This is a genomic window from Trichocoleus sp. ST-U2, assembly GCF_039961875.1.
GTDB lineage: Bacteria > Cyanobacteriota > Cyanobacteriia > Cyanobacteriales > FACHB-T130 > FACHB-T130.
In genome coordinates, this window is the sequence record NZ_JAMPJY010000042.1 from 1 (window position 1) to 51876 (window position 51876).

47 protein-coding genes, 1 tRNA gene and 1 pseudogene are annotated in these 51876 nt (G+C 48.7%); 26 read left to right on the forward strand and 23 right to left on the reverse strand.

The window, feature by feature from the left end; translation table 11 throughout:
• Nucleotides 1-1060 precede the first annotated feature (1060 nt).
• The 5 genes from NC996_RS22005 to secA all read left to right on the forward strand — a co-directional run bounded on the left by NC996_RS22005 (nt 1061) and on the right by secA (nt 8120).
• Nucleotides 1061-1963, forward strand: a complete 903-nt coding sequence (locus NC996_RS22005) for an MBL fold metallo-hydrolase (protein WP_190414088.1) — start codon at nt 1061-1063, stop codon at nt 1961-1963.
• A gap of 64 nt (nt 1964-2027) precedes the next feature.
• On the forward strand, nt 2028-3143 hold the full coding sequence (locus NC996_RS22010) for a bifunctional riboflavin kinase/FAD synthetase (protein WP_190682000.1): 1116 nt from the start codon (nt 2028-2030) through the stop codon (nt 3141-3143).
• 273 nt (nt 3144-3416) lie between these two features.
• Nucleotides 3417-4325: a MoxR family ATPase gene (locus NC996_RS22015; protein ID WP_190414084.1), complete on the forward strand. Its 909-nt coding sequence runs from the start codon at nt 3417-3419 to the stop codon at nt 4323-4325.
• A 111-nt stretch (nt 4326-4436) separates the two neighbouring features.
• Complete coding sequence (locus NC996_RS22020) at nt 4437-5057, forward strand: diheme cytochrome C (RefSeq protein WP_190682003.1); 621 nt, start codon at nt 4437-4439, stop codon at nt 5055-5057.
• Nucleotides 5058-5303: 246 nt separating this feature from the next.
• A complete protein-coding gene (gene secA, locus NC996_RS22025) occupies nt 5304-8120 on the forward strand; it encodes a preprotein translocase subunit SecA (RefSeq protein WP_190682005.1) in 2817 nt (938 codons plus the stop codon).
• A 45-nt stretch (nt 8121-8165) separates the two neighbouring features.
• On the opposite strand, the gene NC996_RS22030 is transcribed toward secA, so the two are convergent.
• The gene (locus NC996_RS22030) at nt 8166-11150 is read right to left on the reverse strand and encodes a GAF domain-containing protein (protein WP_190682008.1); all 2985 of its coding nucleotides are present in this window, start codon (nt 11148-11150) and stop codon (nt 8166-8168) included.
• 370 nt (nt 11151-11520) lie between these two features.
• Here NC996_RS22030 and NC996_RS22035 point away from each other — a divergent pair, with 370 nt between their 5' ends.
• A complete protein-coding gene (locus NC996_RS22035) occupies nt 11521-12690 on the forward strand; it encodes a quinone-dependent dihydroorotate dehydrogenase (protein WP_190673762.1) in 1170 nt (389 codons plus the stop codon).
• A 66-nt stretch (nt 12691-12756) separates the two neighbouring features.
• Here the strand turns inward: NC996_RS22035 and NC996_RS22040 are convergent, their stop codons facing one another.
• A complete protein-coding gene (locus NC996_RS22040) occupies nt 12757-13944 on the reverse strand; it encodes a PAS domain S-box protein (protein WP_199292331.1) in 1188 nt (395 codons plus the stop codon).
• A 1226-nt stretch (nt 13945-15170) separates the two neighbouring features.
• Here NC996_RS22040 and NC996_RS22045 point away from each other — a divergent pair.
• The 5 genes from NC996_RS22045 (at nt 15171) to NC996_RS22065 (ending at nt 17970) form a co-directional block, all read left to right on the forward strand.
• Entirely contained in the window at nt 15171-15401 is a 231-nt protein-coding gene (locus NC996_RS22045) for a hypothetical protein (protein WP_190682010.1), read from the forward strand.
• Nucleotides 15402-15584: 183 nt separating this feature from the next.
• Entirely contained in the window at nt 15585-15842 is a 258-nt protein-coding gene (locus NC996_RS22050) for a hypothetical protein (protein ID WP_190414073.1), read from the forward strand.
• A 354-nt stretch (nt 15843-16196) separates the two neighbouring features.
• Nucleotides 16197-16454 (forward strand): DUF1816 domain-containing protein, encoded by a 258-nt coding sequence (locus tag NC996_RS22055; RefSeq protein WP_190414070.1) that lies wholly within the window; start codon nt 16197-16199, stop codon nt 16452-16454.
• A 438-nt stretch (nt 16455-16892) separates the two neighbouring features.
• Entirely contained in the window at nt 16893-17111 is a 219-nt protein-coding gene (locus tag NC996_RS22060; RefSeq protein ID WP_190430515.1) for a hypothetical protein, read from the forward strand.
• Nucleotides 17112-17298: 187 nt separating this feature from the next.
• On the forward strand, nt 17299-17970 hold the full coding sequence (locus NC996_RS22065) for an alternative oxidase (RefSeq protein ID WP_190414066.1): 672 nt from the start codon (nt 17299-17301) through the stop codon (nt 17968-17970).
• A 27-nt stretch (nt 17971-17997) separates the two neighbouring features.
• Here the strand turns inward: NC996_RS22065 and NC996_RS22070 are convergent, their stop codons facing one another.
• Together NC996_RS22070 and tmk are read right to left on the reverse strand one after the other, a co-directional pair.
• The gene (locus NC996_RS22070) at nt 17998-18999 is read right to left on the reverse strand and encodes a DNA polymerase III subunit delta' (protein WP_190682016.1); all 1002 of its coding nucleotides are present in this window, start codon (nt 18997-18999) and stop codon (nt 17998-18000) included.
• A 139-nt stretch (nt 19000-19138) separates the two neighbouring features.
• Nucleotides 19139-19801 (reverse strand): dTMP kinase, encoded by a 663-nt coding sequence (tmk, locus tag NC996_RS22075; RefSeq protein ID WP_190682019.1) that lies wholly within the window; start codon nt 19799-19801, stop codon nt 19139-19141.
• Nucleotides 19802-19867: 66 nt separating this feature from the next.
• Between tmk and NC996_RS22080 the strand changes: the two genes are divergently transcribed.
• Together NC996_RS22080 and NC996_RS22085 are read left to right on the forward strand one after the other, a co-directional pair.
• Nucleotides 19868-20035, forward strand: coding sequence for a hypothetical protein (locus NC996_RS22080; protein ID WP_190527336.1), 168 nt, complete (start codon nt 19868-19870; stop codon nt 20033-20035).
• Nucleotides 20036-20094: 59 nt separating this feature from the next.
• On the forward strand, nt 20095-20442 hold the full coding sequence (locus NC996_RS22085; RefSeq protein ID WP_190414060.1) for a hypothetical protein: 348 nt from the start codon (nt 20095-20097) through the stop codon (nt 20440-20442).
• 48 nt (nt 20443-20490) lie between these two features.
• Here the strand turns inward: NC996_RS22085 and NC996_RS22090 are convergent, their stop codons facing one another.
• The 6 genes from NC996_RS22090 to NC996_RS22115 all read right to left on the reverse strand — a co-directional run bounded on the left by NC996_RS22090 (nt 20491) and on the right by NC996_RS22115 (nt 26670).
• Nucleotides 20491-20913, reverse strand: a complete 423-nt coding sequence (locus tag NC996_RS22090) for an FHA domain-containing protein (protein WP_190414059.1) — start codon at nt 20911-20913, stop codon at nt 20491-20493.
• Nucleotides 20914-20983: 70 nt separating this feature from the next.
• Entirely contained in the window at nt 20984-21178 is a 195-nt protein-coding gene (locus NC996_RS22095; RefSeq protein WP_190438021.1) for a hypothetical protein, read from the reverse strand.
• 114 nt (nt 21179-21292) lie between these two features.
• The gene (locus tag NC996_RS22100) at nt 21293-23749 is read right to left on the reverse strand and encodes a heavy metal translocating P-type ATPase (protein WP_190682022.1); all 2457 of its coding nucleotides are present in this window, start codon (nt 23747-23749) and stop codon (nt 21293-21295) included.
• 474 nt (nt 23750-24223) lie between these two features.
• Nucleotides 24224-24700: a DUF2752 domain-containing protein gene (locus NC996_RS22105; RefSeq protein ID WP_199292049.1), complete on the reverse strand. Its 477-nt coding sequence runs from the start codon at nt 24698-24700 to the stop codon at nt 24224-24226.
• A gap of 48 nt (nt 24701-24748) precedes the next feature.
• Entirely contained in the window at nt 24749-25012 is a 264-nt protein-coding gene (locus NC996_RS22110; RefSeq protein ID WP_190414164.1) for a TM2 domain-containing protein, read from the reverse strand.
• Between the two features lie 113 nt (nt 25013-25125).
• A complete protein-coding gene (locus NC996_RS22115; RefSeq protein ID WP_190682024.1) occupies nt 25126-26670 on the reverse strand; it encodes a CPBP family glutamic-type intramembrane protease in 1545 nt (514 codons plus the stop codon).
• Between the two features lie 252 nt (nt 26671-26922).
• Between NC996_RS22115 and NC996_RS22120 the strand changes: the two genes are divergently transcribed.
• Nucleotides 26923-28266, forward strand: a complete 1344-nt coding sequence (locus NC996_RS22120) for a histidine phosphatase family protein (RefSeq protein ID WP_190682054.1) — start codon at nt 26923-26925, stop codon at nt 28264-28266.
• A gap of 76 nt (nt 28267-28342) precedes the next feature.
• Nucleotides 28343-29608 carry a dihydroorotase gene (locus NC996_RS22125; protein ID WP_190682056.1) on the forward strand — a complete coding sequence of 422 codons (1266 nt, stop codon included), beginning with the start codon at nt 28343-28345 and terminating at the stop codon, nt 29606-29608.
• A 97-nt stretch (nt 29609-29705) separates the two neighbouring features.
• On the opposite strand, the gene lepB is transcribed toward NC996_RS22125, so the two are convergent.
• Nucleotides 29706-30299, reverse strand: a complete 594-nt coding sequence (gene lepB, locus NC996_RS22130) for a signal peptidase I (RefSeq protein WP_190414052.1) — start codon at nt 30297-30299, stop codon at nt 29706-29708.
• 258 nt (nt 30300-30557) lie between these two features.
• Between lepB and NC996_RS22135 the strand changes: the two are divergent.
• A pseudogene (locus NC996_RS22135) lies at nt 30558-31789 on the forward strand (amidohydrolase family protein).
• Between the two features lie 91 nt (nt 31790-31880).
• Here the strand turns inward: NC996_RS22135 and tsaE are convergent.
• The gene (gene tsaE, locus NC996_RS22140) at nt 31881-32333 is read right to left on the reverse strand and encodes a tRNA (adenosine(37)-N6)-threonylcarbamoyltransferase complex ATPase subunit type 1 TsaE (protein WP_190438177.1); all 453 of its coding nucleotides are present in this window, start codon (nt 32331-32333) and stop codon (nt 31881-31883) included.
• A 153-nt stretch (nt 32334-32486) separates the two neighbouring features.
• A complete protein-coding gene (locus NC996_RS22145; protein WP_190414050.1) occupies nt 32487-33878 on the reverse strand; it encodes a gluconeogenesis factor YvcK family protein in 1392 nt (463 codons plus the stop codon).
• Nucleotides 33879-34258: 380 nt separating this feature from the next.
• On the opposite strand from NC996_RS22145, the gene ruvC reads away from it, so the two are divergent.
• A complete protein-coding gene (ruvC, locus tag NC996_RS22150) occupies nt 34259-34789 on the forward strand; it encodes a crossover junction endodeoxyribonuclease RuvC (protein WP_190682029.1) in 531 nt (176 codons plus the stop codon).
• Between the two features lie 291 nt (nt 34790-35080).
• Nucleotides 35081-35785, forward strand: a complete 705-nt coding sequence (locus tag NC996_RS22155) for an SH3 domain-containing protein (RefSeq protein WP_190425888.1) — start codon at nt 35081-35083, stop codon at nt 35783-35785.
• A 216-nt stretch (nt 35786-36001) separates the two neighbouring features.
• On the opposite strand, the gene NC996_RS22160 is transcribed toward NC996_RS22155, so the two are convergent.
• From NC996_RS22160 to mgtE, 4 genes are all read right to left on the reverse strand, one after another.
• A complete protein-coding gene (locus tag NC996_RS22160; protein ID WP_190414044.1) occupies nt 36002-36316 on the reverse strand; it encodes a hypothetical protein in 315 nt (104 codons plus the stop codon).
• A gap of 167 nt (nt 36317-36483) precedes the next feature.
• Entirely contained in the window at nt 36484-36978 is a 495-nt protein-coding gene (locus tag NC996_RS22165; RefSeq protein ID WP_190414042.1) for a molybdenum cofactor biosynthesis protein MoaE, read from the reverse strand.
• Between the two features lie 150 nt (nt 36979-37128).
• A complete protein-coding gene (locus NC996_RS22170; RefSeq protein WP_190682033.1) occupies nt 37129-38175 on the reverse strand; it encodes an aspartate carbamoyltransferase catalytic subunit in 1047 nt (348 codons plus the stop codon).
• A 48-nt stretch (nt 38176-38223) separates the two neighbouring features.
• Nucleotides 38224-39573 carry a magnesium transporter gene (gene mgtE, locus NC996_RS22175; protein ID WP_190425893.1) on the reverse strand — a complete coding sequence of 450 codons (1350 nt, stop codon included), beginning with the start codon at nt 39571-39573 and terminating at the stop codon, nt 38224-38226.
• Between the two features lie 217 nt (nt 39574-39790).
• On the opposite strand from mgtE, the gene NC996_RS22180 reads away from it, so the two are divergent.
• Complete coding sequence (locus NC996_RS22180) at nt 39791-40363, forward strand: sporulation/spore germination protein (protein WP_190682036.1); 573 nt, start codon at nt 39791-39793, stop codon at nt 40361-40363.
• A gap of 8 nt (nt 40364-40371) precedes the next feature.
• Here NC996_RS22180 and NC996_RS22185 read toward each other — a convergent pair whose 3' ends face one another.
• Entirely contained in the window at nt 40372-40968 is a 597-nt protein-coding gene (locus NC996_RS22185; RefSeq protein WP_190682039.1) for a DNA-3-methyladenine glycosylase, read from the reverse strand.
• A gap of 289 nt (nt 40969-41257) precedes the next feature.
• On the opposite strand from NC996_RS22185, the gene NC996_RS22190 reads away from it, so the two are divergent.
• Nucleotides 41258-42919 carry an MBL fold metallo-hydrolase gene (locus NC996_RS22190; RefSeq protein ID WP_242037114.1) on the forward strand — a complete coding sequence of 554 codons (1662 nt, stop codon included), beginning with the start codon at nt 41258-41260 and terminating at the stop codon, nt 42917-42919.
• A gap of 78 nt (nt 42920-42997) precedes the next feature.
• Here the strand turns inward: NC996_RS22190 and NC996_RS22195 are convergent, their stop codons facing one another.
• Both NC996_RS22195 and NC996_RS22200 read right to left on the reverse strand, forming a co-directional pair.
• Nucleotides 42998-43309 carry a DUF6679 family protein gene (locus NC996_RS22195; RefSeq protein WP_190414032.1) on the reverse strand — a complete coding sequence of 104 codons (312 nt, stop codon included), beginning with the start codon at nt 43307-43309 and terminating at the stop codon, nt 42998-43000.
• Between the two features lie 727 nt (nt 43310-44036).
• Nucleotides 44037-44279, reverse strand: a complete 243-nt coding sequence (locus NC996_RS22200) for a hypothetical protein (RefSeq protein ID WP_190414030.1) — start codon at nt 44277-44279, stop codon at nt 44037-44039.
• A gap of 350 nt (nt 44280-44629) precedes the next feature.
• On the opposite strand from NC996_RS22200, the gene NC996_RS22205 reads away from it, so the two are divergent.
• The 4 genes from NC996_RS22205 to NC996_RS22220 all read left to right on the forward strand — a co-directional run bounded on the left by NC996_RS22205 (nt 44630) and on the right by NC996_RS22220 (nt 47404).
• Entirely contained in the window at nt 44630-45499 is an 870-nt protein-coding gene (locus tag NC996_RS22205) for an aldose epimerase (RefSeq protein WP_190682042.1), read from the forward strand.
• Between the two features lie 82 nt (nt 45500-45581).
• A tRNA-Lys gene (locus NC996_RS22210) sits at nt 45582-45653 on the forward strand.
• 367 nt (nt 45654-46020) lie between these two features.
• Complete coding sequence (gene fba, locus NC996_RS22215) at nt 46021-47100, forward strand: class II fructose-bisphosphate aldolase (protein WP_190414027.1); 1080 nt, start codon at nt 46021-46023, stop codon at nt 47098-47100.
• Nucleotides 47101-47278: 178 nt separating this feature from the next.
• The gene (locus NC996_RS22220; RefSeq protein WP_277879716.1) at nt 47279-47404 is read left to right on the forward strand and encodes a hypothetical protein; all 126 of its coding nucleotides are present in this window, start codon (nt 47279-47281) and stop codon (nt 47402-47404) included.
• Between the two features lie 211 nt (nt 47405-47615).
• On the opposite strand, the gene NC996_RS22225 is transcribed toward NC996_RS22220, so the two are convergent.
• Nucleotides 47616-48428, reverse strand: coding sequence for a carbon-nitrogen hydrolase family protein (locus NC996_RS22225; RefSeq protein ID WP_190682044.1), 813 nt, complete (start codon nt 48426-48428; stop codon nt 47616-47618).
• Nucleotides 48429-48687: 259 nt separating this feature from the next.
• On the opposite strand from NC996_RS22225, the gene NC996_RS22230 reads away from it, so the two are divergent.
• Together NC996_RS22230 and NC996_RS22235 are read left to right on the forward strand one after the other, a co-directional pair.
• A complete protein-coding gene (locus NC996_RS22230) occupies nt 48688-48900 on the forward strand; it encodes a hypothetical protein (protein ID WP_190438182.1) in 213 nt (70 codons plus the stop codon).
• A gap of 362 nt (nt 48901-49262) precedes the next feature.
• Nucleotides 49263-49856: a MarC family protein gene (locus NC996_RS22235; protein ID WP_190414150.1), complete on the forward strand. Its 594-nt coding sequence runs from the start codon at nt 49263-49265 to the stop codon at nt 49854-49856.
• Here the strand turns inward: NC996_RS22235 and NC996_RS22240 are convergent.
• Entirely contained in the window at nt 49853-50065 is a 213-nt protein-coding gene (locus NC996_RS22240) for a hypothetical protein (RefSeq protein ID WP_348260021.1), read from the reverse strand. The two genes, NC996_RS22235 and NC996_RS22240, sit on opposite strands and share 4 nt — an antisense overlap.
• Nucleotides 50066-50092: 27 nt before the next feature.
• Nucleotides 50093-51754 carry a pentapeptide repeat-containing protein gene (locus NC996_RS22245; protein WP_242037433.1) on the reverse strand — a complete coding sequence of 554 codons (1662 nt, stop codon included), beginning with the start codon at nt 51752-51754 and terminating at the stop codon, nt 50093-50095.
• Nucleotides 51755-51876 lie beyond the last annotated feature (122 nt).

The window sequence follows — 51876 nt, forward strand, 5'->3', positions numbered from 1 at the left end:
GTGGATTGCACAACTTCCGTCTCAGCTATCGCTAGCTGGTGACAGCTTAGGGTGAAAGGAATAGAAACGATCCCACTTTTCTCTACAACCTCTTATTTCCGATTAAGTTTAATAAATACAATGATTCAGAGCTTACAAGACCTGGCAGAGGCTGGTAGCGGGTAGATATCTTTCCTTGCTTAATATGGCTGTGTATACCGAGCTGACGAAGATTGTTGAACTAGATATTCTAGGCGCACGCTAGATAATCAGTGACGCCAGAAGTGGAGGAGGTGACTGATGAAAGCACCTGAGTGCCAGAGTGCCCGTCACAAAAAGCGGTTTTTTGATGGCTTTATATTTTGCTCTGATTCAGATTCTGATATAGATGAGCTGCATTCCCAAAGAACGCCCTCAATCCCCCTCAATCTATATGTGGGCAACGAGTTCAGGAGAGCGTTGTGATTCTCAATCAACTCTTACTAAAAAAGTTTCACTCAACTAAGCGGCAGGCAATCTAGACTCAGACTTGGTAAGATCGATATAGAGAGGGAGAGATAATCTGCTCCTCTTAGGAAATTTTGCTCTCCAGGTGTGCAACTTCATCTGTCTACACAAGGCAAGTTTTATCCTCTAGCGACTTGTTTATATTTTGAAGGTGAGCTAGATCACAGATTACTGTTGCACAAGTGCCAGACGTTTTTACGACTAAACTGCTAAGCTTTTTAAATTAATCCAAAAGCTAGCGTCCTCCTAGTTTGGATGCGTGTCCTACCAGAGGCAATAGCGTAACTTAAAAAGTTTCCGTAAAAAACGCTTGCAAAAGCGGCATCTGTAATTATGCCAGGGAGCAGTTTTGAGTCATACTCAAATAGAAGAATAGGGTCTTCTGCCGGATCACTCTCTACGTCAGCCGCTGAATTGTTGAGCCTGGTTGAGCAACCAAGGCTTTTTGAGATTGGCTGGACTTTCCTCAAGCAAGCACGGTCCCAATCTCGTGCAGGCTTCTGGCATCAAACTATATGAACAATCAGTAAAACCTTTTTGATGACCCGCGATCGGAATCCTACAGGCAACACCCATGTCTAGCATGCAAAACCTATTCACAATTCACTTTTGGGGAGTAAGAGGAAGTATCGCCTGTCCGGGGCCGGAGACAGTCCGGTATGGCGGCAATACGCCTTGTGTTGAGATGAGAGTGGGTGGTGAACGCCTGATTTTCGATGGCGGCACTGGCCTACGAGTATTAGGGCAATCCCTGCTATCTCAAATGCCGGTGGAAGCTTATATGTTCTTCACCCACTCCCACTGGGACCACATTCAAGGGTTTCCTTTCTTTGTTCCTGCCTTTATTAAGGGGAATCGGTTTCATATTCATGGAACGGTTGCTCCGAACGGTTCGACGATTGAGCAGCGCCTGCGCGACCAAATGCTCCACCCAAATTTTCCCGTGCCTTTACAAATCATGGGAGCCGATTTGAAATTCTACGATTTGCCAATCGGGCAAAAGGTACAAATTGGAGAAATTACAGTCGAAAATGCCCTGTTAAACCATCCTGGGGAAGCTGTTGGATACCGCGTCAACTGGCGGGGTTGTGCTGCCGCCTACGTGACCGATACAGAACACTCCCCGACTCGCATGGATGAAAAAGTTTTGTGGCTGGCTCGGAATGCAGATGTCCTAATTTATGATGCTACCTACACGGATGAGGAATACGACTCACCCAAATCTTCTAAAGTAGGTTGGGGACATTCGACCTGGCAGGAAGCCGTGAAAGTAGCTCGTGCCGCGAATGTGAAAAAACTGGTAATTTTCCACCACGATCCGCTGCACAATGATGATTTTCTCGATCGGGTTGGCGAACAGGTGGCGCAAGAGTTTCCCGAAGCGATAATGGCGCGGGAAGGCTTGTCAATTCAGCTAGTGCCACAGAATCATCTGCCAAATGCGATCGCTGTCCAAGAAGCGGGCGTTTCTGCCTAAATTGGTCATTGGCTAATCCTTAATGACTAATGACGAACGACTAAATTATGTAAAAATGTAAAGCGTGTGGGTAACTTCTTCTCCTGACACTGCTCTAAAACCAACCGCTGTTGCCTTGGGAAACTTTGACGGTGTGCATCGCGGGCATCAACAGGTCGTCAAACCAATTTTGAAGGCTTCTGACGTTCCGGGTGTACCAACGCTTCCTCCATCGTCCCTGCATCGGCGGTTAGAATACCATTGGCAAAGCCAAAGTGAGGACACGGGACGGTCGCCTGAGACGAAAATTCTCAGTTCCAACGAACATCCCATCGCTACAGTGGTGACGTTTAATCCGCATCCGCGAGAGTTTTTTACAGGTCAACGCCGAGGACTGCTAACACCCCGACCCGAAAAAGTACGACAACTAGAGGCATTGGGTGTGGAACAGCTGGTGCTGTTGCCTTTTGACAGGGAACTGGCTGCTTTGAGTCCGCAGCAGTTTGTAGAAAAGATTTTGGTGGGACAACTCAGAGCGCAAAGTGTGAGTGTCGGAGAGGATTTTCGCTTTGGGTGCCAAAGAGCGGGTACGGGGGCGGACTTAAAAGCGATCGCGCACTCTTATGGCATCAGTGTTATCTTAGTGCCGTTGCAAACCTGTGAGGGCGAACGGATTAGCAGTTCAGTCATCCGTCAGGCGCTCCAAGAAGGAGACTTAGAGCAGGCAAACCGGCTACTAGGGCGTCCTTACACGCTCACTGGATTAGTCGTGAAAGGACAACAACTAGGCCGAACCATCGGATTTCCTACCGCCAACCTACAACTTCCTTCAGAAAAGTTTTTACCCCGACAGGGCGTTTATTGTGTCAGAGTTTATAGCGAAACCGAGGATGGTTCGGAAGCCACCGGGCAAACAGAAACAGGGAACGGGGAAGCCAAAGTAGCGGCGGACGCTTGTTCCTTGCCAATAGAGGGCATCGGCGTGATGAATATTGGCAATCGCCCCACGGTAGACGGTACCACCTCCACCGTAGAAGTTCACCTGTTAGATTGGGTCGGAGATTTATATGGAAAGACCTTAACTGTGAGCTTGGAACAGTTTTTGCGCCCCGAACAAAAATTTGCTTCCCTGGACGCGCTAAAGACGCAAATACAAGCAGACTGCGAGGCAGCAAGAGCCTTATTTAGGACTGAGGACTGAGGACTGAGGACTGAGGAGTCGAAGAGTGAGGAGCCAAAGAGTGAGGAGCCAAAGAGTGAGGGTTGAGGACTGAGGACTGCAATAGAGTGAGGTGAGATACAAATACAGGCAGACTGCGAGGCAGCAAGAGCCTTTTTAAGCGTGAATGGCTAAGCGGTCTCATTCGTCCATACTCAATCGTCATCAGTCATTGTTACTGTTCGCAGACAACAGGCAACAGACGACGGACAATGGACGAATTCACTACTGACGAATGACTAAAAAATAACGACTATGAGACAACGTATTGAGCAGCTGACGCAAAATCTGGGTCGCACAGTTGTCGGCAAAGCAGATGCCATTCGCTTAGTGCTAGTAGCCCTCCTTTCCGGTGGTCACGCCCTGTTGGAAGATGTCCCTGGCGTTGGTAAGACCCTGTTGGCTAAATCGCTGGCACGCTCGATTGACGGAAAGTTTCAACGCATTCAATGTACTCCGGATCTTTTGCCCACTGATATCACCGGCACGAATATCTGGAATCCCGCCGGACGCGAGTTTGAATTTCTGCCGGGACCCGTGTTTGCAAACGTGCTGCTGGCAGACGAAATTAACCGTGCCACCCCCCGCACCCAATCTGCTTTATTAGAAGTGATGGAAGAGCGACAAGTCACCGTTGATGGGGTTTCTCGCACCGTACCCAATCCGTTTTTTGCGATCGCAACTCAGAATCCAATTGAGTATCAGGGGACGTTTCCCTTGCCAGAAGCCCAAATGGATCGCTTCACGGTTTCCTTAACTTTGGGCTATCCCAGCGAGCAAGAAGAACTCCAAATGCTGCAACGGCTCGCTGAAGGCGTTAGGGTAGAAGATTTACAGCCCTGTATTTCCCTGGAAGACGTGCTGGAGTTACGGCGTCTGTGTGGCGGCGTGAAGGTAGAGGCGTCTTTGCAACAGTACATTCTCGACTTGGTGCGGGCGACGAGGGAAGATGAAGAAATTACCCTGGGTGCCAGTCCTCGCGGTACCGTTGCCTTGCAGCGAAGTACCCAAGCACTGGCTTTTTTGGAAGGGCGGGATTATGCTATTCCCGATGATGTGAAGTTCCTGGCACCTCACGTCCTTTCCCATCGTCTCATTCCATCGGGCGGTCGCCGTGCTAAGACGATTGTGGAGCGTCTGCTGCGCTCGATTCCGATTCCATAGACTTTTGTCCCTTGTCAGTTGTCTTTTGGTAGTAGGTAGTAGGTAGCAGGTAGTCGGTGTAACTCACAAACCACAACCCACGACCCATTACCCATTACCCAAGCATCCGTTATGCCAAAGCTTGTCCGGTCAAAAACCCGCTCCCGCTCTTTCCCTGGGCGAGAAGCCGCGCCTAAGGGCATCCGCAAGCGATCGCTTTTTACTTTGTTTTTGCTGCTCTTAGTCTGGAGCATCATCCTGGGATGGGGAATGGCAATGGCGATGGACGTTCAGAGCAAAGTCCCCATCGCCCAAATGTCCCCAACCACTGCCAACACAGCGACAGAAACAATTGGCACCGTCGATCCCGTTATCAGTCGCCTCGAATTGGGACAACAACTCTACCGGGATAACTGTTCCACCTGTCACATTGCCGTTCCCCCAGCCGTTCTGCCGATGGAAACCTGGAAAAATCTGCTGCAAGAGACGCACCAGCATTACGGGACGCATCTGCCGCGCATCATCACTCCCTCGCTTTTACTGATTTGGGATTACGTGAGAACTTACTCTCGTCCCCAACTAGAAAAAGAAACCGTGCCCTATCGGGTTACAGAATCTCGCTATTTAAAAGCACTTCATCCTCGCGTCGAACTGCCCCAGCCCGTAAAACTCTCTAGTTGCGTCACCTGTCACCCTGGCGCTAATCAATACAACTTCCGGGATCTGACTGCTGAATGGGAAAATTCACCCTAAAGTTAGACGGGATGCCCGTACCATCTCAGCCTAAGTGGAAATGATACGATGATTGATAAATGCCGAAGGTCGTTGGAGGCATAAAACCGCTAGGCAGAAAGATGAATCAAGTAGGACTTCTCCGCTGACTTCTGACTTCTGACTCCTAAGTTCATCCTTCATCCTTCATCCTGCGAAGAAAGCACCGCTATACGCGACAGCGAATCGCTAACATCCTTCATCCTTCTAAAGTTTCCTTTTGCTGCTATGTTTAAAAAATTACTGGGCGATCCTAACGCACGCAAGCTCAAAAAATACCAACCTTATGTTGTAGATATCAACCTCTTGGAAGAAGACATCCAAGCGCTGTCCGACGAACAACTGACGGGCAAAACGGCAGAATTTAAACAGAAATTGGAGAAAGCCAAGACAGCACGGGAACGCCAAGAACTGTTGGATGAGTTGCTCCCAGAAGCTTTTGCAGTCGTGCGGGAAGCAGGGCGGAGAGTTTTGGGAATGCGCCACTTTGACGTGCAGATGCTCGGTGGGATTGTTCTGCACAAAGGTCAAATCGCCGAAATGAAAACTGGGGAAGGAAAAACCCTGGTATCAACCCTACCGGCATACCTCAATGCCCTGACTGGCAAGGGAGTCCACGTAGTCACGGTCAACGATTACCTGGCGAGGCGCGACGCTGAGTGGATGGGTCAGGTGCATCGGTTCTTGGGCTTGAGCGTAGGGCTGATTCAATCGGGAATGGGGCCAAGCGAACGCCAGAAAAATTACGCCTGCGATATTACTTACGCCACGAACAGCGAACTAGGTTTTGATTACCTGCGCGACAACATGGCAACCTCAATGGCGGATGTGGTACAGCGTCCCCCGAACTATTGCATCATCGACGAAGTAGACTCGGTGTTGATTGACGAGGCGCGGACGCCGTTGATTATTTCCGGGCAAGTCGAGCGTCCAACTGAGAAGTACATGAAGGCGGCAGCGATCGCGTCGGCCCTGGAAAAGGAAGTTGAGAGCGACGGGAATAAGCAAGGGCATTACGAGGTAGATGAAAAAGCTCGTAACGTTCTGATGACGGATGAAGGGTTTGCCAGAGCAGAACAGCTGCTGGAAGTCAAGGATTTGTATGACCCCAACGATCCTTGGGCGCACTATATCTTTAATGCGATTAAGGCAAAAGAGCTGTTTAAAAAAGATGTAAACTATATCGTCCGCGACGGGGAAGTCGTGATTGTGGATGAGTTTACGGGGCGGGTACTCCCCGGTCGTCGCTGGAGTGACGGACTCCACCAAGCGATTGAGGCGAAAGAGCGGGTAGAAATTCAGAATGAAACGCAAACACTCGCGACGATTACTTATCAAAATTTCTTCTTGCTGTATGAAAAGCTCGGCGGGATGACCGGAACGGCAAAGACAGAAGAAGCCGAATTTGAAAAAATCTACAAACTGGAAGTTACGCAAATTCCCACTAATAGACCGAGCGGACGGGGAGATATGCCCGATGTGGTCTACAAGGTAGAGGCAGGGAAGTGGCGGGCGATCGCTGAAGAGTGTGCGGAAATGCACAAAGTTGGGCGACCCGTCCTTGTGGGAACAACCAGCGTAGAAAAATCAGAACTCCTGTCAACTTTGTTGAGCGAGCGAGAAGTGCCGCACAACCTGCTGAATGCCAAACCGGAAAATGTAGAGCGGGAGTCGGAAATTGTCGCTCAAGCCGGTCGCAAAGGGAAAGTGACGATTGCGACGAACATGGCGGGTCGCGGAACCGACATCATTTTGGGCGGGAATGCGGACTATATGGCACGCCTGAAGCTGCGGGAATACTTGATGCCCAAGATTGTGCAGCCGGAAGAAGAAGATAGTTTTGCCTTAAGTCAGGTGGCGGGAGCGCCAGGACGTGCCCCCGCGCAGGGGTTTACTCCCGGTAAGAAGGTGAAAAGCTGGAAGGTTAGCCCACAAATTTTCCCGACTCAGTTATCCAAGGATACGGAACAAAAGCTGAAAAGTGCGGTAGATTTTGCCGTACAGCAATATGGAGAGCGGAGCCTGCCAGAGTTGGAGGCAGAGGATAAGCTAGCCGTTGCCTCAGAAAAAGCACCGACGGATGACGCGGTCATCCAAAGGCTGCGGGAGGTTTACAACTTAATTCACAAAGAGTACGAACAATTTACGAGCGCCGAACACGAAGAAGTGATCCAGTTGGGCGGTTTGCACGTTATCGGCACAGAACGCCACGAGTCGCGCCGGATTGACAACCAGTTGCGGGGTCGCGCCGGACGGCAAGGAGACCCAGGCTCGACGAAGTTTTTCTTGAGTTTGGAAGACAACCTGTTGCGGATTTTTGGTGGCGATCGCGTCGCGGGATTGATGGATCGATTGCGGGTCGAGGAGGATATGCCCATTGAATCCGGGATGCTAACCCGGAGTCTGGAAGGGGCGCAGAAAAAAGTCGAAACCTACTACTACGACATCCGGAAGCAGGTATTTGAGTACGACGAGGTGATGAACAACCAGCGTCGCGCTATCTATGCCGAACGCCGCCGCGTCTTAGAAGGGCTGGATTTGAAAGAACAGGTGATTCAGTATGCCGAGCGGACAATGGATGACATTGTGGAGGCTTACGTCAATCCAGAATTACCTTCGGAAGAATGGGATTTAAACAGCCTTGTCGCCAAGGTGAAGGAATTTGTCAATCTGTTGGCAGATTTGGAGCCGTCCCATCTAGAAGACATGAGCGTTGGGGAAATCAAAACTTTCTTGCAAGAAGAAGTGCGAAAAGCCTACGACCTCAAAGAATCCACTGTCGATCAAATTCAGCCTGGTTTGATGCGCCAAGCCGAGCGCTTTTTTATCTTGCAGCAAATTGATACCCTTTGGCGGGAACACCTACAAGCAATGGACGCCTTGCGCGAGTCGGTAGGTTTGCGCGGCTACGGTCAAAAAGACCCGCTGATTGAGTACAAGCAGGAAGGATATGAGATGTTTCTGGACATGATGACGGATATCCGCCGTAATGTGGTGTATTCGTTGTTCCAGTTCCAGCCGCAGGTTCAGCCGCAAGCGGTGTAAAAGAATTAAAAATTAAAAATTGGGCATTCAATTTTTAATTTTTAATTAGACCATTGGTAGTAACAACCGAGTTAAGTAGCGGTGTCCTTCCATCTGGTAAAACTGGAGATCGCCGCCAAAAGAGCGCACGAAGCGTTGGCAAATCTTCAAGGTTGGTTCGAGATGGAAACCCGCTCCTACGGGTGTTGTCAAATCAAAACGTTCCGAATCGGTCATTAACAATTCCACGAGGGAAGCGCTGTCCTCTTGGGGAATTTTGACTTCAGCCTTGAGATGAATCCGGCTGTTTGCGGTTGCCTTACGAGCTGCGATCGCTAACAGTTCGGAGAGGACGCATTCCAGCTTAAGCAGGTCGCTATATACGTGAAGGTTGCTACCCACTCCTCCGATGGATACTTGAATCTGGCGCTGATGGTAGAGAGGTTGAACGAACCAGAGCGATCGCTTCAACACATTCACTAACGGCACCTTTGTCAGTCGGCGCTTCAGCTGCCACTGCTCCTCCTCCACAAGCGGGGCGAACTCCCCAAGGATATTCCCTAGTTCGCGGATGAGTTGTGAGGAATGCATACGCGCTAAAGATTTATCTGGAGGATGCCCTTTAGAAGGTACAGAACTCTCTGCACGATTGGTTTGTTCTCCCAGCGGGATGTCTGATAATCCCCCCCCTACAAGTTGATTCAGGCGGTTAAGGCGATCGGCGGCAGAGGAATGCAAGCTTGCCATACAACGATGTTTATACCAGTTCAGCTGTTCTAGGTTTCTGACTTGCCCATAGAGAGCGGCGTTTTCCAAGGTGTACTGGCGAATCCGAGCGAACTGTCCTATCAAGGTTTCCACAACCGGAAGTAAGTGTTCGGGCCACTGACGCTGGGGGCTGTCTGCCAGCACAACCAGACCACCGGAAGGATGAAGGGGAGTTGTTTCCTCCTTCGTCCTTCCGCCTTCATCCTGGGGGAGAGCCATGACCAGCAAGCAGCCGATACTGGCGCTGCTCAGCCATTGCCGGGATCTACCGGGGATTTGCGTGCCCCGCTTTTCTAGAAGACCCTCAGTCGTTAGAGCTTCCTGAATCAATGCATCGTTGAGTGGAACCGAAAGGTCGGGGGGAAGGGCAAACCGCGAGTTTGCCATCACCGCCGCCGCTACCTTGGCGTTTTCAATCCGAGAATCTTTCCGAGTGCCTCCCCAAGTAAGCAAGAGCGCTAGAGGAGATTGCAGCATCTCAGAGAGGAATTCCACCCAAGCCCGATCGAACCCGGCTGGGTCTGGCGGTGCCGATAAGAGAATCTTCAAGCCAGCCTGGAAGAAGGATTGGGCTGACTCTGAGAGTTGGGTGGAGGTTCTCATCTCCAAGGTGCGGACTGCCAAACTTAATTGTTGGCTGACGATGCCTAGTAATTGGCGCTCGGTTTGGTTCCAAGTTCGGGGGGTGTTATGACCAATGACAACAAGGGGTAAGTTCTCTTTCAGGTCTGGGTCAAGCTCAGAGGCGTTGCGACTGGACATCCGGCAGACTAAAAGCGATCGCACGCCTAAACCCGCCAAGCTCTCCCGCCAGCGACCCAGTCGCGGGTCTTGTTCCCAATCTTCAATCGCCACGGCTTCAGGACTTTCCTCAATTAGCTGCCGGTCAGCACCTGTAACAGCACTGAGGGAAGTTGTTAGGGGTCTTCTATTCAGTGGCTGGCGCTGGTAAACAACCGAATAATTTTCAGCTTTCTGTTTTGAGTTTTCAGTTGAACCTGGAGTAATCGGGAATGAGTCTTGTCCCCCATTCCCGAACCATGACCCATGACCACTTCTGGGTTGTTGCAGTACCAAAAAACGTTCTGCCCCCAGCCGCTTCAAGAGCAGTTGGGCACACTCATCTAAGGCTTTCTCAGCGTTTGTGTTGTCGGCGAGGATACGGGCACACTCTGCTACCAGTTGGGCATCCTGTTGGGTACGCTCAAGCGTTCCTTCTATCTCCTCACTTCCTGCCCCTAGGGAGATCAACTGAGCAGCCGCACGAATGTAGTTTTTTTCCGCTTCTTCCCAGATGCGAGCTTCATTGCCTTCCACTGCCAGAAAGCCCACCAGTTCCTGCTTTACCCGAATCGGCGCAGCCAAAAGGGAGCGTGCCCGCAACCTGGAGAGCAAGCGCCCGGTTACTTCGGCTTTTAGGGGGCTTCTACCCGCGCCAATGGCAATCAGCCGATTTTCATTCAGAGCTAGATAAAATTCGCTGACTTCTTGGACGGTAAGACCAGCAGCAGCACTGGCGGCTGAGGAAGCGAGTCCCCTAGATGTCTGGCGGTTGCCAACTCGGTGCCAAAAGTAGCGTCGCTCTGGGGAATACCAGTAGACGCTGGTGCGAGTTGGTCCAATAAATTGCTGCGTCATGGCTACCACAGCCTCTAGGCGTTGATCCATCGCAGGCATCCGCGCCATCTGGTCTAGCACCTGAAATAGTGGCTGGTCGGGGCGCTTGGTCGAGGAGTGCTGCCAGTCAAGTTCAATCTGGTACAGGGCAGCAGCTAATCCCCCAAATAGCATTGACATCTGGGCTTTTTCTCCCGGTCGAGGAGTGGCACCCCACAAGGACGATCCTAGTAGCACGACACCAAAACAACGGTCTTTGCAGCGCAAAGGATAAAAAAACGCACCCTGAATTCCAAATTGTTGAGCTGCTCGACGCCATTCTCCAGCCCGCACTTCTTCGCTGAGATTTGGGACGCCTAAGGAGCGCTGCTGGATGACTACCTGCTCCAGAAGGTCGCCGGGACTTAGGGTAAACTTACTTTTAAGAAATTTTGTGTCGCCGGTGGGAGTGACGCCGCCTTTGCCAAATAAACGGTGATCTAAGCGATCGTAGAGGCCAATCCAAATCAGGCGATAGTCAAACTCGGAGGCGAGATAATTCAGGGTGGTTTCGATGAGAACGTCAACATTCTCCTCTTCCCGCATGGTCTGAAGGACGCGCCCCAAGGCAACAAGTTGGTTTTCGTAGTCCGCTGGACTTTGGTCTGGAGTGTGGTGTTGATCCATGTTATTCAACCGCGACCCGACTCATTGCGATCGCTTGTCGCTTGTCAGATTTCTCACTTGAAAGTAGGACTGTTAGCGTAGCGGCGCTCTACTCGCGGATTGCCCGACCAAACCAGAGCGTCTCAAAAAGAAAGATTTTCAGCTTGTTCGTTGTGAAACTTTGCTCATCGGTGAGTGTCTTAAAACTCGGAAGTCGGGCGTGCGGGAAAGAGACTTTCATGTTTTTGGTATGAACTTTGTTCGTGGGTGTCTCTTGCAAAGCTTGTAATATCTAGAATGCCCTTACTTGAGGATAGTCGGTTGTCAATTATTAGTTATTTTTGTTTTCTTTTTTACCAATGACTAATGATTAACGACGAATGATTAAATTATGGATATCTATCAACTCGCAATTCGTCCGGCATTATTTTCTGGATTGAAAGCCGATCCAGAATGGCTGCATCAACAAACGCTCCATCTGTTCAGCACTCTTGCCGGTTCGCCTTCTCATCCCCCCAAAAGCTGGATTGTTGCACAATTACAGCAATCTTACGCCAAGAGAGATGTTCGCTTAGAACAAACTTTGTGGAAGCTAAAGTTCCCCAATCCAGTGGGTCTAGCCGCTGGATTTGATAAGGATGGCGTCGCGGCTGGGATTTGGCCTAGTCTCGGCTTCGGCTTTGCGGAACTCGGTACCGTAACCTTACACGCGCAACCGGGAAATCCCCGTCCTCGCTTGTTTCGCTTGCCGATGGACAAAGCCGCCCTCAACCGGATGGGATTTAATAACCAAGGGGCAGCGGCAATGGCGCAAAGGTTGGAAAGCTGGAGTGGAAAGTTAAAAGCTGAAAATTCCAACCTTCAACCTTCAACCTTCAACATTCCCCTCGGAATTAATCTAGGTAAATCTAAGATAACGTCACTAGAGGCTGCGGCTGCTGACTATCTGGGTAGTTTTCGCCTTTTGAAGGATTTGGGAGATTACTTTGTCGTTAACGTTAGCTCACCCAATACACCGGGATTGCGAAGTCTCCAGTCTTCGGATCAGCTGAGTCTGATTCTAGATGCCCTGCAACAGGAAAATCAAGGACAAAAACCTCTACTGGTAAAGATTGCCCCAGATTTGGAGTGGGAAGCGATCGCTTCTGTGATTGAACTTGCTAAAAATTACCAACTGGCTGGGATCATCGCCACTAACACCACTATCCGGCGCGATCATCTAAAAACCCAGATACTTTCCCCAACTGGTAAACCCGTGAGTGAAGAAGCCGGTGGCATCAGCGGTGCCCCTTTAAGAGAACGTTCTACCGAAGTCATTCGCTTTATCTTCACGCAAACGCAAGGTCAACTGCCCATTATCGGCGTCGGCGGCATCTTCACTGCCCAAGATGCCTGGGAGAAAATCGCGGCGGGTGCTAGCCTGATCCAGGTTTACACTGGCTGGATTTATGAAGGTCCTTGGATGGTACGCCGCATTCTGGAGGGTCTGTTGCAAAAATTGCAGGAACACAGCTTAGCGTCCCTCTCTGACGCCGTTGGCATAGACAGTCTTCAGACTTGATTTCAAGCTACCCACTGTCACTTGTTAATCAACCAACAACTGATAACTCACCCCTAACCGCTTACTCTAGAAGCTTCCCTCTTTGAGGATAATGTGGTATTTGGAGTCAAAGGAAATCTTTCCTTCTTGCTGTAACTTCCCTAACAAACGGGTAATTGTCACTCTGGTGACGCAGCAGGCATTGGCAAGGTCTTGATGGGTGAGACGAACGCTCAAACGAGTTCCCTGCGGCACAGGTTCGCCAACTTCCTGTTTCAGCAGCAACAATAGATTCTGCAAGCGGTCTTGCAATCGTCGCTGACCAGAAATCGCCAAAAGCGATTCTGTCTGCCGCAACCGCAAATTAATTTTCGGTAAAATAGTCTGGGCAAGATGAGGGGAGGCTGTTATCTCTGAGAGGGAAATGTTAACTATCTGCACGTCCGAGACGGCAGTTGCTTGATAGGTTGACAGGGCGGTTAAACAAGAGCCAAAAGGCATCGAAGGACCGACTAACCCTACCAGCACCTCTTCACAATTGTCACTCATCGTACTCAGCTTCACCAAACCCCGACACACTAACCACAGGTTTTGAGGGTCGAGGGGAATGATTTCTCCTTTGGAGTAAGCCTGTACAGGGCGATCTTGCTTGAGGTCGTAGTTATTTTTTTCTAGCGCCTTCTCTACCCGCTTGCGCTCAGTGATATCGCGAATCAGCCAACGCAATGTGACGGCTTTGCCTTCCCCATTATTATGAGTAGTGGCGACTGTTATCCCCGCGTCAAAAATCTCACCTTTACGGGGCTGTAGGCGTACTGTCCACTCATATACTCGTTGCTGCTCATGCAGCCGAGTCAGTTCGTTACGAAAGATTCGACGTTCTTCTTGAGGAATGAAGATGACAAACGGTTTGCCCACTAAAAACTCTGGCGACACGTTGAGCAGTTTAGCAGCAGCGCGGTTGGCTTCTCGGATTGTCCCTTCTGCATCCGTCACCAGGTAGCCTTGCGGTGCTAACTCGAACAGATCCTGGTAGCGGTGGCGTTCGGCTTCCAACGCCTGTCGTGCGGCTACAAGTTCCTCATTCTGCTGGCGTAGTTCCTCTAGCGCCACTTGTAGCGTTTCCGAGGCGATGCCCAACTCCTTGAAGGCGACTGGCAGTAGCTCTGGCTCTTTAGGCGGAGCGATGGTTGCCCCTTTGTACAGCTCAGCTAATCGCCAGTTAATTTGCTGAATTTGTTGGGCAAATAAGTTCACATTTATTTCATTTTTCATAGTTTTACCTTCACTAAGGGCATGATTGAGAACTTCTTACCCTCTATCAAGTTCACTGCTTTTTTCCTTTTAACATTCCTTTCTCTAATTGCGCCCTTCCAAAAGAGGCAATCCTTGCTCCCCCTATTTATCTATTTATTAAATGAATAAATTAAATATGCAAATAGCGGCAAAAAGTAAATTTTATTTAACTAATGTATATTCAAGCTTATTTTTTGAGATTATGGAAATAATTAGGGTTTTCTAACTAAATATTTAGCGATTGGAAAATCTTTGATGTACAACACCCTGTAGTGCGGAACGGAGCGCAATGTGAGTAAAGCACAAGGGAGATTCTATCACTCTCTGCATACGCTTTGCGATCGCTTCACAAAGTTGCTTTGCACTAAGCACCGCTTCGTTAACGAACGCAATCAAGAGTTCAGTTACGCGGGGTATGAAAAGACAAGTTTTGAAAGAACCTAATTAAAATTGCTTGTGATTTTTAATACAAGTATTTAATGAGTTTACATCAATCTATTTCTTCAGATGGATGCAGGCGAAGAGAATAAAAGTTAAGCCTTAGATAATCGTTATCCTGCCGCAAGAAGCTGCAACGGGATATACTGACAGACAACACCAAGCCCCTAGAAAGCAACTGATAGGGGCTTTTTGTATTCAGAATTGCAAATAGATTTAAGGTTCGCTGATTCCTCTAGTGTAAGCGAAAAATCAGGTTGAATGAGAATAATTTCGTTTATTTATTAGCGATACAATTTTAGCTAAACAGTTAAAAACTCTGCTAGAAATACTGAAACCGTTATGTATGCGATCGCGTAGCAGCGTCTTCTGGAAGTTCTCTAAGCTGTAATCTGCCGCAAACACAAATAAAAACCTCCTGAGAAACTGCAATAGAAGGTTTTTTTGGATGCGCGATCGCGTGATAATTTTATCTTCTGTTCATCCTATCTTAGAAGTGCAAAGAAATCGTCGCGCTCGCCGTTTAAAACTGCTTATATTTTATAAAACAGATGTCTCAAAGCTGTGGCTCTTACGCTTGTTTTGACAACCTTAGTGTTCTATCCACGATACCGCCATTTTTCCTAACCATAGGTTTTGTGCTTCCAATCACAGATAAATTTAACATTCAACCCAGCCCTGTGGTAGAAGTTTGGTAAAACAGTAACGGGTAAAGTTCCAAAGGTGCATTCTTACGGAGTTGGGCAAACTGCCCTAGCAGTTTTTGTATGCAAAAACAAGAAGTTTCCCTATCTGTGTCATCGCCCCATTGCGTTTTGAAAAACTTCCAGGCTTCCTCATCATTAGCCACAGAGGAAGATACCAATCAACGCCAGCGATTAACCTTCCCCCACCCAGATTACAGTTCGCTTTGTGTTTGGCAGCTTCCCACCTTACCTCGCCACTATCGCATTCGCGAAATATCAGTATTTCCTAGACTGCTAAAACTAGGGATATAAATAACAGTAGACTTTATAAAGCTAAAACATTAAAGAATGTTGTAAAAATCAAGATGTTTTGTGAATGATGGGAATAAGTAATGATTTTTGGTTACCTATTTATAAATAATTGAGCGGAGGCAATTAATCTTTAATTAGCCTACCTGTTAATTAACTATAAAATTAGTTATAGAGGGTTGTACTATGCCAGAGAATATCAATAAATTAAGCTTTCTCAACCCCCAGAGTCGTTATTGGGGTCGTTTCACTCCAGAGGAGCTAGCTTTTAATGCGAATTTACAGGAATTTGCACAAAAAATTTCTTATATATCTGCGTTGCAAACCGGAGGTAAGATTTCTTCCGAACAGGCATACAAGGATATTAAGTCTCTGTGGAAGCAGTTAAAGACAAGTAAAAAAGAACTAGGCGTGGGAGCAAATATCCCAAAAACAGAAAGCTAGTGATATGGTCAACAGTTACGCTGCTAATGTCAGGGTTTATTGATTATTCAGCAATATCTTGAACTTTAAGGTTGTATTGCATACACTTGTGCCAAGTTGCATCCGTTAAACTAGAATTCAAGAACAAATTTTGTCTTTTATATTCTTTGAGGTTTTCTAAAAGATATAAAATATCAATTTGGCGATCGCATCTGAGTACAGTAACGCAGTTGTATGAAAGCAGAATCGTACAACTATGAGCCGACTGCCAGGTTATCCTATCGAGCTGGGCAGAACTGTCATTCAGTTCAAACGAGAATTTCAATGCCTCTGTCTAGTTTGTCTAATCCCTAATTCTCTTAGTTATCACTTCCTATGGCACTGCTCAAAACAATCAAAGAGGTCTTGACAGGATTTGCACAAGGTCTCCGAATGTCTTGGTGGGTGGAAATTGCCACTACTGAGCCTCGCTGTATCTACTATTTTGGTCCCTTTCACAACTCCGCTGAAGCAGCAACTGCGTGCCCTGGCTATATTGAAGATATCCAAAGTGAAAAAGCTGGCGGGATCGAAGTCACCATCAAACGCTGCAAGCCAAGCGTGTTGACGATGTGTGAGGAAGAAGTCAACTAAGAAAACTGTCCGAAATCTACCATTCAGTGGTTGGTATATAAGATCACCAAGAGATTTAACGTAATGCCCACTCCTCCGGTAGAAGTTCAGGGAAGGGGTAGGCATTAACTTGGTTAATAAGGACAACAAATGAATGGCAATCTCCCTCTGGGAGTTTCTACACGGTACTACACGGTCAGGGAAACAGCGATTATCCTCCGGAAACGCTAAGTCGGATGGCGAACTGACAAGTCAGCGCGAGGCTAACGCCTCGCTTCGCTAACGCTATCGCGCTTTTGTTAACCCTTCCTTGTCGAACCCTCTGCTTAGTAAACTCCCAGCTTCCCTTTTAAGGGACTGTTTGTAAATTACACTTGGTGGCGCTATTGCCTGAGCTTTTGTAACTTAGCGTCCCTATTAGTTTATATTTATAAACACTATTGAGGAGACAAAAAGATTATGACTCAACCTCAGTTCCATGATGAATTGACCCTTTCGGAAACAGCAGAACAATTTGGAAAAAAAGCTCTAAAATTAGGTCTTATCCCTAGTTTTGTCGTCCGCTACTTTCCAGATAGCAGCCAATTCTATATTCCTAACGAAACCGAATCTGAACCGCTCACCCCAGAAGAGGCATATCTGCGTCTGAGAAAATTAGTGGAACAATCTGGTCAATAAGTGTTGTCCGCACAGTAGATGTCCGGCAGTCTCAGTAGGTGAGTATTAGGTAGGTATAAAAATTCAATATCAGCTAACCCCCTGCAATACATCAATCGGGTTACTTGGTTTGTCAATTATTTTACATTTATTTATACTTAATCCATGAGTTTATAATTATTAGTCGTTTTAAAAGCAGACTAGGAGAATGATTCGTTTACTCGTTAGTTTCTTAGAATTTATTTTAAAAACTTTTTACCAAGAGCGATGGTATGCAAGATTTTATGTATTGGAAACGATCGCTCGCGTTCCTTGTTTTGCTTATTTATCGGTTCTTCATCTCTATGAAAGTCTCGGCGCGTGGCCTTATGCTGATTGGATCAAGGTTCACTTTGCTGAGTCCTGGAATGAGTTGCATCATCTCCGCATCATCGAAGCATTGGGTGGGGGGAAATCGTGGAGCGATCGCATGATTGCTCGGATTGGCGTCCTGGCTTACTACTGGATTCTAGTCTTTGTATACATGATTGCTCCCAGATCGGCTTACTACTTTAATCAGTTAGTCGAAGAAGGTGCTTACCACACCTACGATAAATTTCTAACAGAGCATGAGGCTGAACTCAAAACTCAGCCAGCTCCACAGATAGCAATTGATTACTACCACGAGGGCGATCTTTACATGTTTGATGATTTTCAAATCTCTCATACACCAAGGGAGCGTCGCCCAAAAATTGAGAATCTTTACGATGTGTTCGTTGCCATCCGCAATGACGAAAAAGAACACATCACAACCATGATTGCCTGCCAGCAACCAGACGCAAAAGAAAAAATTAAAAGCCCCCATTCCCCTGAATTTAAGCCCTCATCTGAAGAGAGTTAAGGCAATTTTTTCCTCTCAAATGGTGGCTTAAATCATTTCTAATAGCGTTACTTCCCAGACAAGTCGCGGTTGAGCATAACTCAGGAGAGATTGGCGGGCTTTTTCGAGTTGCTGGAGGGGCAATTTATGAATTACACCGTTCAAGAATTCCTGCCAGTAAGTGTGCTGTAGATAATCAACTAACCACAGTTGGGCTTCTGTATCGAGAGTTTTATCAATCCGTTTGGCGAGTTCAAGGGCGTCACGAAACGATTTTGGCAGATGGATAACGTCCTGAAGTAAGTCTTGGGGAATCGTTTGGAGTTGCTCCCAGGAAGCGATCGCATTTCCCGGACTACCTTGCGCGATCGCTAACACCGTCGGATGCTCCAAAATCTCTTCGTGACCCGTCTTCCGCAACACCTGCTCCATTGCCGCCGAGTCTAAACCATAAAAAGGAATGTGCTGACAACGCGATACCAGCGTCGGTAACAACGACGACTGAGTTGGTGCGATTAAAACCAGTGTTGCCCGTCCCGGTTCTTCCAGGGTTTTGAGTAAGGCATTTGCAGCCGATTCTGCCATTGTTTCTGCTTGTTCCAGCACAACGAGCGATCGCGGTGCCTCCAGCGCCGAACGTCCCAGAAATTGGGTAATTTCCCGAATTTGCTCCAGCCGGATTTGCGGCGGAGCCTTGCGCTTGACACCCGCTTCGGCGGCTTCGGCGGCAGATAATCGTTGACCCTGATGCAGATAGGTCGGTTGCACCCAAAATAAGTCTGGATGATTGCCCTGCCGCAAGCGGTTTTTGATAGACGCAATACTCCCCTTGCTTGCTTCCTTAATCACAGGAGATTCGGGGGCGTCTGGCTCAGTTGTGGGTAGGTTGGCACAGAACAAAAGGTCTACAAAGCACTGAGCCGCCATGCTGCGTCCGATGCCTTCGGGACCCGCAAATAGATAGGCAGGAGCAATCCTATTTTGAGCCACTGCCTGAGTTAGTAACTCAACCGCTCGGTTTTGTCCGACAAGTTCCGCAAAAAAATCCATTTAACCGCAAAGAAAGGCAAAACTCAAAAAATTTGCAAGCAGTACCATTTACCCTGGAGACGCGATATATGGCGTCTGGAACCAACCCTCAAAAATTGTCTTGATAGTTTAATCCCCACTGCCAGGGAATTATAGATTTTTAATTTTCTAGAGACCATTCCCGAAACCGTTGAGTCAAGATAGCCTGAATTTGCCCTTGGACTTCTGCCTCAGTGCCACTGCCATCCACCCGCACAATCCGCTGGGGATGGGCTGCTGCTAAGGCTCTAAACCCCTGCTGTACCCGTTGGTGGAACGCCAATTCTGCTTGCTCCATTCGGTCGGCGGCTCCCCTGGCTTTAGCGCGTGCTAGACCTATTTCAACGTCAACATCTAGCCACAGGGTGAGGTCGCTTTCCAGTCCGTCTGTCGCCATTTGGCATATCTTCTCGATTAAAGATAGGCTAAGACCTCGACCATAGCCTTGATAAGCAATGGTGGAATCGGTGTAGCGATCGCACAAAATAATTCCTCCCGCCGTCAGGATTGGTTTTAGTACCTCCTCAACGTGCTGCGAGCGGTCTGCTGCATACAACAATAGTTCTGTCCGGTGTTGAATTGGGTGATTCAGAGTCCCTTCGAGCAACAAGCGGCGCAAAGCTTTACCCAATTCTGTACCCCCCGGCTCTCTGGTAATCGCTACCTGCGAGAAAGTCGGAGATTCCGCCTTCATCTTTTCCAGAAGCCAATCGCGCGATCGCTGCATCTGAGTTGTTTTACCGCTTCCTTCCACTCCCTCAAACACAATCAGCTTGCCCTGCATTCCCCAATCCTTATCATCACAGCCCTTTTTTCTTGCTCAAGATCGGGATGTGGCTCACCAGAACCGATGAATCCACTACCCACTCATCCTTCATTCTTCCAAAGTATCAGTCAACCCCACCCCGTGCTTTTGGTAACTTCCCTACTTAGTTCTTCCGGAGGAGCGACTGGTATGCTGGAAGCTGATAAAGGCTGGGTGATGGCTCTAGCCTTAGAAGCAAGCATTCCTTTCTGACCCGAAACGAAGGTTCGGTATGATAAGAGGGTCGAGGGATATGACGTCGGGGATTTTTTATGGCTCGTTATACTTGTTCATTTATCGTTGCAGTTCCCCTTGAGCGTCTCCAGCAGGTGCTCATAGAAGTTTTGGAGTCCTGTAATTTCGATATTATCTACAACACTGGAGACTACTTGATGGCTCGCGAGATACCGGGTCACGTCTCTTTTGCCAAGCTGGTGACGGTGGAAGTGCTCATCGATAAATCGACCGCTACCGACCGAGAAGTGCGGATGAATTTTGTAGTGAAAAACGAAGAGTTGCCCCTGCAAGTGGACAACCACTGCCACCAGATGTTCTATCAGGTGCATCAGGCGATCGCGGAAAATCGCCATTGGCAACTAGTTGAAAGCGTCGCCGGATAGACAAGCTTCCCCCTGGGAAGTTCTCAGGCGAGATTTTCATGGAGAAAATTAAGGTTCTTCCCCATCGCCAACCATATTGGGACTAATCAGGGTAATGTCCCACTCATCTGGAGGTCCCGTGGGAATGGATTCTCGCTTCAGGTGGAAATAACGTGCCCGCACTTGCGGCCCAAACACAATCTCATCTTCATCTTCGAGATCGTGAGCTTGGAGTTTTCGACCATTGATCAACAGACCATTGGCGCTGGGCTTGCCTTTGTCGCCATCGACAATTCGATAATAGTAAGAGCCATCCGCACGCAATTTTTGCACTAAAGTTGCGTGCCGACGCGATACAAATTGGGAGTACAACCGGATATCGCACTTCTGGTCTCTGCCAATGCAATATTCCGGCTTTTCTAAGGGAAACTCCTTACGTCCCTGATCATCTTCAATAATCAATATATGGTTCAGATGCAGTTTTACAGCCATTGAAAAATTATTTAAGAGAGGGCGGTTGGTTTGTGAAAAACAGTTACTTAGACTAACAGTGGCACCATTCTCAACCGGCGGGATAAGCGCCTGTGCCTGCACCCTGAATATCAACACTCGACCGAGCATTATCTTGAGGAAAACAAGAGGCGCTTTGGCGGAGGTTGGCAGGACTCCAGCGTAACACCCTCGCCTTCCCTGAAGCCAGTGTCGTCAGCTTGGAGCAGGCTTGATGTGTTTGGAGGGTTATAATCTCCTCTATCATATTGTGGCACACCGAGTTAGCGGTCAATTGTTCGTTGGCAGTTATCGAAAAGCAGGTTTAATTTAAGATTTTTGTAACAAACCAATCCGACTGATTAAACGCGCCTGGACTCAATCAGTTATCGGTAGAGAGAGATTTACGGAGCAAAAGCGAGTTAGTGACGACGCTGACAGAACTAAAAGCCATTAATGCTCCGGCAGCAGATGGGCTGAGAACAAGCCCGAAAGTGGGTAGCAGCACACCCGCAGCAACTGGCAAGGAGATAGTGTTGTAGGCAAACGCCCAAAACAGATTTTGGCGGATTTTGTTGAAAGTCGCACGGGAAAGCTGGATTGACTTGACAACATCCAGAAGGCGATCGCGCATCAGAACAATTTGAGCAGTTTCGATGGCGACATCGGTTCCCCCTTGGAGGGAAATGCCGACATCTGCTTGTGCCAAAGCGGGGGCATCGTTAATGCCATCACCAACCATTGCGACGTGCTGACCCTGAGCTTGTAGCTGGGCAATTGCGGCTGCTTTGGCGTCTGGACGGACATCTGCTAAGACATCCGAGTCTGGATTAAGTTCCAACTGGGACGCGATCGCCCTAGCCGCTTCCAGCCGATCTCCAGTCAGCAGCATCACCCGCAATCCCATCTGCCGCAAGCGTGACACCGTTGCTTTCGCATCCGGACGGAGGGTATCGGTGACGCCAATCAACCCCGCTAATTGACCGTCAGCGGCGACATAAACCACCGTTTTCCCCGCAGATGCCAGTTGTTGAGCCTGGTTTTGTTCGGAATCGCTGAGGGAAATTCCTTGCTGAGTCAACCAATCTGCGTTCCCCAGTAAAACCCGCACGCCTTCGACCAAAGCCGATACCCCTAGTCCCGGTTCCGTATAAAACTCCTCGGCAAGGGGGATGGTTAACTCTTGGCGGTGCGCTTCTTCCCCGATTGCCTCTGCTAGGGGATGGGTGGTGCCACTTTCTGCCGCCGCCGCCAGTTGGAGGAGGATTTCCGGAATGAAATTCCCCATCGGCAAGCAATCAGTCACGATGGGATGACCCGTGGTGAGAGTACCCGTCTTATCAAATACCACGATATCCAGGTGGTGTACCCGTTCCAGCACGTCGCCGCCTTTGATCAACAGCCCTCTTTCTGCCCCCAGACCCGTTCCCACCAAAATTGCCGTAGGGGTCGCTAAGCCTAAAGCGCAGGGGCAAGCGATGACGGAGACAGAAATTGCTAGCTTTAAACTGAGTAACAAAGCTGAGTGCTGTAGAGGTGGGGTTTCCCCGCCCATGCCGCTGGCATGGTGCATGACTGCGTGCATAGCTGAGTGGCTTTCTATCCCCACTGCGCTCAACATCGTGACATCAGGCCAAAGTTGAGAGCCGATAAAGTACCAGAATAGAAACGTTAACGTTGCTGCTGCCAGGACGCCGTAGGTGAAGTACCCCGCAACCGTATCCGCCAATAGCTGCACGGGGGCTTTCCGGATTTGGGCTTCTTCGACCAGGGCGACAATTTGTGCCAGAGTCGTATCCTTGCCGGTGCGAGTTGCCTTGATCGCGATCGCTCCCGACTGATTCAGCGTCCCAGCTGCCACCGAGTCTCCCGCTTGCTTCATGACCGGAACTGGCTCGCCAGTCAGCATTGACTCATTCACCGTTGTCTGACCCGCTACCACTTCTGCATCGACCGGGATCTGCTCTCCCGGCAAAACCCGCAACCATTCACCTACGCGGACTTGCTCAACGGGGATTTCAATGCCCCCGAAGTCGCTCCCCTTAGCACTTCCTGTGGGCGTAGAGCCAGCAGCCGTAGGATTGGCAATTAAACGAGCAACTTTCGGCTGGAGCGCCAACAATGCCTGAAAGGCTGCGGCGGCACGACCTCTTGCCCGTTGCTCCAAGGTGCGCCCTAGCAGGATAAAGCCTAACAGCATGACCGGCTCATCAAAAAAACATTCCCAACCCAGCTGAGGGAATAGCAACGCCACGCAGCTAGCCGTGTAAGCTGTAAGCGTTCCTAGCGCCACCAGGGTGTTCATATTGGGAGCATTTCGCCGCAAGCCCCGCCACCCATCGACTAATATCTGGCGTCCGGGAAAGAGTAACGCTGCTGTTGCTAATCCCCAGTGAAACCAAATGTTGGTCAGGGGTGAAAAATAAGCGGGAAAAGAGATGAAGTGTTGATTGAGATGACCAATTCCGGACAGCAAAATCAGAACGCCCGCAATGAATAATTGCCTCAACTGCTGGCGATTTTCTAGGGCGTGCCGTTCTGCTGGACTCAGAGTCTCTTTTGCTTTTTCGCCTGCGTTGGTGCCGAGACGAGGCTGGGTCGGAAATCCAGCTTCTGTCACCTGTTCGGCTAACGCAACTGGGTCAATCGCACCCGCTTCGCACTCTACGACAGCGACTTCTGTCACCAGATTAACGCGGGCGGAAACGACGCCTGGATGCTGGGTTAGCTGTTTTTCTACCGCTTTCACGCAGCCTGCACATTTCATGCCTGTGACATCCAAGGCGATCGTCTCTACGGGCGATGCAGGGCTAGCGACTACGGTTTCTGGGGATTGCATAGAGAATCTTGGGACTTTCCACGACACCTCAACGCCGGATTGTTCTGGCGTCTCTATTTTGAGGGTAGGCGAAAGTCTGGGCGATCGCGCAAAAATTCTTAATCTTTTTTAAGTTAGTTACCCGCGAACGGTCAACGGCTACTCCAGCGAAGATACATCACGTAGACCAGTGCTAGAGCCTGCATTGGCATGAGCGCGGCATAGCCCCTAAAGAAGAAGTTAATCTCTAAGCTAGACATTACACTGAAATATCCCATACCTAACAAAGCTAGGAACATGGGTAAAATCAGTTTTTTGGGTTTGCGTATTAGCATATTAAGTCATGAGAAAGATTTACAGAAGCAACTTAATTTAAACATGAATAAATTATCGCCCTATCTGTTAAATTTATCGTTGCAAAAACGACAAAATACAAACAAGCGATCGCAAATAATTTAACCTAAAAACAAAACTTTTTATACAAGCATGAATTCCTCAAAAAAATAGCTGACCTAAGGGTGAATGAACCAAGGCGAGATATAGTTCTCCAGACTTTGATAAATAATACAAGCGCAACGCATGGTAGCTTAAAATTAGAAGTAGGCTCAGCACCTGTAGCTTTCGGGTCCTAAGCATTTGAACATACAAGACGGCGATTTTACGTCCCGCGATTAGTTCAAGTGTAATATGAACTGTTGCAATCAAAAAGGCAGCGAATAAAACCGGGCCGAACAGGTGTTCTGCTAAGGCGCAACTCCAATCTCCTCGCACAATTGCCATAAAAGACCGAGTCATGCCACACGTAGGACAAGGAATCCCTGTAAAGTGCCGAATTGGGCAAACTAGGAACGTTACTTTATATCCTTGGTTATAAAAGTAGGTTCCCACTAGAGGTGCTGAACATATTCCTAATATCAACCAGCGAATCCGTCGAGCATTGCTAGACAGATTAGAGCGAGATAATTTAGACATGGCTCAAGTTAAGCTAGCGTCTACCCAAGCGCTCTCGCAGGGGTCGATCTAAAACCAACCCTTCTTGCTAACAAGGTAAGTGCTGACGAATTCTTCGTCAGATTTTGTCAAATAAGTTATTCCCTCGATCAAACCAATAATGCCCATAATTGGCGAACCGATTCCACAGGTAAGCAGGCTAACCAGCAACATGATGATGCCTTCTGTGTTATAGCCAAGAACAAACTTATGGATACCTAAAGCCCCGATAAGAATCCCGCAGACTCCAGCGGCGATTTTTTTGCTGGCATCAGTAGAGTTTCCATCCCTCATTTGTGTGAACCCTTGAAAAATTTGCTTTCCGCTTTTAGTGTTCCCAGTTGGGTAACGCATCTATCACAAGACGGAAAGCATTGATTCTTCTTAACAATGACTGGAAGGAAACATCACGCAGATCCACTACCCAAGAGGAAAAGACTCAGCAAAGTGCCACCATTCCAGAGAGAGTGGAGGAGTATCGGTGCAAGGAGGTTGCGCGATCGCGTATACACCACTCCCAAAACCATCCCCAAAGTCGCCAGGGGCAGGATTTCTGAGAGATTCAGGTGAACAATCGCAAAGAACAAACTACTGAGCGCGATCGCTCCCCAAACAGGCATATAACGGGTGAGAGATGGCAATAGAAAACCGCGAAACAAGAACTCCTCAAACAACGGTGCCGCCACCGCCGCCGTCAAGAAAAAGATCGCCAGCGCCACACTATCTTGCCCCTCTAGAGCAATCGGTAAAATCGGATTGCTGCCCCCCTGTCCCTGCCACAGCTTTTGGTTAATCAGCGACACCACAATCACCAGAGGCAGCGCGACTAAATAGCCGCCCAATCCCCAAAGAATCCAATTTCCCCGCCAATTGAATCGAAACCAACCTTCTGGCAACGGTAAAAAAGAGCGGATGGATAAATACAGAACCAGCAGACACTCGAACGCCAATGTTGCATAACTCACCAGAACAAAAGCAGCTTGTGTCCGAATATCAAAGCTGGCTCGATTTAGGGGCAGTAAGCTAAAAAAGAGCGGCAGCAGAAATTGACCGATAAAGAAAAAGCCCACGACAAACACCTGCCAAATAATTTCGGCATTCCAAGGCGTTGTCCAGGGGACATCGGCATTTTGAGCGAGGATGGCTTCTTTTCCCTTAATTAGCACTCCCGCTAGCAGAAAAATCAGCAATCCTAATCCCACCAATACTCCCACTAGCGGGATTGCTCCGACAATCGCTAATTTTACAATTGCAGCTTCAGCGCGCTCCTGTTCTTGTGCCTGGAGTGCCGCCAGTTCCTCCTGACGTTCCTGTACTTGGTAGAGTTTCGTCAAAGCGCGATCGCGGAACCAGCCGTCTAAATGCTCTTGAATTTGCGGCTGGGCATCCAACATCAGACTGGGTGGCTCGCTCCAAAGTCCCACCAAAATCGCCGCTGGCTTAGTCTGTAACTCGCTCGCCGCTTCCTGTTTAGACCGATTAATTAATTCCGTCCAAGTTTTAATTGCCGCGTCTGTTTGTCCTTGTTGAGCTTGTAAAATTCCCAACCGCAAGTCAAGCTCAGCAATCAGCTGTTTTACCTTCTTGATTGACGCCTGCAATTGCTGCGGTGATTTAGCCGCATCTGGATTCGCATCGGCTTCCGATTTCAGCTTTTCGAGCTGTCCTTGCAGCTTTTCCAGAGTGGCTCGATCCTCCGAACGCGCCTCCTCATACTGCTTTTGGGCAGTTTTTAAAGGATCTTCACCTAAAAGAGCGTTCCGGGCGTTTGTTAAATTGGCATCACTAGCTTTGTCGCCCTGCCACTCACTCGCTTGGAGTAACAAATTCGTTTGGTACAGTTCCAGGCGACCTTGAATCTGAGGCTGATTCCAGCTATCCAGTAATGAGTGGGTAATCAGAAACAAAGCCAAAATTGTCAGCAACCCCAACAGCAACCGCTTAATTGTCATGAAAACTCCTGTAGGCTCTTAGTGTCACGGCACCTATGAGGAATATCTTAGATGCGTGTCCGGGACAGGTTAAAATTCTCCTGAACCTTTTTGCTCTTGATGATGGGCGTGGATTTCTCGCCTAGAGCATTAGGGGAACTTTACCTTACCAAACTGAGGCAGAGCCGACCTAATTCTTCTCTAGCTAAGCCAGCGAACAAGAATATGTAGGCTGCTGTCTTTGCAGTGCTAGTTTCCACGGAGGATATCACCCTGAATACTCGAGTCATTCTCGTGCGTCATGGTCAGAGCAGCTATAACAGTGAGCGTAGAATTCAGGGCCGCTGTGATGAATCAATTTTGACGGAAAAAGGTCGCGCGACTGCCCGTCAACTTGGCGCTACTCTGAGTAACTTGAAAATTGATGCGATTTACAGTAGCCCCCTGCAACGGGCGAAAGCAACCGCAGAGATCGTTCAATCCAGTTTGGCGACGCCTGCCCCCTTAACAGCGTCCGATAACTTGATGGAAATTGATTTACCCCTTTGGCAGAAAATGCTTTCCGTGGAAGTGCAGGAGAAATTTCCTGAAGATTACCAATGTTGGCATGAGCGTCCCCAGGAATTTCGGATGAGCGTCCCGACGCCAGAGGGATTAAAAGAACACTTCCCAGTCTTAGCCATCTACGAGCAAGCGCGGCAATTCTGGCAGGAAACTTTATCCCGCCATGCGGGAGAGACGATTCTCATTGTGGGGCATAACGGCATCAACCGGGCTTTGCTCAGTACGGCAATTGGAATATCGCCACAGCGCTACCATTCGATTCAACAGTCGAATTGCGGCATCAGCGTGCTAAATTTTGCCGCTGGTTGGGGCAAACCGGCGCAATTAGAGTCGATGAATCTCACTGCCCATGTGGGAGAAGTGCTGCCAAAGCCGCGTCCGGGTCATCGCGGACTCCGTTTGTTGCTGGTACGCCACGGGGAAACCGACTGGAATCGCCAGAAACGCTTTCAAGGGCAAATTGATGTTCCCCTCAACGATAACGGTCGAGAACAAGCCCGGAAGGCGGCGGAATTTCTCAAGGATGTGCCGATTGACTTTGCCGTAACTAGCCCGATGCTGCGTCCCAAGGAAACAGCCGAGATAATTCTGAAATATCACCCCAACGTCCAGATTGAACTACAGGCACCTTTGGCAGAAATTAGTCACGGGCTGTGGGAAGGGAAATTTGAAGAAGAAATCGAGCTGTCGTATCCGGGGATGCTGCAACAGTGGCGAGAGTTTCCGGAGACGGTGCAGATGCCAGAGGGAGAGAACTTACAACAAGTTTGGGATCGAGCGATCGCAGCTTGGCAAGACATGGTCGCGTCTTATTCTGGAGATCGACCGAAAACAGGTTTGGTGGTTGCTCACGACGCCACGAACAAAGTCTTACTCTGCTACCTTTTGGGTTTAAATCCAGAAAATTTCTGGAGCATTAAGCAGGGGAACGGGGCAGTGACGGTTATCGACTATCTTCAAGGGCCAGAAAGTACGCCGGTGCTGCAAGCGATGAATGTCACAACTCACTTAGGTGGGGGCGTTCTCGATCAAACGGCTGCCGGTGCATTGTAGAGTGATGAGTTATGAATTTTGAGTTTTGAATGAAGAAACTTTTTATCTCAAAACTCAAAACTCAAAACTCGAAACGATTATGAATGAACTGCTCCAACAAGTACGGGTCATCGACCCAGTTTCTGGAACCGACCAGATTGCCGATATTCTGATTGCTGATGGTTATATCCAAGCAGTCGAAACTGAAATTTCTGACTTGTCCGCTGACACGACTGTCCGGGATTGTCGGGGATTCGTCGTAGGGCCAGGGTTAGTAGATTTATACAGCCATTCTGGTGAGCCTGGGTTTGAAGAGCGGGAAACCTTAGCCTCGCTCGTTGATGCGGCAGCAGCCGGGGGCTTTACTCGGCTGGCAATCTTGCCAGATACTCTACCCGTTCTCGACAATTTAGGGGGTTTAGCCTACCTTCAACAAGCCAAAATCCAACATCCAAAATCCAAAATTGAATTTTGGGGGGCGCTGACTGTTGGTATCCAAGGGCAGCAGATGACATCCCTGGCTGAAATGGCGGCGGCTGGGGTGGTAGGCTTTGCAGATGGTCAGCCTGTGCAAAATCTGGCGCTGCTGCGACGCCTGTTGGAATACCTCCAGCCGTTAGGAAAACCTGTGGCGTTGTGGCCTTGCGATCGCGCTTTGAGCGGCAATGGGGTGATGAGAGAAGGCTCGGCGTCGATTCGCTTTGGGTTGCCAGGAAACCCAGCGATCGCAGAAACATCGGCGCTGGCTGCTTTGCTTGAAGTGGTGGAAGCTACTCGCACCCCTGTCCATATCATGCGCGTTTCCACTGCTCGCAGCGTTGAGCTAATTGCGAATGCCAAGGCGCGGAATTTACCAATCGCCGCCAGTACTACCTGGATGCATTTATTGCACAATACGGAGGCGGTAAGCAGTTATGACTCGAACTTGCGACTAGAACCCCCTCTCGGCAATTCTTCAGACCAAGCGGCGCTGATTCAGGGGATACAGAGTGGGGTGTTAGACGCGATCGCGATTGACCATACTCCCTACACCTACGAAGAGAAAACGGTCGCCTTTTCCGAAGCACCCGCGGGCGCAATTGGTCTAGAGTTGGCTTTATCGCTTCTGTGGCACACCTTTGTTGCGACTGGCGACTGGTCAGCTTTAGAACTGTGGCGGGTTTTAAGTACCCATCCGGCGGAGTGTTTGCAGCAAAAACCGCCAGCGATCGCGCCCGGTCAACTGGCTGAACTGGTCTTATTTGATCCCCAGTTAAGCTGGACAGCGGACAGACAAACCCTGAAATCCCGCTCAGAAAATACCCCTTGGCTAGGGCGATCGCTGACGGGTCGGGTTTTACAAACTTGGGTAATGGGTAATTAGTCAGTCAAACCGAAGAAATATCTAACTGTAGGGGCGGATTGAGCGAGGGGTTTAGTGACGCACAAATATCTTGGTGAAACTCGCCCCTATCTCCCTACTATTCCTTGGTATAAGCTGGAGCGCTATCCACTTCTCCGGCACGTTGGAGGGGCCAAAAGCGCACCACAGCACGACCAATGATTTTTTCGCGGGGGACAAAACCCCAATAGTGGCTGTCGTAACTGTTGTTGCGATTATCACCCAGTACCAGGTAGGAGTTTTCTGGCACCGTCACCGGCCCATAGGTATACTGTGGCTGTTCTTCAATATATTTTTCTGACAGGGGTTTCCCGTTGACATACACCCGTCCCCCTTTCACCTCTATCTTTTCCCCAGGTAAACCAATCACGCGCTTAATAAAAGCATCGTGAAAGTTTTGCTTTTCTAGCGCTTCGGTCGGCGCAAACACCACAATGTCGCCCCGCTGTGGAGATCGGAAGTTGTAACTAACCTTGTCTATAATCAGACGGTCATTGATTTGTAGTGTAGGCAGCATTGAACCCGAAGGAATGTAGCGTGCTTCCGCCACAAAAGAGCGAATTCCAAAGGCCAGAATGGCACTCAAGCCAATCGTTTTTATTCCCTCTATGAAAGGATTTTCGGCTTTTGGTTGGGGGTTGAGGTCAGGTTGTTGATTCTGCACGTCAGTCATAAACGGTTAATCACTCAAGCAAATGAATGAAATTGATTCCCTAGGTAATTATTTATTTTAAGGAAGACGGATGATTAGCTATATATATTGTGTACAAATTTTGTCTAAATATATCCGGCTAATATTACAGATATTTAGCTTCTGTCGTTTACCCGGTTGCTGGATGGTCAGTTTAGAAAAGTGCCATCTTACGACAAAGCGCGATCGCACCATGCAATTGTCGCTCACACTTAACTACTGCATCAACAACTGATTACCATGTTTTCTGTCCCCTCTCTGTTGATTCGCAATGCTCGAATTCTCCCGCCTACGGGTGAATTTTTGGTTGGGGAGGTGCAAACCTTGGGTCGGGAAATTGTCCGGGTTGCACTAAAATCCTAGCATCTGGAAATCCTAGCATCTGATAGTCTACTAGTGGATAAAGAGATAGACGTTCAAGGTCTGACTTTGTTGCCGGGAGTCATCGATCCGCAGGTACACTTCCGAGAACCGGGACTCGAACACAAAGAAATTTGTTCGCGGCGAGTTGTGCTTGTGCTAAAGGCGGGGTAACGTCGTTTCTGGAAATGCCCAATACTCGCCCCCTGACAACTACCCAAGCGGCTCTCGATGATAAGTTGCGACGAGGTGCCCAGAAGTGCTTAGTTAATTATGGCTTTTTTATTGGGGCAACCGGAGAATATCTGTCGGATCTTATAGAAGCGCATCCCACCTCTGCAATCAAAATTTTTATGGGATCGATGCACGGTCAATTACTGGTGGATGGATATACGGTATGGAGTCTATTTTTGCAAAGGGAAATCGCTTAATTGCCGTTCACGCAGAAGACCAACCTCGGATAAACCAGCGACGACAAGAATTTGCTGGAATTCACGATCCAGCCATTCACTCTCAAATTCAGGATAATCAAGCCGCTCTTTGAGCTACCGAATTGGCGCTCTATTTATCTAAAAAGTATCAGCGACGCTTGCATATTTTACATCTGTCCACAGCCCAAGAAGCCGATTTATTACGTCAAGATAAACCGAGCTGAGTGAAAGCAGAAGTGACGCCGCAACACTTGCTGCTGAACACCAGTGCTTATGAGAAAATTGGCACTCTGGCGCAGATGAATCCGCCATTGCGATCGCTCCACGACAACGAAGTTCTTTGGCAAGCGCTACTCGATGCTGACTTCAGCCATGCAGGGACGCTGTAGTGTTTCCCAAGTTGCCAACTGGATGTCTGCGGCTGTCGCTAAGGCGTATCAGATTCCCAAAAAAGGTGCGATCGCTCCCGGTTATGATGCCGATTGAGTTCTGGTAGATTTGGACAATTATCGTCCAGTATTGCGCGAAGAATTGCTAACCAAATGCGGCTGGAGTCCCTTTGAAGGCTTGAATTTGACGGGATGGCCTTGTTCTATCACCATTGTTGGCGGTCAGGTTGTTTATGAGCGGGGGAAGCTGAATCTAGAAGTGCGGGGTGAAGCCTTGACATTTAACGAATAATTAAACGCTCTCGGTACGCCAAGGTAAGCGCAAAGGTACGCAAAGGAAAGACGCGATAAATCAGTGTCTAAACGAGAGCGAACCTTTGTGTTTAAAATTTTATTGACTTAAAATCAAACTCACCCGCTGGAATCAGGTTGGCTTGGCGACCATTATTCGCACAGTAGGTTAGATGGACGCTTAAAAAGCTGGGCGGCTGATATGGCAACCGTTCTGCCCACTCTATCGCCACAATTCCCAGGGGCACCTCGAATCCTTCCCAGTAGGTTTCTAAATTCAAAGCTTCGACTTCTTCTGGCTGCAAGCGGTATAAATCCAGATGATACAGGGGGAGGCGTCCTTGTGCGTACTCGTTAATCAGAGTGAAGGTGGGACTCACAATCGGCTCGGTAATGCCCAAACCCTCGCCAATGCCTTGCACCAGCGTGGTTTTGCCAGCGCCCAAGTCGCCTTCTAATAAAAGTACATTACCGGCGGGGAGGGATTGACCGAGTGCAATCCCTAGCGATCGCGTCGCCGCCGCATCGGCAAGAGAAATGACAATTGACTCCAAATTACTCAAAACTCAAAATTTAAAACGCTTAAAAGTACACTACCAGCGCGGAGGGATTGACTGAGAGCAATCCTAAGCGATCGCGTCGCCCCCGCATCGGCAAGAAAAATGACAATTGACTCCAAATTACTCAAAACTCAAAACTCAAAACTCTACTGCCTGGGCGCGACTATACCACCTCAGCAACACCCGTGCCAGCCGCTCAGGATTGTGGCGTACATAACCCGTCTCTGGGTCTTCATCCATCACGTTGGTTAAAACAATGCGACGCCCCAGCAGCCCAATGGCTTCTCGATCTAGAAAAACCGGATGGGAACTTTCTTGAGCATAGCGAATCAGGGCATTCGCACTTGGAACTTTCCGCTGCACCAAGACGGCGTTAAATAGCGGTCGTCCGCAGGCGGCGTCAATGGCGCGAATGTGGTCTGCAACCGTGTAACCTTGGGTTTCTCCCGGTTGGGTCATGATGTTACAGACGTAGATGCGGGGAACCTGCTTTTGGGCGATCGCTTCGGCAATCTCTGGCACCAATAAATTGGGAATCACGCTTGTATAAAGGCTTCCAGGGCCGATGATAATGTAATCGGCTTCCTCAATTGCCTGTAAAGCTTTAGGCAAAGCGGGGGGGTTGCTAGGAATGCAACCAATTTTCTTAATCTGACCATTGGCTTCTGTAATGCTCGATTCCCCCTCAATGGTGCGTCCATCCTCTAACTCAGCCCAGAGGCGAACATCGCACAACGTTGCCGGTAGCACCCGCCCTCGCACAGCTAAAACTTGAGAACTGGCAGCGATCGCTTGCTCCAAATCTCCGGTAATATCGCTCATTGCCGTCAGGAATAGGTTGCCAAAACTATGACCGTTCAGACCATCCCCAGCCTTAAAACGATATTGAAACAATTCAGTTAATAACTTTTCTTGGTCTGCCAATGCCGCGATACAGTTGCGAATGTCTCCCGGCGGTAGGACGCCAATTTCTCGCCGCAGACGACCAGAGGAGCCGCCATCATCTGCCACCGTTACAATCGCCGTAATGTGGGCGCTGTATTCCTTCAATCCTCTGAGCAAAGTAGAAAGCCCGGTGCCACCGCCGATTGCCACGATTTTTGGCCCCCGGTTAAGTTTGCGATGCGCCAACAGCACATCAATCAGTTCTTCATCCTGGGAAGGCTTGAGTACCTCGGTAATCGCTCCCATCGAGCGGGTTTGTCCTAAAAAAATAAAAAATAAACCCAAGCCAATCGCGATTGGACCGGACACATAATTGGGAATAATCGTGGTAATCGCTTCCAGAATGTTCCCAATGAACTGAATCAATAAGAAAATTGGGGTCAGTTTCACCCAAATCGCCAAACCTAGGCTGGTTAGCAGCACGCCTCCCACACTGATCAGCAACCAGCGTTTTACCAATAGTCCGGGCGCTAACCACTTAAACCAGCTATTGACTCGTTGGGGCGTCCTAGGCTTAAAACTCCAGACCATATGCGAATCTTGTTTGAGCGTGCGTAAGGCTTGTTTGAAAATAACGTTTGACATTGCGGATTCCTAGGGGACACAAAGGCAAGACTCGACTTTAACGTTGCTCGGCGAATCCACTCAAGTAAGGCGCGATTGATGAATCGTCTCTACGGATTGATTGGACTGGCACGGGGAAGGCAGAAGTTGCTACCCACTGAGCAACACTAAGGCTGTGCCCATCAGAATACATTTTCACTAAGCCACTCAGATGTGACATACGAAACTAAGAAACAGAGGAGGGGATTTTTCAACTCAGCTTATGATAGGTTGCGACGGTTTGCTGCTTGGATCAGGAATCAAGGTGTTACGACTGAGTGATTAGACCCGCTTGTTGCTTCTGCGCGTTCAATTTCCCGATTGCAGTTCCCCACTGATGTGAATCCCCAAAGCTAGGCTAGATGGAAAAGCGTATTTTAGGACTAGACCCCGGACTTGCCAGATTAGGATTTGGGACAATTGTCTGCCAAAAGGTAGATTATGCCGCAGCGGCAGGTGGCGATCGCGCGAAGCGCCAAGTAAAAACTGCGTCTGAGGTGGTAAGTTTACTAGATTTTGGCGTGATTCAGACCTCGGCAAAGACGGAGATGGGGGAGCGACTCCGCACGATTTACGACGATCTGCACACGCTGATGGAGCAGTGTCAACCCCATCTGGTAGCAATCGAGAAATTATTTTTTTATCGGATGGGAAACACGATTGTGGTGGCTCAAGCACGGGGGGTGCTGATGTTGGTGTTGGCACAGCACGGGGTTCCGTTTGTTGAGTTTACGCCTGCCCAAATTAAACAAGCGCTGACTGGCATGGGAAATGCGGATAAGTCCGAAGTGCAGCAAGCCGTGGCGCGGGAGTTAAATTTGGGATACATTCCCAAGCCGGATGATGCCGCCGATGCCCTTGCTGTAGCGTTAACGGCGTGGTTTCAGGAGTAAAGGCGATCGCTTTCTGGAGACTGAGTGCGGTGAAGCCCAAAGAGCGATCGCTCTTACTCTTGACATTTCTGCCTTCTTTCCGATGATTTGGATTAATCTTTACTTGTATGCTATTTGACGAGGAGACTTCTAAAAGATTAACGATTCTGATGTTCGGTAGCGTCAAAGCTGAATAAAGATGCTGGGCAACTGAAGCCGAGCCATCTTCAAAAACTTGGTTCTACCGTCAATCGGTTTTTCTTTGCTGAAGTCTCTAACAAAAACTTTTTGGTGAGATGAGGAGTTGACCGTATGAAAAAGATGAGTCGCTGGGGCAAGCCTATCGCTCTCTTTAGTTTAGGCTTGAGCGTCGTGGGAAGTCTGAATTTTCCCACTCCTGCCATTAGCACAACCACAACTGCTAACACGATTGCACAATCAGAACAGAACTCAGTTCAACCTGGGGGCAGCTTTGAAATAGCGCAAAGTCTGGTAGGACAATGCCGCGCTACGAAAGCGCGGATTTTTGTCTATACGCAGCGATCGCTCTCCAGCCAAACAATTAGAACGCTCGCTGCTGGCGAACAAGTTACCCTTGCAGACAATGGCAGCGCTGGTTTTATCGCCATCAGTGCCCCTGTAACCGGGTATGTCCAAGCAAGAGACCTCACAACCTGCTCTGGAGTCAATCCTACCCCTAGACCTACTCCCAGCCCTACCCCGACTCCCAACCCAACTCCCAGCCCGAATCCCAGACCGAATCCTACAACTAGCCTTTGCCGCGTCATTACCTACAAGGGCGCTGAAGGGATGGCTATTCGTACCGCACCCGGCAAAAACGGTACTAGAGTTGGCGGAGTTAAGTTTGGAGATAGAGTCACCCTCAGAACCAGTCCTCCAGCATTCACCTTCGACGCCGAACGCCGTGCCTGGGTTCAGATTACAGCCCCTGTTGCCGGATGGATTTCTTACGGGTTTCCCAGTTCAAACTCGACCAATCTCGGCACTTGTCGCTAGGCTTCATCGTCTATTAAGCTAAAGCCATAAAAGCAAAATCACCCCATTTGAATTGCCAAAATTCGGAAATGGGGTGATTTTCTATTAAGCGTGAATTCAATTTTACGATTCAGTTTTAATGAGGGAATCAACCTCGATTAATTGAGCATTAAACAATTAGCTATTGGCTCACAGGGAAGTCTGATACTAATTTTAGGGATTCAGACAAAATTTATACTACTCTACTTGCCGAACTGACATCCGGTGCAGCGGCAGAGTCAGGACAGAAGTAAAGGTCAACAAGTAAGAAAAAGCAGCCGTTAACTTCAAACTCATCAACAAAATCTCCCACTCAGGGTGGCTAAACTTCAGGATACCTACAACAACGCAGTAAACTATCCAGTAAGTAAAGCTCATTGTCAATAGCATTTCCTCCGTTTCTTCAAGCTCATCCACTTGAGTTTGTTTGTCAACGGATAGTAAGAAAAGTCCAGCAATACTACCCACAAAAGAAACAAAAAGTAAATATTCGTGCCAGTTCAGATTTGGCATTAGCCTATCCCCTTTATCCCCAAATTATGAATTGGGGATCAGTCTAAAGGATAATTTTCCTGGGATAAAGCAATAGTTACAAACTGCAATCTAAAGCCCTTGAAAGTTTAAAGTTTTGTAAAAAGTATCGGTCAAGGGCATTCTTTTCTGAACCAGCAGAAGGCGACTTAACACCCCTCTGGCTGGGTTTCACAGGCACCGATACTCACCCAACTGCTAGAACCATCTGCCCAATGTTCCTTTTTCCAGATGGGGGCATTGTGCTTTAGGGTATCAATTGCATATTGGCAGGCTTCAAAAGCTTCTGAGCGGTGAGGACACCCAACCGCAACCAACACGCTGATTTCGCCAATCTGCAAGCGTCCGATGCGATGGTGAATCACTACTCGATTGACATCCTGCCAGGTTTGGCGGATATTGGCAGCAATTTGACTAAATATGTGCAAAGCCATCGGTTCGTAGGCTTGATACTCCAAAGCAACCACCGGCTTCCCATCAGTTTGATTGCGTACCATTCCACTCATGACTACCACGGCTCCGTTGGCAGGATCGTCCGCTAGTGAGTAGACTTCCTCCATTGATAAGGGAGCGAAGCTAATCGTAAAACTATCTTTCGCGGAGGGTTGATTGGGAAGGTTTAGGAGAGTGGTGACGCCATTCATCACGTTGAAATCCTGAGAAAGGAACTGGATCTATTTTGATCGATCCAGCACCCGCATTACCCTAAGCGATCGCTCCTTGCACTTGTTGTTCCAGATTGTGTTGTTCCAGATTGTGTCGATGTACCCCAAGATTTTGCAGAACCCTGGCTGCTAAACCTTGCCACCGCCCATCAGATATAGGAGCGCCATACGGACAGCCACGCCGCTAGTCACTTGCTGAGAGATTAAGCTGAACTGGGGGTCGTCCATCAAGTCAGAGCTAATTTCTACGCCTCGGTTGACGGGTCCTGGGTGCAGTACCTTAACGTCAGTTTTGCAGAGTTTCAGGCGATCGCGTGTTATCCCATACCGCTGATGGTACTCTCGCAAACTCGGCAGCAAATGCTGCGTCATCCGTTCCTTTTGCAGCCGCAACGTCATCACAAAATCAGCATCTTGTAAAGCGGGTTCCAAATCCCAGTGGAGAAAAAGCTTGCGGCTGGGAATGGGGGATTGGTCGTGGGTGCTTGGTAACGGGCGATCGGCTCCCTGGCTCCCCTCCTCAGTGCCATAGGCGGCAAACAACTGAGGGAGAAGCGTGGGGGGTCCTGCTAAGTGAACCTCCGCACCCGTTGCCGTTAAACTCCAGATATTCGACCGGGCAACCCGCGAGTGGAGAATGTCGCCGACAATGGCAATTTTTTTATCTTTGAGCAGTTCAAGTCGCGGGTGATCTGGGTCTAACAGGGTACAGATGGTGAAAAGATCCAGCAATGCTTGGGATGGATGTTCGTGCTGACCATCCCCGGCATTGAGGACGCCCACCTTTGAACCTAAGCGATCCATTTCGGCAGCGATCGCTTGCGGCACCCCCGCCTCCCGATGACGAACCACCATCATGTCCGCACCCATCGCTAAATAGGTTTTCGCCGTATCTAAAATGGTCTCTCCTTTTGTTAGAGAAGATGTTGCCGCTGCAAAGTTCAGCGTATCGGCAGAGAGACGCTTTGCCGCTAGTTCAAAACTGCTGCGGGTGCGGGTAGAGGATTCAAAAAATAGATTGGCTACCACCTGACCTTGTAACGTAGGCACTTTCTTCGTGCGTCGCGACAGTACCTCTCGGAAACTGGCGGCAGTTTGCAACACAGTATCGTATTCAATTGGGGTGAAATCAGCTAAGGAAAGAACGTGGTGACGAGTCCAGGTAGTGGTAGCCATTAGGTGTGGTCAGTAGCAACGAACAACGAACAGAAGACAACTGACTGCTCATCTAGATACTACATTCAAAGCCGCTGAGATTAGCGTCAGGAAAGTCAAGAACCCCAATGCATCTAGCGTCGTAGTCAGCAGCGGACCGCTAATGAGTGCTGGATCTAAGTTCAACCGTTTGATACCCATTGGCAGCAAAGTCCCTAGGGTGGCAGCCATCAAGACATTGATAGCCATCACCAGTCCTGCAACCAACCCCACCCATCGCTCATTGGCAGGAGACCAAATCAAAGAAAGGGCACCCAAGGCAAAACCTAGTGACAAGGCTGTACCTAAGCCAGCAAGAATTTCCTTACGGAGAAGTTTCAGCGTATCCTGTGGTGTTATTTCACCTACACCTAGTCCGCGCACAGTCACCGATAAGACCTGAAAGCCGACATTGCCACTACTATTGGCTAAAATTGGCATGATAATTGCCAAAACGGGCACTGATGAAATCGTTCCCTGAAAAGGCGCGATCGCATTGGCGGCTCCAACATAGAGAATAATATTCCCTAACAGCCAAGGCAGACGCTTACGAAGCGTCACCAAAGGAGGCGACAAGGCGGCTTCATCACCGCCACTGACTCCCGCCAGTTTCTGAATGTCTTGTGTGGCTTCCTCTTCTAGAATGTCCACCACGTCATCAATGGTGACAATCCCCACTAACCTATCTTCGCGGTCAACGACTGGCACGGCGATCAAGTCATAGCGCTTCATTAGTTGCGCGACTTCTTCTTGGGGCGTTTCTGTGTAAGTTTTGACAACGCGATCGCTCGCAATATCCCCAATCAGGGCATTGGGAAGCGAAAACAACAGTTGCCGCAACGATACAACCCGAACGAGCTTGCGGTTGTCGTCGGTGACGTAGGCATAGTAAATTGTTTCCTTATCTTCGTCACTGACACGGATTTTGCTCAAGGCTTCTCCGACCGTTAAGCCTTCGCGCAGCCGTACATATTCCGTCGTCATTACCCGACCCGCCGTGCCTTCGGGATAGCCCAGAATCCTGGCAGTTGCCTGCCGTTCTTCAAGGCTGAGTTGCTGCAACAGCCGCTTCACAATGCCTGCGGGTAGCTCGTCAAACAGTTCTGCCCGGTCATCCGGTCGCATTGCCTCTACAATCTGACACACCTGGTTATCGTGCAGCGAACCAATTAGTTCTTCTTGCACTTCCGGAGGCAGATATTCAAAGACATCAATGGCTTGAGCTTTATTAAGCAAGCGAAACGCGATCGCTCGCTTGGATGGGGGCAGTTCGACAATGTAATCCCCTACATCAACCGCCGGTAAGCGATTTAGCTCAGACTTAAGCTGATTTAAGTCAGCAATATCCGACAGTGCAACACGTCCTTCCTGAGTGAGCATAGAAACCTCCTAGTCTCCCCCCGCGCTGGGAGAGACTGACCCGCCCAGGCGCTAGAGGAGCTTACTACTGTCACCTAATGGACTTCGGTCCATAAATTCCGCAGAAATCTACACTGATATTGCTCAGCAGTATCAGTAAAACTATGCTATCCCCTCAAGGTGCCATTTACCATTGGGGGCTATCAAAAAATCTATCTAAAGACAGATTTCAAAAGCGATGAGGCGTACAAAAAATTATTGGGTTCCTCTATTAACTGGAGCGATTGTCGCCAGTCTGAGTAGTTGCGCTTCTTTACCGACAAACAGCGAAAGAGACAAAGCTGGCTTACCTCCCGCTCATGCTATTGAAGCCAGCAAAACTACGACGAAAGCGTCAGATGCCAGCCAATTGTTGACGAGTGCGATTAGCCAAGCAACAACAACCGCCTCCTCAAAAAACAATGTCACCGTCACCATCTATCAACCCGATACTCAGTGTGAAGCGCTAGTACCGGAAAAAGTAGACGTTTCAGCGGTTGAAAGCGTCCAAGCAGCGGTAGGCAAAGTTCTGGAGGAGCGGGACACAGCCGACTTTAATTTAGCTGGGTATCGTGTCAGCGTGAATCCCAGCAATCGAGTTGCCACGGTTGATTTGCGAATTGCACCCGGTTCCCAGCGGAAATTTGTCTCCCTTTCGAGCTGCGAACAATTTGCTCTGTTCGGTAGCCTCAGAAAAACCCTCACTGCGAATTCTCAATGGAAGATCAAAGATGTCCGCTTCACAGAGCAGGGCCAAGACATCTCCCTTTAAAGTTTCGATTAAAGTTTGGAGACAGCAGCACAACCGCGTAGATACCACCGCCACGGCAAATCGATTCCCTGTGATAAACCAATCCGAGTTGTTTGGACAAGTTCCGGCATAAATTGTGACTGACGATGCTCTAGCCACAGGGGTTGACCGGGTTGTAAAACTTGTGCATTTAATGTGCTGTCAATTTGTAAGGCGCGGCAGAGTTTACCTGGCCCAGCGGCGATCCGATGGGGTTTCGAGCGATCGCTCTCTTTGATCCAGGACGGTATAGACTCTAGCTGCAAAGCCCGAATCAAAACCGCACTGGGAATGCTGTCCTGGTCTGTGACCACGTTCAGGCAGTAGTAAATTCCGTAAATTAAATATACATAAGTTCTCCCGGCTGGCCCGAACATCACCCAGTTGCGCTCGGTTCGTCGCCGATAGGCATGGCAAGCCGGATCTTCAGGGCCATAGGCTTCCGTTTCTACAATTAGCCCTCGGATGATTTCTCCATCTGGCATCTGTCGCACCAACGTACAGCCCACCAAATTAGGTGCAACTTCAGTGGATGGGCGATCTAGCCAACAAACTTCTACAATTTGGGTATTTTTAATAAGATTCATCGTTAAATATACTTAAGATATACCAACCCACCCCGTTCAATCCATAAAAACTCATGGATGTCAAGCTAGTTTTAGCAGCCTTAACACTTGTTTTTACCGTATCGTGCCTATTTTTTGGCACTAAGAATGGATTTTACGATTCAGACAACTATCACGGAAACGGTTCTGCTCACTAAGATCGCTGTTAGCCAGTCAATTTTGGATTTTAGAGTTTGCGGAGGTCGGAGTTTCTAAGCCTCCGATGATTTTGGATTGAATCTAAAATCCAAAATCTAAAATTGAAAATCGAATGATGAGTCAACCCCCCCCGGTATCCTCTCACGGCTATGACGAGCTAGCCTATTTTCCCTATGGCGTCGGTCATGGTGACGAAGGCGTCTGCTTGCTGGTACGGATGGGGCCACACCGCATTCTCCTAGACTGTGGTTTGGCGGACATTTCCTCGCTCAAAGGTGAGGGAATTCCTCCAGCAGATTTAGTGCTGTGCAGCCATGCCCATCCGGATCACGCTAGGGGATTGCTGGCGCTGCATGAAAGCTTCCCCCAGTTGCCAGTCTATGCAAGTGAATTGACAACCCAGCTGCTGCCACTGAATTGGCCTGAGATAGCTCCGCAGAATCTCCCGCAATTGTGTCAGGCATTGCCGATGCGATCGCCTGTCGAATTCAAAGAGGGATTGAGTGCGGAATTATTCCCAGCCGGACATTTACCAGGCGCATCTGCAATCTTGCTGACCTACACGAGTCGCCACCGCTCTTACACCCTACTTTACACAGGTGACTTTTTCCTTTCAAACTCGCGGCTGGTGGAGGGGTTGCCGCTAGAAGCATTGCGAGGCTTAGAGCCAGATGTGCTAATTGTGGAAGGCAGTTACGGCACAGCGCGTCATCCCCACCGGCGGAACCAAGAAAATCAGCTGGCAGAGCGAATTAATCAAGCGATCGCTCAAGCGAATTCTGTCTTGATGCCCGTGCCCACTTTGGGACTGGGGCAAGAACTCTTGATGCTCTTGCGGAGTCACCACTTATTCACGGGTCGCAACCTCGATATCTGGGTAGATGGTAACGTGGCAGCTGGCTGCGATGCCTATTTGGATATTCTCACCAACCTCCCAGCCTCTGTGCAAAATTTTGCCCGTCATCAATCCCTATTTTGGGATGAACGGGTGCGTCCCAGAGTGCGTCGGTTGCTTCCAGAACAACGTCCCTCTGTCGGTCAGTCTCCATGCATTATCCTGACTGAGGAAAACCACGATCTTAGAGAATACTGTCAACCAGGCACCGGGCCGTGGGTGTTATTACTGCCCCAGCAACCCAGGTTCTCCCAAGAGCCTAGTTACTCATCGTTGACGATACAAAACTATTTGCTTGCCCAGCATTCTGATGGGCTGGGAACCACCCAGCTGATTCACAATATCCGTCCTCAGCACGTAATTTTTGTTCATGCCTCTCCCACCTACCTGGCTGATTTAACCGGGTTGGAGGAGTTGCACAACCGTTACCACTTGCATTCTCCACCGGCTGGGACGCTGGTAGAACTCCCGATTGGCGAGACGTTTGTGCAACCGGCGGCACCCGAAACCAGTTACGAAGGGGAGCTGACGGAACTGGGAACAGTCGTTACCATCACCCTACCGGAGGCGATCGCTGCCGATCCCCGTTGGCAACACTTTGCTGATACTGGTTTAGTGGAAGCCCGGTGGCAGGGTGAGGAACTGGTATTGCGCGGATTATCCCAACGAGAACTTTTAAGCCAAAGCAGCGACGCCAGAGTCCCCATGAATGTTGAGTGCTGCGGCAACTGCCTACACCAACGGGGGCAGCGCTGTTGGAATCAGGACTCGCCCCTGTATGGATTTAAGGTGACACCTGAAGGATACTGTCCAGTTTTTGAACCGGCGCATCCGCCTCCAACCCCTTCAGATGACGACCTAGAAAGCCTCGAAGATTGAAAAAGATAAGAAATCAAATCAAAAATTAAAAATGAAGCATCCCCCATTTCTAATTTTTGATTTTGCATTTTTAATTCCTCAGTCTGGATTCGAGTCGGGGAAACGCGGACGAATTTGTTCGGCTTCCGGACAATCGTCAGAGACAAGCGGTTCAGCATTGCCTCTGGGCACTGAAGCCAGCTTTTGTGTCACAGCACCAATGCTTTCGAGGCGAACCATTTCTTCCCAAGAACAAGCTTCATCTTCTTCTTCGGTTTCATAGCGGAGCGTGACTAAATCTCCTTCAATGTCAACGATGCGAGCGCGTTCGATCCAGCGTTGTTGGTCCCGCAAGAAAATACAGACCTCACGACCATCGCAACAGAGTTGATAAATCTTGCGGTGTAGCATGGGTTGCTTCTCCTGAGCAGATAAGTTGTGCAATTCTTCATGGAGCCTGCATACCTTTTTTTAGGTATCCAGCTTCTCTCAAACGTAATCGGGGTTGAATCCTGCCATTCTCCCAGGCTCCTGTCCTTATCTTTACCTATTTTTCCCAAAAGCCTGGAATGTGGGATTTGGGTTGGGTTTCTTAGGGGCGCAAGGCTTTGCATCCCTAAAGCCTGGGAATGCCGATTTTGGATAGGCAAGGAAGCCTCTTGGTCAGCCCCGTGCCAATTTTTGGAAAGATGTGGAAATCGAGGGTAGGGACAAGGGTTCAAAGTGAGCGTTCTAGATGATATTGCCGATTTAATTTCAAAGTTTAGCTTGAATCCTGCGGCATTTAAGATAGGGATTGTAGGATACTCCCTCTGGTAGAATGCGCGCACTCCAATCCTCATTCAGGGTTTTTACCACTAAGGGAAACTTGAATCAAGGCAGCTACGAGTATCAATGAGTCTTTTGAGATGAGTAATGGGAAGGCAACTGGTGACAAAAAGCCTTGACTGGCAACCAGTCCAACCTTGTAGCAGTCAATTCAGTCATCCTAACTCTCGCTTTGTTTAGGAAGCGCACCTAGCTGAGATTGGTAGTTCTTATTAATCATTCTAATAATTCTTGGCCCAGGTCGGCAGCGAATAAATAAAAATTCTACTGAGATCAAAGTTTTTCTATCGTTTTGGCAGCCGTGCCGCGATTACGATGCCTTGTAGTTATCAAAGAACGGTTTCAGGGCTTGTATCCGAGGCGATATCAGCGCTACGCTCTGCCGTGCTTCTCTTTGAATCTTACCGGCATTCAGTGCCTGGTGTAGGGTGTCAAGGGCTTCTAAATCCGCCGATTGGTAGCCTTTCATCACTAACACTTGGCGAATCAGACCTTCAGAAGCGACGCTGAGGCAACCTGTTTGGAAAGCTGACTTTACAAGTGTGCGAATCATGGCGACCTGTTTATCCTTGATTTGCTGAGATATCTATATTTGAGTATGAAATACTTTCCAAGATTAGGAATTGATGGTAATCCGCCATTTTTTGTGATTTTAGACCGTATTTTTAGGTGATCGAGGTCACAAATGGCAAAACCAAGCGGATGCTTGACAAAAGAAGAGTTTACTGCGGTTGCTGCTCTAGCGAGCAAGCTGTCGATTTAATCCTATAGATAGATTGACCGTATAAAACAGCTTAGTGCAGCGACTGTTAAGGATGTGTAAAGTAGATATGGGAATTTCAAGAAATGTTTGTTAAAGTTTGAGACAATCAGCAAATCCTCAATAGAAACGGAAAAAGACGGGTGTACGCGATCGCCACTAAGCAGCAGCTCTACAAAACCTACATCCTCTCAGACCAAGCCGCTCAGTCCCATCTAGAGGTCGTTCCAGAGCGAGGCGGTATCGTTACTAGCCTACGCATCCAAGGACAAGAAATCCTCTACCTAGATGCAGAGCGGTTTGCCAATCCAGACTTGAGCGTTAGAGGCGGGATTCCGATTCTGTTTCCCATCTGCGGCAACTTACCCGAAAGTCAATACACCTATCAAGGTCAGCCCTACACCCTCAAGCAACACGGCTTTGCCCGCGATATGCCTTGGGAAGTCACCGACCAAGTGACTCAAGACCTAGTGAGCCTTACCCTTGTCCTTAACAGCAACGACCAGACACGTGCCGTTTACCCGTTTGACTTTCAACTCGCCTTCACTTACCGTCTGTTGGGTAACACGTTAGAGATTCGGCAGCGCTACACCAATCACTCAGCCGAGCCGATGCCCTTCTCCACGGGTCTGCATCCTTACTTCTGGACACCCGAAAAAACCGGAATCAAGTTTGGAATTCCCGCCGCCGAATACCAAGATCAGCGCACCCGCCAAACCCATCCCTTCACGGGTGCCTTTGACTTTAACCAAGATGAAATTGATGTCGCCTTTAAGCAACTGAGCGGTCAAGAAGCCACTGCCTCCGACGCCAGCCGACAGTTGCAGCTCACCCTTAGTTGGGACAACCCTTATTCCACCTTTGTCTTCTGGACGGTCAAAGGCAAAGACTTTTACTGCATGGAGCCTTGGAGTGCCCCTCGCAATGCTCTGAATACCGGAGAGCAGCTACTGCGTCTAGAACCGGGAGGCAGTTTGGAGACATCAGTTTGTTTGACCGTAACTTTTTTATAAAAAAGTTTTTTTCAAAACCCCTTTCCTAATTCCAGTAATCTGTGTTACCGTTGTAAACGTTGTCTAAACAACTGAAGTTTTCGGGTCGCTAACTCAACGGTAGAGTACTCGGCTTTTAACCGAATAGTTCCGGGTTCGAATCCCGGGCGACCCATAAAAAAATACTCAAAAAAATACCTAAAGAAAATTAAGGCAAGAAGCGAGAAGCGCTCTGGCAAACGATTAGTTTTCTCATTTCCTAGCTGGAACCAGGAGAATCTACGTTATTGAGAGTACAGCCTTCTAGAGAAAGCATTCCCAGACATAAATTGGAAACGAGAGCAAAACCAAAACCCTGTTAAAAAGCCTAATGCTCTTGCTAAACCTCCACCATCAGGCAATCTTATAAATGCAGTATTGGCTGCTTATCTCGGAATTATCAAGATAATTCCCTAGAGACTGGTAAACTATCTTAAGATTATTGTAATAATTTCGCTGTCCAGAACAAAGTAACTGACGACGAGTCAATAGGAGGACTATTTATGGCGCTCGTACCCATGCGGCTGATGTTGGATCACGCAGCTGAGAATGATTATGGAATCCCAGCTTATAACGTTAACAACATGGAGCAGATCCAGGCCATCATGCAGGCTGCTCACGAGGCAAATAGCCCCGTGATTCTGCAAGCTTCTCGTGGCGCTCGGAACTATGCAGGAGAATATTTCCTACGCCATCTGATTCTGGCGGCAGTTGAAACTTACCCTCATCTCCCAATTGCCATGCACCAGGATCATGGTAATGCCCCAAGCACTTGCTACTCTGCCATGCGCCACGGTTTCACCAGCGTCATGATGGATGGTTCCTTAGAGGCAGATGCGAAGACTCCAGCCAGCTTCGAGTACAACGTGGAAGTCACCCGCAAGGTGGTGGAAGTCGCTCACTCAATTGGCGTCAGCGTAGAAGGCGAACTGGGTTGCTTGGGTTCTCTAGAAACAGGCATGGGTGATAAGGAAGACGGTCACGGTGCCGAAGGAGTTCTCTCTCACGACCAGCTGTTGACCGACCCAGACGAAGCAGTTGCCTTCGTAGAACAAACCGGCGTGGATGCTTTGGCAGTTGCGATTGGCACCAGCCACGGCGCTTACAAGTTCACCCGCAAGCCGACTGGCGAAATTCTGGCTATCAGCCGGATTGAAGAAATTCACAGCCGTCTGCCGAACACCCACCTCGTGATGCACGGTTCCTCCTCTGTGCCCGAAGATTTACTTGCCCTGATTAACCAATACGGCGGTACAATCCCGGAAACCTACGGCGTACCCGTTGAAGAAATTCAAAAAGGCATTAAGAGCGGTGTCCGTAAGGTGAATATTGACACGGATAACCGTCTGGCGATTACCGCTGCGGTGCGCGAAGCCTTGGCTAGCAATACTAAGGAATTTGACCCCCGCCACTTCCTCAAGCCTTCCATCAAGTATATGCAGAAGGTTTGTAGCGATCGCTATCACCAGTTCGGTGCTGCTGGTCAAGGTACCAAGATTAAGCAGATGACTTTGGATGAGTTTGCTGCTAAGTATGCCAAAGGCGAGTTGAATGCTGTTACCAAGAAGACTGTAACTGTCTAAGAAAAGTTTAGGTTTTGGATAAATCTAGTATCTAAAATTTGAAATTTTTCTTGTCGGGTGGCTTCCAAGCCACCCGTTTTTTTGTGTGTAAGAAGAGTTTTTTGGCAAACTTTCAGGAACAGGGAATAGCTGCTTTGTATAAATGCATAGCGTTGCTTTTTAAGAGTTTGTCAATCTTATGGCTAACAATAAATTTAAACCTTCTCCCGATTTAGGTAAGCCCGCCAGACGCGATGGTAGCGCCCCTAAAGTCACTGGCAATCCAAAGAGTAGTCCTCCCAAGCGCAAGAATACTGGTAAGTAAGGTGCCCGATGCGGCTTCTTTGCCGTTCGGTAATACCGGCGGTTGGCGCAATGTCTAACAAGAGGGCTTCTTTTATACATTCCTGGATTTTAGATTTGGGATTTTTGATTAGAAAACCAAAGCTAAAACAAGATTGAAAAATTCTAAATCTTTCAATCTGAAAAATGATATTAGTTTGCGCCATCGCCGGTCTATTTTTTTCCCAAAAGGCTCAGATAAAAACCCGATGTTGCAGGGAGGGCATTTGGCGGCGGATTTGTTCTAGGCGAGAGGGGTTAATTTCTGCGATCGCGACTCCCGGCGTATCTCCGGCATCCGCTAAAATAACGCCCCAAGGGTCAATAATCATCGCGTGTCCGTGAGTATGACGCAGGGCGTAATGCTGCCCAGTCTGAGCCGGTGCTATCACATAGCAGGTGTTTTCGATAGCTCTGGCTTGTAGTAAGATTTGCCAGTGATCTTTGCCAGTGTAGGCGGTGAAAGCAGCGGGGACAAATAGAATGTCAGCTCCCATCTGCGCCAAGTGCCGATACAGTTCCGGGAATCGGACATCGTAGCATACCGAAAGTCCCAAGGAACCCAAATGCTTGGAGGGATAAACGGGTGGTAGCCGCATCCCAGCCATGACAGTGCTAGATTCTCGATAGGTATTGCCGTCGGGCAAATTGACATCAAATAAATGTACTTTTTGGTAGCAGGCGAGTTCTTCCCCTGAAGGATCGATAAGCAAAGCGGTATTGTAGACTTTGCCGGTATCAACGGGAACGGGAAAACCACCACCCAAGATGGTAACTTGGAAGCGCTGAGCCATTGTTTTGAGGAATTTTTCGCTCTGGGTAGCGATCGCCTCCGATTGGGCTATCTTCTGCTTTTCTTCTCCTAAAAATGAGAAGTTTTCTGGCAAGCCTACTAACTCAGCACCCTGACGCACAGCAAGCTCGATGAGTTCTTCTGCCTGAACCAGATTTTTTTCCACATCTGGCAGGCTTGTCATTTGTATGGCGGCGGCGAGATAGGGCTTCATTATCACTCTCGTAATTTCATCTAAATCAGTCTAAATGCTGGTGAAGCTGAGAACATCAGAATATATATTATTCCTTTGTTGTGTGTCTAGGCATTGATGAAGGGTTGGTTCGAGCAATCCTGTGGATTATACCGAAGGTACTTATTTAGAGAGATATTTACTCAGCTAAGTAGGAATGCGGACACAAATCATCCGGATGCGCGTCTTCAGTGACAAAGATGCTGTTTTGAAATCATCGTGTGTTCTGGTAGCAATGGCAATGAGTCTGATTAGTAAAATTGTGCAACAAGCTTTGGTAACCGGCTATCTAACGGTTGAAGCCGAAGAGCAGCTACGTCAGCTTTTAAAAACCAAGTATGACTTTGATGACTTTATGGCTTTCATTACCTTACAAAAAGAGGCGATGGAAGGTCGGGTTCGTCAAGAGTCTCGTGAATTGCTGCATTCTAGCCGTGTTTCTGCCTTAGTTTAAACGGGGAGCGATCGCTTATTTTGCATTAGCAGAGCGCCACGCGGACGCGCTATCGCAACACTTGCGCGTTTGTCACCGCAGCTTAAAGAAAGTATTCACTGGATCTAGGCACTTCAGGAAGAGGGAAAAACAGGGCGATCGCTTTCTCAGATGAGGTTGAGCGATCGCTCTCTCACTGTATTGAGGTTTAAATTATAACAATGAATATTATTGGTTGACACTACGACAACTCTATGAATGAGTTGGAGTCCTTGGCTGGCACGGGATATCTGACTCGTTTGAGATCAACCTTCGGAATGGCGAAACGGCAAGGCATCCACGTTACGGTTAGAGGAAATATTTTCTAAGGGTCAACTGTGGAGCTGGATATCTCTGTTCTGGTTAAAACTTTTGTAGCTGTGTTTGTCTTGGCAGATGCGTTGGGCAATGCACCGATCTTTTTAGTCCTGACGAAGGGCATGGAACCGGAGCAAAGAGACAATGTGGTGAATCGGGCAAGTATTGTAGCGACAGGGGTGCTGCTGATATTCGCTTTTGGGGGTAAAGCAGTTCTAAATTACTTAGAAATCAGTATGGGGTCTTTGCGGGTTGCTGGGGGACTGCTTTTACTCTTAGTTGCCCTACAAATGCTACGTGGAGAACTAGATACACCGATTGTCGAGCAGCAGCGCGATATCGCGATTACTCCGATGGCATTGCCTCTGTTAGCTGGGCCAGGAACGCTAACGACGGTGATGCTGTTGATGTCTGAATCTCCAAATGCTCATCTCAGCGTGGTGGTCGGGATTGTCTCTGCGATGCTGGTGACATGGTTGATTGTGCGTCTGGCAAACCGGATTGACCACTTGCTCGGTGCCGAAGGTGCAGTGATTATTACTCAACTTTTAGGCTTTCTGTTAGCAGCGCTGGCAATCGAAATCGGCAGTGCTGGAATTCGGGAACTGTTTCTAACTTAAGATGCGATCGCGTTTTTTACGAACCGCCAAGACGCAAAGAACGCGAAGGAAGAGGGGAAGAGAGGGCGATCGCATTCTCGATGTAGGGGCGAAGCATTCGGGCGAGTTAGTTTGTGGGAAAAGTGTAGATTAATACCCCGAATGCTTCGCCCGACCCCTAGGCGATCGCGTTTGTGAGATGAGGCGAGGCGATCGCATCGCTTTTCCACCACAACAAATAAGAGCGATCGAGAACTTTAGCTCAACCCTAGCTGTTGCTTTAAAGCTTCTGGCACGTTCTTGGCTGTTGCCAAATTCCGAATATTCTCCCAATTCGTATACTTCTCCCAAAAAATGTGTTCGAGGTTTGCGCCGCTGAGGTTTACGCGGCTGAGGATTGCGCGGCTGAGGTCTGCACGGCTGAGGTTTGCGCGGCTGAGGTTTGCGCGGCTGAGGATTACGCCGCTGAGGTCTGCACGGCTGAGGTTTGCGCCCCTGAGGAGTGCGCCCCTGAGGTTTGCGCGGCTGAGGTTTGCGCCGATAAGGTTTGCACCGATAAGGTTTGCGCGGCTGAGGTCTGCGCCGCTGAGGTCTGCGCCGCTGAGGTCTGCGCCGCTGAGATTTGCGCCGCTGAGGAATTTACCAACTGTTGCTAAAAAGCCCCTAATACCGATACATTCGCTGTAACCGATGATGCGAAGCAATCGAACATTATCAAAACTATCAGTATCTTTTTCACCGCAGGGAAAGAAAGCAATTTTGTCTTTTAAGTTATTTTTTAACTGAGCATAGCGGTGCAACTCAAAGAGCAAAATCAGCACATTCAGTCCCGCATAAATATCCACCTGTTGCAGTCCCAGCCGCTTAGTTTCTGGCGCTTGCTCTTTCATTTGCAACATCTTCTTCTGCGGCAAATTTTCTGGAGTGGTATCGATAAATTCGCTATCGCACCAGCGCAGATAAAAATTCTCCAATCGTTGGCATAATTTTACGGGCTGAAACTCCGGACTGGCAGTTAATAAAGCCATTAAATATTCCACAATTTCTGGAGTCACTCCACCGTAGCCAAATAAATCGTAGATTTCTCGATCCATTTGGTCAGTGAAAATAGCAAACTCCTGCCACTTTTCTCCCTTTCGCGTCCAATTCTCTAAACTTTTTTTGAGCCGTTCCGCCCACAAAAATTCCCCAAAACTCTTGTGGGTAAACTCCACCGAACCGCCTTTGTCACCTGCCGCAGGCTGGAGATAAAAAGCCGCTAAAGCATTTTTCAGCGCATCGTCGCCGTGTGTTTCTCTAGCTTTTTGAATCAAGTCAAAAGCTTTATGATCGCCCTTCAACCGTGACTCGATTGTTTTCATCTCGGCATATTCACCGCCGGACTGCACGACGCACAACCCCGCCTCTGCCAAGATGCGTCGCAGTCCTTCGGTTTCCTGTGCGGTTAGTATCTGATTCAGGCTGTCTTTACGTTGTTTCGTCAGTACCCACTCCAAAGATTGCTCGTAAATCAGAATTTTTGCCCCGACACCGCTGGCACCCTCAAACATCTCTACCGTCAACTTGCCATCCCGGTGCATCATTGCCAATAGATAAAGCAATAGCGGTTCTCTAGCTAATTCTCGCACCCGATCCGGACAGCGTTTATCTGCCAAAAACTGCTGAAATGCGGAATTTTTATCGCTGCCAACTTGAATTTCCCATTTAGTAAACCACTGCTGCTGGATTTCGTCATCCATCGGCAACAGTTCCACTCGCTCCAAGTTGTCAAGCATTCTTCCTTCGATACCTTGTAGTGCCAAAAGTCTGCCTGTAATTATCACCCGATGTCCTTTTTCCGAATTTTGCTTACAGCTATGCTGAAAAGTACCTGCTTGCAAGAGAAACTTTTCTAATCCCTTGCTGGTTCCTCTTTCCATCACTAATTCACGTCTAATGTGAATTAGACAAAGGAACGGGAGAGATTGAGAATCAAAGTACCACCCATGAAACTCATCTCTCCGATGACTAGCATAGACTTTCCTAACTTGATGATTGTCGT

Bases quoted from the DNA above. Each gene is read 5' to 3' on its own strand.
- NC996_RS22005 (WP_190414088.1), top strand. From the start codon at position 1,061: ATGTCTAGCATGCAAAACCTATTCACAATTCACTTTTGGGGAGTAAGA.
- NC996_RS22015 (WP_190414084.1), top strand. From the start codon at position 3,417: ATGAGACAACGTATTGAGCAGCTGACGCAAAATCTGGGTCGCACAGTT.
- NC996_RS22020 (WP_190682003.1), top strand. From the start codon at position 4,437: ATGCCAAAGCTTGTCCGGTCAAAAACCCGCTCCCGCTCTTTCCCTGGG.
- secA (WP_190682005.1), top strand. From the start codon at position 5,304: ATGTTTAAAAAATTACTGGGCGATCCTAACGCACGCAAGCTCAAAAAA.
- NC996_RS22030 (WP_190682008.1), bottom strand. From the start codon at position 11,150: ATGGATCAACACCACACTCCAGACCAAAGTCCAGCGGACTACGAAAAC.
- NC996_RS22035 (WP_190673762.1), top strand. From the start codon at position 11,521: ATGGATATCTATCAACTCGCAATTCGTCCGGCATTATTTTCTGGATTG.
- NC996_RS22040 (WP_199292331.1), bottom strand. From the start codon at position 13,944: ATGAAAAATGAAATAAATGTGAACTTATTTGCCCAACAAATTCAGCAA.
- NC996_RS22045 (WP_190682010.1), top strand. From the start codon at position 15,171: ATGCAAAAACAAGAAGTTTCCCTATCTGTGTCATCGCCCCATTGCGTT.
- NC996_RS22050 (WP_190414073.1), top strand. From the start codon at position 15,585: ATGCCAGAGAATATCAATAAATTAAGCTTTCTCAACCCCCAGAGTCGT.
- NC996_RS22055 (WP_190414070.1), top strand. From the start codon at position 16,197: ATGGCACTGCTCAAAACAATCAAAGAGGTCTTGACAGGATTTGCACAA.
- NC996_RS22060 (WP_190430515.1), top strand. From the start codon at position 16,893: ATGACTCAACCTCAGTTCCATGATGAATTGACCCTTTCGGAAACAGCA.
- NC996_RS22065 (WP_190414066.1), top strand. From the start codon at position 17,299: ATGATTCGTTTACTCGTTAGTTTCTTAGAATTTATTTTAAAAACTTTT.
- NC996_RS22070 (WP_190682016.1), bottom strand. From the start codon at position 18,999: ATGGATTTTTTTGCGGAACTTGTCGGACAAAACCGAGCGGTTGAGTTA.
- tmk (WP_190682019.1), bottom strand. From the start codon at position 19,801: ATGCAGGGCAAGCTGATTGTGTTTGAGGGAGTGGAAGGAAGCGGTAAA.
- NC996_RS22080 (WP_190527336.1), top strand. From the start codon at position 19,868: ATGAATCCACTACCCACTCATCCTTCATTCTTCCAAAGTATCAGTCAA.
- NC996_RS22085 (WP_190414060.1), top strand. From the start codon at position 20,095: ATGGCTCGTTATACTTGTTCATTTATCGTTGCAGTTCCCCTTGAGCGT.
- NC996_RS22090 (WP_190414059.1), bottom strand. From the start codon at position 20,913: ATGGCTGTAAAACTGCATCTGAACCATATATTGATTATTGAAGATGAT.
- NC996_RS22095 (WP_190438021.1), bottom strand. From the start codon at position 21,178: ATGATAGAGGAGATTATAACCCTCCAAACACATCAAGCCTGCTCCAAG.
- NC996_RS22100 (WP_190682022.1), bottom strand. From the start codon at position 23,749: ATGCAATCCCCAGAAACCGTAGTCGCTAGCCCTGCATCGCCCGTAGAG.
- NC996_RS22105 (WP_199292049.1), bottom strand. From the start codon at position 24,700: ATGTCTAAATTATCTCGCTCTAATCTGTCTAGCAATGCTCGACGGATT.
- NC996_RS22110 (WP_190414164.1), bottom strand. From the start codon at position 25,012: ATGAGGGATGGAAACTCTACTGATGCCAGCAAAAAAATCGCCGCTGGA.
- NC996_RS22115 (WP_190682024.1), bottom strand. From the start codon at position 26,670: ATGACAATTAAGCGGTTGCTGTTGGGGTTGCTGACAATTTTGGCTTTG.
- lepB (WP_190414052.1), bottom strand. From the start codon at position 30,299: ATGACTGACGTGCAGAATCAACAACCTGACCTCAACCCCCAACCAAAA.
- NC996_RS22145 (WP_190414050.1), bottom strand. From the start codon at position 33,878: ATGTCAAACGTTATTTTCAAACAAGCCTTACGCACGCTCAAACAAGAT.
- ruvC (WP_190682029.1), top strand. From the start codon at position 34,259: ATGGAAAAGCGTATTTTAGGACTAGACCCCGGACTTGCCAGATTAGGA.
- NC996_RS22155 (WP_190425888.1), top strand. From the start codon at position 35,081: ATGAAAAAGATGAGTCGCTGGGGCAAGCCTATCGCTCTCTTTAGTTTA.
- NC996_RS22160 (WP_190414044.1), bottom strand. From the start codon at position 36,316: ATGCCAAATCTGAACTGGCACGAATATTTACTTTTTGTTTCTTTTGTG.
- NC996_RS22165 (WP_190414042.1), bottom strand. From the start codon at position 36,978: ATGAATGGCGTCACCACTCTCCTAAACCTTCCCAATCAACCCTCCGCG.
- NC996_RS22170 (WP_190682033.1), bottom strand. From the start codon at position 38,175: ATGGCTACCACTACCTGGACTCGTCACCACGTTCTTTCCTTAGCTGAT.
- mgtE (WP_190425893.1), bottom strand. From the start codon at position 39,573: ATGCTCACTCAGGAAGGACGTGTTGCACTGTCGGATATTGCTGACTTA.
- NC996_RS22180 (WP_190682036.1), top strand. From the start codon at position 39,791: ATGAGGCGTACAAAAAATTATTGGGTTCCTCTATTAACTGGAGCGATT.
- NC996_RS22185 (WP_190682039.1), bottom strand. From the start codon at position 40,968: ATGAATCTTATTAAAAATACCCAAATTGTAGAAGTTTGTTGGCTAGAT.
- NC996_RS22190 (WP_242037114.1), top strand. From the start codon at position 41,258: ATGATGAGTCAACCCCCCCCGGTATCCTCTCACGGCTATGACGAGCTA.
- NC996_RS22195 (WP_190414032.1), bottom strand. From the start codon at position 43,309: ATGCTACACCGCAAGATTTATCAACTCTGTTGCGATGGTCGTGAGGTC.
- NC996_RS22200 (WP_190414030.1), bottom strand. From the start codon at position 44,279: ATGATTCGCACACTTGTAAAGTCAGCTTTCCAAACAGGTTGCCTCAGC.
- fba (WP_190414027.1), top strand. From the start codon at position 46,021: ATGGCGCTCGTACCCATGCGGCTGATGTTGGATCACGCAGCTGAGAAT.
- NC996_RS22220 (WP_277879716.1), top strand. From the start codon at position 47,279: ATGGCTAACAATAAATTTAAACCTTCTCCCGATTTAGGTAAGCCCGCC.
- NC996_RS22225 (WP_190682044.1), bottom strand. From the start codon at position 48,428: ATGAAGCCCTATCTCGCCGCCGCCATACAAATGACAAGCCTGCCAGAT.
- NC996_RS22230 (WP_190438182.1), top strand. From the start codon at position 48,688: ATGAGTCTGATTAGTAAAATTGTGCAACAAGCTTTGGTAACCGGCTAT.
- NC996_RS22245 (WP_242037433.1), bottom strand. From the start codon at position 51,754: ATGGAAAGAGGAACCAGCAAGGGATTAGAAAAGTTTCTCTTGCAAGCA.